This window comes from Pseudomonas bharatica (assembly GCF_048586865.1).
GTDB classification, from domain to species: domain Bacteria; phylum Pseudomonadota; class Gammaproteobacteria; order Pseudomonadales; family Pseudomonadaceae; genus Aquipseudomonas; species Aquipseudomonas bharatica.
In genome coordinates this window covers 56,203-110,252 of record NZ_JBMAWR010000001.1, presented here as the reverse complement: position 1 = coordinate 110,252, position 54,050 = coordinate 56,203, and the positions used below count along the sequence as shown (strand labels likewise).

Below are 54,050 nucleotides of genomic sequence, written 5' to 3'. Positions count from 1 at the left end.
TGTCGCGCACACCCGCCTGACCGGCGATATCCGCGGCTTCGCACTCGGTTTCGAGGACAACGCGGCAGGCGATATGAAGCTCGATGGCGACAGCGTCGGCGCCTACTGGACCCTGATCGGACCGCAGCAGTGGTATGTCGACGTGGTTGCGCAGTACACCCATCTGGACGGCCGCGCCCGTTCAGACCGAGGGCTGCAGATCGACCTGAAGGGGCATTCCGCGGCATGGTCGATGGAAGCCGGCTACCCCATCCACCTGGGTAACGACTGGATGCTGGAGCCCCAGGCGCAGTTGGTCGGCCAGAAAGTCTCGCTGGACCGGCAGAACGACGGCATTTCGGAGATCCGCCAGGACAGCGACACCAACTGGACCGGTCGTCTCGGCGCGCGCCTCAAGGGCCGCTACGAGACCGGCGGAGTGCCGCTGGAGCCCTACGCGCGGGCCAATGTGCTGCACAGCTTCAGCGGCGAGGACCGGCTCACCTTCGATGACGTCGACACCATCAAGACCGACCAGCAGGCCACCTGGATGGATGTCGGCGCTGGCGTCAGTGCCAGGCTGAGTCCGGCGGTAAGCGTGTATACCGGCGTCAGCTACGCCGCCAACCTCGATGGCCGGCAGCGCGAGGATATCGCCGGCAACCTCGGCCTGCGCATCAGTTGGTAAGTGCGCTCCCCGGCCGGGCTTCCAGGCTCGGCCGGTTCTTTTTAAGTGTGCTTGCTCATGCCCGCCGTGCCGCCAGCAACCCCAACCCTGCGCAACCCAGCAGCCCTGCACTCAGCCGATTGAATAACCGCCGCGGCCCCGGCTGGTTGAACCAGCGCTGCAGATACGCCCCCAGCCAGGCATAGATGGCGATGGCAAACCACTCCAGTAGCAGGAACATTACCCCCAGCCAGAGGAACTGCTCGCCCACGGGGACGGCGCTGTTCATCGACACGAACTGGGGCAGGAATGCAGTAAAGATAAGGATGGCTTTCGGATTGCCCGCTGCGACGAAAAACTCCTGCCGCGCCAGCTTCAGCACTCCGCCCTTGCGCTCGACGATCACCCCGCCCTCACCCACCGGCGCGCGCCAGAGCTGCCAGGCGATGTAGAACAGGTAGAACGCACCCAGCACCTTGATCGCCAGGAACAGGTATTCACTGGTGTGCAGTACCACCGCCAGCCCCAGGGCAGCGAGCAGGATCATGCCGGCGAAGGCGAACAAGCGGCCAATGCCGGCAACACAGGCGGTACGCAAGCCGTAGCGGCTGGCGTTGTTGAGGGACAACAGGTTGTTCGGCCCCGGGGCCATATTGAGGGCGAAGCAGGCAGGGATGAACAGTGCGAGGGTGGACAGGTCCATGGCGGGCTCCTTGGGCAAGGAGGCCAGAGTGAGTGGCGGTGGTGGATGGCGTCAAGCTGGCGAGCCACACGATTCCGATTCGACGCGGTCCCTGTGGGAGCGGGTTCACCCGCGATTACGGGTAGCGAATTCACCGTCGCAATCGCGGGTGAACCCGCTCCCACAGAGTCCGAGTCGTGCTTTAGACCTGTTCTCCGCGCGACAAGAGTGAACGCACTCCCACAGGTCTTGCGCTGCTTTACCAGTCGTGGCTATACCCCACCGTCAACACCGTCCCCGGCGCCGGAAGGTGGCTGGTGTTGGTGCTGCTGCGCATCAATTGGCTGTACTGCGGGTAATAGTCGCGGTTGAACAGGTTCTGGATACCCAGGCTGACCTTGTCGTTGGCCGTGACCCGGTACTGACTGACCAGGTCCACCGTGGCATAGCCATCCACCTTGCGCCGGCCAAAGCTGGCCACGCCATCCAGGCGGTAGTCGTGGCCATCGAACCAGGTCAGTTGCGCGCGATGGCTCCAGTCTTCGTCCGGCGTGTATTGCAGGTAGCCGGTGACCTTGAGCGGCGGGATGCGGTAGCCGGTCATGTCCTGCCAATCACCGTTGTCCGGTTTCTCACGGCCTTTCAGCCAACTGACGGTGCCGCCTGCGCCCCAGCGCTCGTCGTCGGTCAGCCAGTCGGCGCTGCCTTCGATGCCGTAGATGCGCTCCTGGGTACGGGTCAGGATCAGGCCGTTGTTGAAGCTCTGCACGTCGCCCAGCTTCGAGGTGGTGTAGAACACCGCCAGGCTGGCCAGGGTCTGCTCGCCGACGGCACCGCGCCAGCCCAGTTCATAGTTATTGGTCTTGACCGGCTCCAGGTTCGACGAATCGATATCGAAACCGCGCCGGGCATTGCGCACCTGTACGCCGATATCCGGCAACTGGAAGCCCTGGCTGAAGGCCGCGTACAGCTCCTGCCCGCTGACGGGCGACCAGGTCAGGCTGATATTGGAAAGCACGGCGTCGTAGTTGATCTCGCCGCCGGCCACGGTCGCCGGCGCCGCCGCGGTGGATTCGGACAGCGGTACGAAGTCGTCGTAGCGGGCCGTGGCGTACTCGTAGCGCACCCCGCCTTCCATCGACCACTGCTCGTTGAAGCGATGCTGCAACTGGGCAAAGCCGCCGAGGCTGCGGGTGGTCAGGTCGGGCATGTAGGTGAGCCGGCCGATCTTGTCGTAGACCCGGCCGCCGCTGGCGTCGTACTGGCGCGGGTCGAAGATGTCGATCGGCATGTCGCTGCGTTCCTGGTTGAAATCCGCCCCCCAGAGCAGTTCGGTAGCGCCTGCCTGGCCCAGCGGGGTGCGCAGGGTCACGCGGCTGCCGAAGACTTCGCTGTTCTGCATCACCTGGTCGACGTTGCGCCCGCGGGTCGCCACGCCCCGGGCATCGAACGGCGTGAAACGGGTGAAGTAGTCGCGGTAGTAGAGTTGCGCATTGAGGGTGCCACCGAGCACGTCGGCATGGGCGTATTCGAGGTTGACCAGGGTGTTCCTGATCTGGTTCTGCTCGTCCAGCGACAGCCCGGACAGCGCCTGGGCCGGCACCGACCCAGGCGGCAGGCGGGCCACGCTGGGGTCGGAAGTAAAGTCGCTGTCCTGGTCGGCGTTGTAGTGGCTGGCGGAGAGCTGGATGCGCTGCTCGTCGTCGATGCGCAGGCCGAGCTTGCCGCCGATGTTCCAGGTGTTGGAGTCGAACAGGTCGCCCTGGCTCGGCTCAGGTGCGATGCGCTGGCCGTTGGCGTCATAGGAAGCGCCGATATGCCGGGCACCGAAGTCCAGCGCGTAATCCACCTGGCCCTCGGAACCGGAGACATGCTGCTGCAACTGGCCGCCAACGCCGTCGCTGCCCAGGCGGCTCAGCGGCGACTCGGCCCGCAGGCTGGTTTGCGCGCGATTCTCGCCCCCCGCAGGACGGGTGGTGATGGAAATGATCCCGCCGGTGGCGCCAGCGCCGTAGATCGCGCTGCTGCCGCGGATCACTTCGACCCGCTCGATCAGCGCCGGATCGATATTGGCCAGGTTGCGCGAGGAATCGCGGTTGGTGTTGAGGGGCACGCCGTCCACCAGCACCAGCATGGTTCGCCCGCGCAGGGTCTGGCCGTAGTCGGTGATGGTGCGGCTGGAATCGGCCATTCCCGGGATGCTTTTGGCCAGCACCGTGGCCAGGCTGTCGGAGCCTTCGCGCAACTGCTCGAGCTGCTCGCGCTCGATCACGCTGACCTGGCGCGCCTGCGGTACCAGGCTGCTGCTGATGCGCGACGAGGTGATTTCCAGGCTGGAGAGCTCCATAACCGCGGATGCGGGCGCCGCAACGCTGGCCGCGCCGGGCACCACCACGAAGGTGCGCTCGCCCTGCGCCTGCACGCTCAAGCCGCTACTGCCCAGCAGCCGCTCCAGGGCCTGCTTCAGGGTATAGCTGCCTTTCAATGCAGGAGCCTGCTTGCCGCTGGTGACATCGCTGGCAAAGAGGATCTGCGCCCCGGCCTGGCAGGCCAGGGTGTTCAGGGATTGCTCCAGCGCTGCGGCAGGAACATCGAACGCCTGCGGCGCCGGTCCGGCCAGGGCGAACGAACTGGTCAACAGGCCGGCGGCCAGCAACGACAGGGACAACGGGGACTGACTCACGCAAGGCTCTCCATGAAGTGAAAAGGGTCATGGAGATAGCCGCCAGCCGCCGCACCCAACCCTACCCCGCGCTGAAAATTATTTTTTCCCGCGTGGGCTGATCAGCACCGAGCCGTCGGCGCCTTTGCCCAGCTGTACCGGCAGGATGCTGGGCAACAACGCCAGCAAGCGCTCGACATGGGCGCTGTCGAACACGCCGGACACCGGCAGCGTGGCGAGACGAGCGTCCTGCAGACGCACAGGTTTGTCCTGGTAGCGGCCGATGGTATCGAGCACTTCGCCCAGCGGGGTGCGCTGGAAAACCAGTTGCCCGCCTTGCCAGGCGCCAACCGCGTTGGCATCGACAGCGACCAGGGCACCGAGCCCTGCGTTGCTCGCGCGCACCTGCTGACCCGGCAGCAGCTCCCGTTCAGCGCCGCCTGCAGCGACCGCGACGCGGCCCTCGGCGACGCTGACACGTACTTCGCTTGCGTGGCGATCGACATTGAAGCGCGTCCCGACCACCCGGACGCTGGCCTGGCCAGCATCGACCAGCCAGGGCCGGTATACCCGCGGCGCCACCTCGAACAGCGCCTGGCCACGTTGCAGTTCACTACGCCGGCTGAACAGGTGCCAACTGACCGCAACTTCGCTGGCAGCGTCGAGGGTGACGACGGTGCCATCGGCCAGGTTCAGGGTCTGCCGTTCGCCGACCCGCGTCAGGTAGTGCTCGCTGCGATAGGCCGGGTCCAGCCACGCCAGGGTCGCCAGCACCGCCAGCGACAACAGGCCGGCGCCGAGGATACGGGTGCGCTTGTTGCGCGGTTTGGGGTCGGGCATCGGGAAGCGCTGCTTGAGTTCTTCGCGCAGGCGGGCAATGACCTGGTCTTCCTCGGCAAACTTGTCGGGACGGCTGTTGCGTTCGCTCATGCCAGGTACTCACGGCACGCCGCCATGCCAAGGCGCAGGTGCTTTTCCACGGTTTTCAGGGAAATGCCCAGGCGCTCGGCGACTTCGGCCTGGGGCAGTTCATGGAGCTTGTGCATGACGAAGACCATCTGGCAGCGCGGTGGCAAGCTTTCGATGGCCCGGACCAGGCGGTCGAGGGCCTGGCTGGCGTCGAGCTGGCGTTCCTGGCTGGGGATCTGCGCCTCCACCTCCGGCAATTCGGCAACGGTAACGAGCCAGCGCTGGCGGCGGCGCTCGCCGCGGTAGCGGCCAACGGCATTGTCGTGGGCGATCTTGCGCAGCAGCGCAAGCGGGCTGCGTACGCCTTGCTTTTCCTGCTTTTCCAACAGTTGCACGCAGACATCGTGGACCACCTCGCGGGCGAAACCGCGCTCGCCGAAGCGACGGCGGATGTGCTCCACCAGTTCGTCGTAATGACGGACCAGCGTGGACAACAGCGTGGGTTGCGGGGGATCGGCCTGCACGGTGCTCTGCCTGGGAAGGGATGCCGGGGCCGGAGTGTAAATGAGAATGCATTTTATTTGAAACAGGTTTTTCAGGCTGACCTCAAGGACCTCATCGCCGGTATCGCGTAAGTACCGCCGAACCTTGTGGGAGCTGGCTTGCCAGCGATGAGGCCATCACTCACGCCTTGAGCCAGGGCGCAACTGGCTCGAACCGCCCCTCGATCCACTGTTTGAACGCCAGCACCGTCGCCGCCGGAAAACGCGCCGAGGGCCGTACCAGGTAGACCCCGCCAGTCGGGTCCAGTTGCCATTGCGGCAACACCTGTACCAGCCGCCCCGCTGCCAGGTCACGGCTCATCAGCCATTCCCCCGCACCGAGGATTCCGGCGCCGCTGCGGGCGGCAGCCAGCAGCGCTTCGCTGTCATTGGCAGTGAGGTTGCCCTTGGGCGTCACCGTGCATTGTTCGCTGCCCGCATACAGCCGCCACTGCGGAAAGGATGCCAGGCCGCTGAAACGCAGGCAGTTGTGCTCGCCGAGGTCCTGCGGTCGCCGGGGCGTGCCGCGGCGCTGCAGGTATTCCGGCGACGCGCAGAGAATCCGCCGGTGATCGCAAAGCTTCCTGGCGATCAGCCGGTTGTCCTCCAGCTCACCGATGCGAATGGCAAGGTCGAAGCCCTCCTCGATGATGTCCACCAGGCGTTCGCTGTAGTCGGCGACGATGGACACCTGCGGCCAGGCGTCGAGAAACTCCGGCAACATGGGCCCGATGCACAGGCGCCCCATGGCTGCCGGCAGGGCCAGGCGCAATACCCCGCGCACCTCGGCGGCACCGGAAATGGCTTGTTGCTCGGCTTCGGCGATCATGCCGAGGGCGGCGCGCAGGCGCTGTTCGAGTTTTTCGCCGGTCGGCGTGACCCGCACCTGGCGGGTCGAGCGCTCGATCAGGCGCACGCCGAGGCGCTTTTCCATCGCCGCCACGCGTTTGGAGATCACCGAGGGATGGCGCTCCAGCAGACGCCCGGCGCCAACGAAGGAACCTTGCGCGGCAACGGCAAGGAACGCGGCGATTTCATCGCTGTGCGGGTTGTCCAGCAAATCGAGGTTCATGGCGTGAGAATGATCGCTCCCGAGGATCGTCCGGATTCTAGGTCGGCGTGGGCCTGGGCGGCATCGGCCAGTCGGTAGCGGGCCCAGATGCGCGGGCTGATGATACCCGCCTCGAGAGCAGCCAGCACGTCGGCGGCGCGGGCCTGGTATTCCTCGGCCGTGGCGGTATGGGCGGCCAGCGAAGGCCGGGTGATGAACAGCGAGCCCTTGCTGTTGAGGGTGGCCATTTCCACCGGCGCCGGCGCACCGCTGGAAGCGCCGAAGGAGACCATCAGGCCGCGCGGGCGCAGGCTGTCGAGGGAGGCCTCGAAGGAGAGACGGCCTATCGGGTCGTAGACCACGTCCACCTTGCGTCCGTGGGTGATGCGCGCGACATCGCCAGCCAGGGTTTGCGGATCGAAAACCAGGACCTCATCGCAACCGAGGGCACGGGCCTTGTCGACGCTGGAAGAACGCGAAACTACGCCGATCACCCGAGCGCCCAGAGCCTTGGCCCAGGGCGCCATGAGCGAACCCAGTCCACCGGCGACGCCGTAGAGCAACAGCGTGGTTCCCGGCCCTACGGCGTAGGTGGACGTGAGCAGGTACTGGGCAGTGATGCCTTTGAACAGCACGGCTGCGGCATCGTCGAAGCTGACCGAGTCCGGCAGTTTGACCAGGCGCTCGGCGGGAAACCGCCGGGCGCTGGCGTAACCGCCCAAGGGACCGGTGGCGTAGGCGACCCGATCGCCTACCGCGACATTGCCCACCCCTGCCCCGACCCGCGCGACCCGGCCCGCGCCTTCCAGCCCGAGCCCGCCCGGCAGCAGCACGGGTACCGCACCCTTGCGCTGGGTGACATCCAGATAGTTGACGCCGATGGCCTCCTGCTCCAGCCATACCTCGCCGGGACCAGGTGCCGACTCCGCCACTTCATGCAGCTCAAGAACATCCGGGGCACCGGGCTGGCTGAAACGTATTGCGTGAGGCATTGCGGTTCTCCTTGCCTGTCCAGGCAACTGCCGTCGATGGCCGGAGTATGAAAACTGCCTCACCGGGCAACAAGATCGTGAAATTGCACTTCATTACTGCATGGCTTGCAGCAATTTGCCGTGTGGAGGCGCCGTATAGGCTAGGCAGGCATCAGGGTCGCCAGGTCCAGCAAGGTGAAATGGCCCTTGGCCCAGCCGCCGGTGTCGATATGCCAGACATTGCCCAGCACCTTCACGTCCGGCACCGGCGTATGCCCGACCAACAGCGCGCGCAGATCATCGACGCCGCGGGTGTTCTCTTCCTTCAAGCGCAGACGCGACCATTGGCAGACCTCGCGGATCTTCTCCGGAACCGCGGATTGCTCAAGCAAGGGCAGCAGATCGCGCCAGCGCCCCAGCGGGCAATCGGCGTGCAATAGACCGACCGGGCCCAGCGCCGTGTCCACCTCAAGGGCCAGGGGCAGTTGCTCGAAGGCTTCGGCAAAGCGCAGTTGCTCGGCTTCCTCGAGATCGAGAAACCAGCCGCCACCCGCAGCGAGGTACAGGCGGTAGTCCAGCCACTCGCCACGTACGTGGGAAATCGCCAGGGCCTCATGATTGCCCTGCACCGCGTAAAACCACGGCTGCGCCAGCCAGTCGAGGGCTTCTTCGCACTCCGGGCCGCGGTCCACCAGGTCGCCGACGCTGAACAGGCGGTCCCGTAGCGGATCGAACGCCACCTGCTCCAGCGCCTCGCGCAAACGGGAAAAATGCCCATGGACATCGCCCACCGCCAGATCGCGGCCTTCAAGGTTGCGGCTTAGTCGAATCACCCTGCTCATATCACCACTCCGGTTCCATGGCGCTGCTACACTGAAATCGCTTACAGGAGGAAGAGTCATGTCCGACAAAGACATTCAAACCCTGCTCACCCTCATCAACCATCGCCAGGAGCGCCTGGCCAGCGCCTGCAAGGACATCGCCGACTGGATCGACAGCCAGGGCGACCTGCCTGCCGCGGGCAGGATCCGCGAGAGCCTGCGGGCGGTGGAAGCGGATGAAGTGCTGGTGAAACGTACCCTCACCACCCTCTCGCTCGACAGGCCGTTACCGCGCTTCCGCCATTAAGCCGGGCGCCGGGGATCAATCGTCCAGGTGATCTTCGTGGTCCTCGTCGTCCAGCACATCCAGGCCATACTCCTCGTCTTCATCGACGTCATCGAACATCGGGTCGGCGTATGCCTCGCCTTCCTCGTGGTCGTGGAATTCGTGATCGAGCAGGTGGTCGTGCTCCGGCTCATGGAGTTCGTCTTCATCATGCATGGGGCTGTTTCCCGGGTGTTGGATCATGGCGATCAAAGCGCCTGGCGCATCTGCACCAGGGCGACACGACGACCGTCCTGGTCCTGGCGCTCCTCGATGCCGAAGGGTACGAAGCCAAGCTTCGGGTATAGCAACAGGCCGGCAGTGTTGTGATTGAAGCACGACACTTTCATTTCACGGGCCTGATGACGACTGCGCGCCACCTCCATCATTTGCCCGACCAGGTAGCGCGCCACGCCACGGCCCCGGGCAGCAGGCGCCACCAGTACATTGCCCAGCGAACAGGTACCGCCCTGCTCCCACTGGTAGAAGTTGGCGAACGCCAGCACCTCGTCCCCCTCGACCACCACGCTGGAATCGCTGCGCTGGGCGATCGCCGTGGACAATTGCTCGGAGGTCAGGGGCCAGGTGCATCTGGGGAAGAAGAAAAATGCCTCATCGGCAGACTGGGCGAAACCACAGATGATCGGGATGTCGCTGGCCTGGACAGGCCGGAAACGCAGGGGCACGGTCGTTTTTCTCGGCAGATCGGTTGTCCAGTTAACTACAGGGTGCCGGGACTGTAAACGATGCTGGCATTTTTCACCTTGAGCGCTCTATTCCGACTGCCACGAGGTTAAAGTAAGCCCTTGCGCGAAAGGCCCATGGAAGGGATATGCAGGACAAGTACGAAATCCACTATGTAAAGAACGGCCTGAAGAAAGTCGTGGTGACCAACCACAGCGGCATGAACTGGCTGGAAGCCTGGAAGACCGCCTTGCTGATCGACGGTACCTGCGCCGGGGCGACCGTGGGCTTGCGCTGCATCGACGAAGCGATGGCCACGGCCGGGGCAAGCGGGATCAGCAAGGTGCGCTGGAACAAGGCGAGCCATATCGTCTCGTGGAGCGAGCGGGCCCGGCTCGACGAAGGCCGGTTGCTGGTCAAGCAGATCGAATGACCGTCCAGGCCAAGGCCGACCGGCAATTGCCAGCGGTCGCGCAACACCGTCATGCAACTCCCCTGCAAGCTGTGCGACAATGCGCGCCAAAATCCGGCCCTACCCCCGCCTTCACCTCCTCGACAGCCCGGTCCTGACGTGCCTCCGACGCACGGCGGACGAACGCGTCTGCCCCGGGCTGCAAGGCGTCACCCCAGTTACTGATAGGTAAGCACTTTGATTTCAACAGCCAATATCACCATGCAGTTTGGCGCCAAACCGCTGTTCGAGAACGTTTCCGTCAAGTTCAACAACGGCAATCGCTACGGCCTGATCGGCGCCAATGGCTGCGGCAAGTCCACCTTCATGAAGATCCTCGGCGGCGATCTGGAGCCAAGCGCTGGCCAGGTCATGCTCGAACCCAACACCCGGCTCGGCAAGCTGCGCCAGGACCAGTTCGCCTACGAGCAGTTCACCGTGATCGACACCGTGATCATGGGCCACGAGGAACTGTGGAAGGTCAAGGCCGAGCGCGACCGCATCTATTCGCTGCCGGAGATGACCGAGGAAGACGGCATGGCCGTCGCCGAGCTGGAAACCGAGTTCGCCGAGATGGACGGCTACACCGCCGAATCCCGCGCCGGTGAGCTGCTGCTGGGCCTGGGTATCCCGCTGGAACAGCATTTCGGGCCGATGAGCGAAGTCGCACCCGGCTGGAAACTCCGTGTGCTGCTGGCCCAGGCGCTGTTCTCCGATCCGGAAGTGCTGCTGCTCGACGAGCCGACCAACCACCTGGATATCAACACCATCCGCTGGCTGGAAAACATCCTCACGGCGCGCAACAGCACCATGATCATCATTTCCCACGACCGTCACTTCCTCAACTCGGTCTGCACCCACATGGCCGACCTGGACTATGGCGAGCTGCGCCTGTTCCCGGGCAACTACGACGAGTACATGACCGCCGCGACCCAGTCCCGCGAGCAGTTGCTGGCCGACAACGCCAAGAAAAAGGCGCAGATCGCCGAACTGCAGACCTTCGTCAGCCGGTTCTCGGCCAACGCCTCGAAAGCCAAGCAGGCCACGTCCCGCGCCAAGCAGATCGACAAGATCCAGTTGGCCGAGGTCAAACCGTCGAGCCGGGTCAGCCCGTTCATCCGCTTCGAACAGACCAAGAAGCTGCACCGCCAGGCGGTGACCCTGGAGAAAGTCTCCAAGGGCTTCGAAGACAAGCAACTGTTCAAGAACTTCAGCTTCACCGTCGAAGCCGGCGAGCGCGTTGCGGTAATCGGCCCGAACGGTATCGGCAAAACCACCCTGCTGCGCATGCTGGTCGGCGAAATGGCGCCGGACGCCGGCAGCGTGAAATGGACCGAAAGTGCCGAAGTCGGCTACTACGCCCAGGACCACGCCCACGACTTCGAGGACGACGTCAGCCTGTTCGACTGGATGGGCCAGTGGACCCAGGGCGAACAGGTGATCCGCGGTACCCTCGGGCGCATGCTGTTCTCCAACGACGAGATCCTCAAGTCGGTGAAGGTGATTTCCGGTGGTGAGCAAGGCCGCATGCTGTTCGGCAAGCTGATCCTGCAAAAGCCCAACGTGCTGGTGATGGACGAACCGACCAACCACCTGGACATGGAATCCATCGAGGCGCTCAACCTGGCCCTGGAAAACTACCCGGGCACGCTGATCTTCGTCAGCCACGACCGCGAATTCGTGTCATCGCTCGCCACCCGCATCATCGAGCTGAGCCCGGATGGCGTGGTGGACTTCAGCGGCACCTACGACGACTACCTGCGCAGCCAGGGCGTCGTGGTCTGATAAACCCATGGGGCCGCTTTGCGGCCCCAACGCCCAGTCCCACATGCCGGGACGTGAGCAACAAGTGGTCGATTAATTCGTTAGCCTGCTTTCTTTTATTTCCGCACGCAGCCATGATGCAAGACTTCAACCGCTTGCCTGCGAACGAAACCCCATGCCTGCCGCACCCTCCGCTTCGCCCTCGTCGCTGTCCATCACCCTGCGCATTCTCTCGATCGTCTTCTACACCTTCATAGCCTTTATCTGCATCGGCCTGCCGATCGCGGTATTGCCCGGCCATGTCCACGATGTGCTCGGCTACAGCGCCGTGGTAGCCGGGCTGGTCATCGGTATCCAGTACCTGTCCACCCTGCTCAGCCGGCCCATGGCCGGGCGCCTGGCGGACAGCCTGGGGACGCGGCGGTCCATCGCCTACGGCCTGATCGGCATTGCCCTGGCCGGCCTGCTGACCTGGGCGTCGGCGCTGGTGGTCAACCTGCCGCTGCTGAGCCTGATGCTGTTGCTGGTGGGTCGGGTGCTATTGGGGGTCGCCCAGGGGCTGATCGGCGTCGGCACCCTGAGCTGGGGCATCGGCCAGGTCGGCGCCGAGCACACGGCACGGGTGATCAGCTGGAACGGCATCGCCTCCTACGGTGCCATTGCCATCGGCGCACCGGTCGGGGTGTTCCTCGCCGGCCAGAGCGGTTTCTGGAGCATCGGCCTGGCATTGACCGTGCTGGCCCTGATCGCCTTGCTGGTGATCCGCAGCCAGCCTTCGCTGCCGGTCGTGCGTGGCGAGCGCCTGCCGTTCTGGGCCGCCTTCGGCCGTGTCGCACCGTGCGGCCTGGCCCTGACCCTGGCGTCGATCGGCTACGGCACCCTGACGACCTTCGTCACCCTCTTCTATCTGGAGCGCGGCTGGAGCGGCGCAGCCTGGTGCCTGAGCGCATTTGGCGTGTGCTTCATCTGCGCGCGGTTGCTGTTCGTCAACGCGGTCAACCAATGGGGCGGCTACCGCGTGGCTATCGCCTGCATGACCGTCGAGACCCTGGGCCTTGCGCTGCTCTGGCTGGCCCCCTCGCCGGTGCTGGCCCTGGTTGGCGCCGGCCTGACCGGCTTCGGCCTGTCGCTGGTGTATCCGGCCTTGGGGGTAGAGGCGATCCGGCAAGTGCCGACCACCAGTCGCGGCGCCGGGCTTGGCGCCTACGCAGTGTTCTTCGACCTGGCCCTGGCGATCGCCGGGCCGGTGATGGGATTCGTCGCCGCCCATTTGGGCTATGCCTGGATCTTCTGCGTGGCGGCGCTGCTCTCGCTGTTCGGCGTGGCGCTGGTGACGCTGCTGTTGCGCCGCTCAGTTACCGGCGGTATGTAGGCCGGCGCGAGCGGAAACGCCCAAGGCCTTGTTGAAGAAGTGCGAGGCCTCCGACTGCAGCGACAGGTGGATGCCAAGGCGATCGACACCTTCGGCATCGGTGCACAGGGCGGGCATCCGCGCCCGCTGCACCTCATCGCAAGGTGACATGAAGACGAAATGCCCCGCACCTTCCAGGCGGCGGTAGTTGGGCGTCACCGGCAGCTTGCGCGCCAGGGCCTCGGCGTTCTTGTCCACCGCCAGCAACTGGTCATGATCGCCACTGTAGATCAGCGAAGGCACCTTGACGTCCGCCAGCGCCTGGCGCCCGAAGCTCAGGCTCAGCGGGGCCATCAACAGCAATGCGCGAATCCGCGGGTCGGCTTCGGGGAGCAGGTCGTCGCGATCGGCGATCAGCTCACCCTGCCGGGTGCAGGCATCGGCATCCTGCGGACGCTCCTGGCAGTAACGCCGCAGGCGCTGCAGGTCGGGGCGTGCTCCGGAAAGGATCAAGGCGGTCTCGGCGCCGGCCGAATAACCGATCATGCCCACCTGGTCGGGGCTGACCTCGGAAGCCAGCAGTGGATCGTCGAGGGTGGCAGTGATCGCCGCGCTGATCTGCAAAGGTCGGCCATAGAGATTGCTCAAGGTGCCGAGACGGCTGTGGTCCTTGTTGTTATCGCCGGGATGCACCGCAGCGACCACCACGAAGCCGCGCCGCGCCAGGGCACTGGCCAGGTCGTGCAGGGCCATCGGCGTGCCGGTATTGCCGTGGGACAGCGCCAGCAGCGGGAAGCGCCCCATCACCACCGGCCCCTCGGCCGCCACGTTGAGCCGATAGCCATCGATACGCCGTACATGGGGCTGGCCGCTGGAGGGATAGAACGCCAGCACCTGCATTGGCTGGCCGTCCAGCGGATCGGGCACCGTCATGCGATGCAGGCCGACACTCCAGTGCTGCGCCGGTTCGGCCTGCACCAGCAGGCTGCACCCAAGCAGCGAAAGCACCAGCAACGTCCGCAGAACCTGCATTTTCGTTTCACCTTGATCCAAACGGCGATAGCCCGCTCCATGCCAAGCATAGAGCGGGCCAAAACGCAGCGTATGAAAGCTGGATGAAACTCCTGACAGCAGGATCAGGCGGCAGCGAACAGCTCGTTGGCAATCTGTGCCTGGGCCGCCTGGATTGCGCTGTTGCGCGGCTCCTCGCCATAGGCCAAGCCGTGGGCGCGGACGAACTCGACATCGGTGATGCCGATGAAGCCGAGGAGCACCTTGAGGAATTCTTCATGGCCGACACCGGTAGGCTGGCCAACATGCAGGCCACCGGCAGTGGACACCACGATCACCTTTTTGTTACCGCACAGGCCTTCAGGGCCGGCTTCGGTATAGCGGAAGGTCTTGCCGGCGACGGCGATGCGGTCGATCCAGGCTTTCAGCTGGCTGGGGATGCTGAAGTTATACATCGGCGCACCGATGACCACGGCGTCGGCATCCAGGAACTCCTGCAGGGTATCGGCGCTCAGCTTGGCTTCATGGGCCAGGGCGGCGTCACGGGCCTCTTCCGGGGTACCGGCGGCCAGCAGGGTTGCCGAAGAGAAGTGGCTGATGGCGTCGGCAGCGAGGTCGCGGTAGGTCACCTCGACACCCGGCTCGGCGGCCTGCCAGGCCTGGACCACTTGCTGGCTCAGCTGGCGCGAAGCCGAGTTGTCGCCGAGGATGCTGGAATCGATATGCAAGAGCTTCATGGGATTCTCCCTGATGTGAGGACCGCGGGTCAGCGGTGACGATGGAGTGAATCCTACCGGCATGATCAATGAGTGATAAGATGGCGAATTCGCGCCAGTTCGTCCCACCAATGGAACAATCATGCAAGACCTCAATGACCTGTTCTACTTCGCCCGCGTTGTCGAAGCCGGTGGCTTCGCCGCCGCCGGACGCCAGTTGGGCATTCCCAAGTCGCGCCTGTCGCGGCGCATCGCCGAGCTGGAAGAGCGTCTCGGCACTCGACTACTGCAACGCACCACCCGCCAGCTCAAGCTGACTGCCGTGGGCGAGCGCTACCTGCGGCATTGCCAGGCCATGCTGCTTGAGGCGGAAATGGCCGACGAGGCGGTGGCCAGCATGACCAGCGAACCCCGTGGACGCTTGCGGGTATCGAGCCCGGTCGGCCTGGCCCATGCCTTCCTGCCGGACGTCATCACGCGCTTTCTGGCCTTGTATCCGCAGGTGCAACTGGAGATGGTCCTGGTCAATCGTCGTGTCGACCTGATCAACGAGGGCATCGACGTTGCGCTGCGCGTCCGTGATGTCGGGGACGAAGACCCCGCCCTGGTCACCCGCCGCCTCAACCGGGCACAGATGCAACTGGTGGCATCGCCGGATTTCGCCCGCGCGCACCCGCTCGGGCATCCGTCCGAGCTGGCCGGGCTTCCCGTCCTGGGCGCAGTGGAGGCCGATCGCTTGGTGCACCTGCGCCTGCTCGATGGCAACGGCAAGCGCGAAGAGCTGGCCCTGGAAGCGCGCCTGGCCATCGACGACTTCGTCGTGCGCAAGGCCGCCGCCCTGGCCGGCCTCGGTTTCACCGCCCTGCCCCTGCTGCACTGCGAGCAAGAGCTGGCCCGGGGCGAACTGGTCAATCTGCTGCCGGACTGGTCGATGCCCAGCGGGTTCCTGCAGGCGGTCTACCCTCATCGACGCGGTGTGCTGCCAGCGGTGCGGGCCTGGATCGATCACCTGGTGGCGTCCTTCGAGGAATGTGGAGAGCGTTATGTCTGAGCGGCAGTTGAACGAAGAACAGGTTGCAGCCTTCTGCCTGGGCTTGCCGGGTGCCCGGGAAGACTACAAATGGGGCGGCGTACGAGTGTTCTCCGTCGCCGGCAACAAGATGTTCGCGGTCATGGACCTGGCGGGCGCGGGATTATCGTTCAAGGTCGACAAGGACCTGTTCGTGGGTTACGTGGATATGCCCGGGGTCAGGCCGGCGCCGTATCTGGCACGAGCGCACTGGATCAGTGTGGCCTGGCCTTATGCCTTGGGAAGGGAAACACTGGAGGATCTGTTGACCCGCTCGCACCAGTTGGTGGTGAGCAAACTGCCGAAGGCGCTGCGGGCTGGGCTTACCCAGGACCTGTAGGAGCGCGGCTCAGAAAATGTGCTTCCACTGCCCGAGAAACAGCCAGTCCACCCAAATCGCCTGGTGGATCAGCACAATCATCCAGAACACCAACTGGTAGGAAAGCTTGCGCGTCTTGTGCCGCCAGGCCTGCTGTCCGACCAGCGCCCCTGGCCAGCCGCCGAGGAATTCGAGCAGATGCAGCACCTTCTCCGGGGTCCGCTGCTCCTGCGCCAGTGCCTGGCGCTTGTCATGCCAGTAGAGCCCGGCACAGACCAGGCTCGCCAGCAGATAGGCCAGCGCCGGCAGCCAGAACTGCCCCGCCAGCCCCACCTTGAGTGCTCCGCCCACGGGCAGCAGGCAGAGCACCACGAAGGCGGCCAGTTTCAGGCGCGGGTAGCGCATCACCCCTGGGCCACCGACCAATCGACCCAGCCGAATACCCAGGTCGCCAGGATCAGCAAGCCAAAGCCGATGCGATACCAGGCGAACGCAGCGTAACTGTGGCTGGCGATGAATTTGAGCAGGCCGCGCACGGCGATCATGGCGAAGATGAACGAGACCACGAAACCGATGGCGAAGACCATGAAATCATCCGGCTGGAACAGGTGCCGGTATTTGTAGCCCGAATACACGGCGGCGCCGACCATGGTTGGCATGGCCAGGAAGAACGAGAACTCGGTGGCTGCCTTGCGCGACAGGCCGAACAGCAGGCCGCCGATGATGGTCGAGCCGGAACGGGAGGTTCCCGGAATCATCGCCAGGCACTGGGCGCAGCCGATCTTCAGGGCGTCGGTCCAGCGCATGTCGTCCACTTCCTCGACGCGGATCACATGCTCGCGGCGCTCGGCCCAGAGCATGATCACCCCGCCCACCACCAGGGCCACGGCCACGGTGATCGGGTTGAACAGGTAATGATGGATCAAGTCGGCAAAGGCGACGCCGAGGATCACCGCCGGGAAGAAGGCGATCAGCAGGTTGGCGGTAAAGCGCTGGGCCTGGCGCTGCTTCGGCAGGCCGACCACCACATCGAGGATCTTGCGCCGGAATTCCCACACCACCGCCAGGATCGCCCCGAGCTGGATGATGATGTTGAAGGCCATCGCCCGTTCACCACCGAAGTCGATCAGGTCGGCCACGACGATCTGGTGGCCGGTGCTGGAGATCGGCAAAAACTCTGTAAGCCCCTCGACGATGCCGAGGATCACTGCCTGCATGGCGGTCCAAAAATCCATCATTCCCCCGTGAGGCGATGCTCGCGGCATGCCCCTTTGTAGTATTCGTTGCTTGGTTTAGAGACCCAGACTCGCCGAGCGCCGTAGAAAAAAGCCGGCGCACCCTTCAGTTTTGGCCCGCAAAGGCCGAGATCCTATCAGACCCGTCGGATAAACGCTGCCCGGTCGTACGCAACGGAGCCTGCCGAATCAACGACTTATCCATTGGTCGAGTAGGTAGAAGCGGCAAAGCGTGCTTGGATGCTCGTGACAATAACAAGAACTCGAGGCCACTTTTATGAAGACTTTACGCGGTATGTCGATCAGCCGGCGCCTGTGGCTCATCCTGGTGCTGGCCGTAGCGATGCTGGTGACCCTCGGCTTGCTCATGCTCAACCAGATCCACACCGACCTGTACAAGGCCAAGGCCGAGAAAACCCGGCATGTGGTGGAAACTGCCGCCGGCATCCTGGCTTATTACCAGGGCCTGGAAAGCGCCGGGACCCTCAGCCGCGAAGCAGCCCAGCAACACGCCATGAATGCCGTGCGCGGGTTGCGCTACGACCAGAACGACTACTTCTGGATCAATGACCTGGGCCCCAGGATGATCATGCACCCGACCAATCCCAAGCTCGAGGGCCAGGACCTGTCGGCGGTTCGCGATCCGGACGGCTTCGCCCTGTTCAACGAGATGGTGGCGCTGGCCAAGGCCAAGGGCGCCGGCAGCATCGATTACCGCTGGCCCAAGCCCGGCGCCAGCGAGCCGGTGGAAAAAACCTCCTATATCCAGCTGTTCCAGCCTTGGGGCTGGGTCATTGGCTCGGGCATCTATATCGACGACATGCAGGCCGAGTTCTACCGCCAGTTGCGCGACGCCTCGCTGGTTGGCATCGGCATCGCGGTGATCCTCGCCCTGCTGGTGATCATGATTGCCCGCAGCATCGTCCGGCCCCTGCGCGAAGCCGAGGACGCCATGGCCACCATCGCCAGTGGCGAAGCCGACCTGACCCGCCGGCTCGACACCCACGGCAACGACGAAATCACCCGCCTCGGCCAGCATTTCAACGCCTTTACCGGGCAACTGCAGCAGGTGGTCAGCCGCCTGCGCGAGGCCGCCCATGAACTGGACGGCTCCGCCGGTGCCGTCGGCAGTACCGCCGAGCAGACCCGCCAGTGCAGCGAACAGCAATCGCAGCAGATGGAACAGGTGGCCACGGCAATCAATGAAGTCAGCTATGCGGTGCAGGATGTCGCCAAGCATGCCGAACAGGCCTCCGGCGAGACCAGCGCCGCCCAGGACTGCGCGCGCCAGGGCCAACAGAGCATCCAGGGCAGCCTGCGCAAGATCGACGAACTCTCGAGCACCATTGACGAAGCGGTCCAGGTGATCCAGGCCCTGGCCGGCCAGAGCACGCGGATCGGCAGCGTACTGGAGGTGATCCGCTCCATCGCCGAGCAGACCAACCTGCTGGCGCTCAACGCCGCCATCGAGGCGGCCCGGGCCGGGGAACAGGGGCGCGGCTTCGCCGTGGTCGCCGACGAGGTGCGCCTGCTGGCCCAGCGTACCCAGCAGTCCACCGCCGAGATCCAGGCGATGATCGAACACCTGCAAGGCCAGTCGGAAGCAGCGGTCAAGGCCATCGACGCGAGCAGCCAGGTTTCCCGCGAGACCGTCGCGCAAGCCAGTGAAGCCGGGGCCAGCCTGGATGCAATCAGCCAGGCGCTGCATAACCTCACCGCACTCAATGCCTCGATCGCCAGCGCTACCCTGCAGCAATCCCATGTGGTGGAAGACATCAACCGCAGCGTCACCGAAACCGCAGGGCTGTCCCGCGAGACCACCCTCGCCGCCCAGCACTCGAGCGAGTCGGGACGTGCGCTGAATCGGCTGAGTGCGCATCTGGAGAATGTGCTGGGGCAGTTCCGGGTGTGAAAAAAACCGCCGGCGCACCCACGAAAATGCCCCTGTCGGCAGCGGGTGCCGGCAGGGGCATGATTGGCCGGTCTATTTTCCGGCGTCGGACGGCAGGGGGTTGCACATGAACTGCAAACGCAGCGAAGCCTCATGGGAAATGTAAGGCCGTGCCGGCTCGAGGTTCCAGTACTCCTTGAAGGGTACACCCACCACATGGCAAACGAATTGCCTGCGCATGGAACCTGGATTGATATGTTCGGTCCAGCGCGGATCGTTCTTGAACATCTCGTACAGCTCGCTGTAGGCCCGGTCGGTCTGGTCAGGCCCCATGCGGCGTGCGCACTCCGTCGGCTTGACCTGCAGCGACCAGATCAGCCCGTAGCCCGGCTCGTCACGCTGGACCCAGGTGGCGCTCTCGATGTACTTCTGACAGTAACCCGCCTGCGCTGCGGCCGTTGCCGCCCCCTGAGCCTGCGCTGCCGCGGCTGCCGCCGCCTGAGCCTGGGCCGCCGAATTCACGGCATTTTGCGCGGCCTCCATTTGCGCTGCGGCCATGGCAGCCTGCTCGGCCTGGGTCATCGCGAGCGCCAGTGTCGTCTGCAGCAGCAAGGGCAATGCCGCCACCAGTACCCATCCATTAATGCGTCTGTTCATCATCCTGTCTCCGGAGCTATTGAATAACTGATCCGACGCAACAACGACTGGACAGCCACAACTCGACGTCGCAATCACAATCTGCGCGCAACGGTCGGCAGGCGAAACTGACAGAAATATCAGGTCAGGCGCACAGCCGACCGCAGGCCCATGAAAATGCCCCTGCCGGCAGCGGGTGCTGGCAGGGGCATGGCAGGCCGGTCTATTTACCGGCGTCGGACGGCAACGGGTTGCAGATGTACGGTAAGTTCAGCGAAGCCTCACTGGAAACGTAGGGCCGTGCCGGCTCGAGGTTCCACTCTTCCTTTTCCGGTACGCCGACGCGGTGGCAGACGAATTGCCGGCGCATGGAGCCAGGGTTGATATTCTCGGTCCAGCGCGGGTCGGTCTTGAACATCTCGTACAGTTCGCGATACGCGCGGTCGGTCTGGTCAGGTCCCATCCGGCGTGCGCACTCCGTCGGCTTGACCTGCAACGACCAGATCAGCCCGTAGCCCGGCTCGTTACGTTGTACCCAGGTGGCACTTTCGATGTACTTCCTGCAGTAGCCCGCCTCGGTCTGCGCCTGCGCCGCAGCGGCAGCCGCCGCCTGGGCCTGGGCTGCTGCAGTTTGCGCTGCCACGGCACTTTGCGCGGCCTGGGCCTGGGCAGCCGCCAGCGCGGCCTGCTGAGCCTGGGTCATCTGGCCACTCTGCGCAGCTGCCTGTATCGCCTGGGCCGACTGGGCAGCAGTTTGCGCCGCCTGGGCAGCAGCGGCGGCAGACTGGGCGAAGGTCGCCGCCTGGGCGGCGGCCTGAGCAGCAGCCTGCGCAGGTGTTTGCCCGGAAGCCTGCGGATATTGACCGGAAGATTGCGGCGCCGGCCCCGAGGACTGTGGAAGCTGACCGGAAGATTGCCCCGCCTGGGCAGCCGCAAGGGCTTGCGCTGCCTGGGCCGCAGCCTGTGCCTGTTGCGCCGCCTGGGCCGCCTGTTGTGCGGCCTGCGCCGCCTGGGCCGCAGATTGCGCCGGTGTCAGTACTGGCGAGCCGGGCACACCAAAGCCCGGGCTGGAGGGTTTGCCAGGCCGGCAGAAGCCCGCCGTCTTGCTGTAGCCCGGGAAAGCCATCTGCTGACCATCGCACAGGAACTGTACTTGTCCGCCCTGATACTTGGGCAAGATCACCTGGACGACCGGCCGATAGTTGCCCGTCACCCGGAAGTAATCAGCCTGGTTCTTGAGTGCATCCGTGCGCCCGGCGGGGTCGGTGTACATGAACGCTGTGATGTTGGGCGGCTGGTCGTTCGACCTCAATATCTCGTTGGCCATCAGAAATTCGCGGCCGCCGGTAAGCTTGTAGGCGTCGATGAAGTCGCCGAAGGCTTCGGCCCGCCCTGCCTTGCCCCGGGCTTTGGACATGTCGAACGAGCATTGCATCTGGTACGGTTGCGGCCCCCAGGCGCCGTCCGGGGTCTGGTTGCGCCGGAATTGGTCCCACCAGGCCTGGCCGCTATTGACACCGACATTCTGGCAATGGGTTTCGGTCATCGAGGTTTGCGGGCTATCGCCGCAGCCTCGATCAGTTCGGTCATAGGTCCAGCCGTCCTTGGGGTAGGCGCACTGCGTATAGGAAATCGGCTGGCCCGCGCAAACATTGGCGTTTGGCGCGATGATGTAGCCGTTATTGGTGTACACGGCGAGGTCGGCGAAGTTGATGTCGGCACGAATATACGAGTACGAGTCAGTGCCCCGCTGCTTGCTGCGCGGGCTTGACTCCCAAACGTTCCAGACCTCGCCTTTCGCCGGGTCGGCACGGGTGGTCCCGCGCAACGTCACTCCCGAACAGCTGTCGGCGGCCTCGCCGTCAGGACATATGCGCGGTGTGTAGCGGTACATCTCCTGAAGAAACTTCACGGTTTCCGCACAAGTCTCCGCCCGCGCCACCGTCCATGGCAGCAGCAAGGGTAGCGTCGATAACAACAGGGCTTTTCTGGCAGTCGCTCGCATGGCAAGGGTCTCCTTCGCATGCTGGATTAAAGGTCCCAGGCGAAAAGGAAAACGACAAACCACTGACCCACGCCACAGAGCGAAGCCTGACAGAAAGCATTCGGATGGATAACTGACAAAAATGTCAGTCCTGCCTACCGGCAAGCGCTGTCAGAAAAGTCTCATGCAGGTACAATCCGCCCCCTCTTTTCCGCTTGTAACAAGGAGCGCCGATGTCCGGCCTCGAATGGCTTGCCGTGGCCTTCAGCGCTTTCTCCGTGTGGCTTACCGTGAAACAGAACCTCTGGTGCTGGCCGGTCGGCCTGGTGGGCGTGTTGCTGTTCGGCTGGCTGATGCGCGACAACCATCTGTATTCGCAAATGGCCCTGCAAGGCGTTTATGCCGTGCTGCAGGTCTATGGCTGGTGGCAGTGGACGCGCCCGGACAGCGTGCGCGAGGCGCGCAAGGTCACCCTGCTGGCGCCGGCGCAGGTCCGCCTTGGCCTGCTGGCGGGCCTGCTGATGAGTGCCGCTCTCGGTGCCGCCATGAGCACCTGGACCGATGGCCAACAGCCTTGGATCGACGCCACCATCACCGGCTTCAGCCTGGTGGCGCAGTGGTGGATGGCGCAAAAGCGCGTGCAGTGCTGGGCGCTGTGGATCGTGGTCGACCTGGTCAGCGTCGGCCTTTTCCTCTGGCAGGGCCTGTACCTCGCCGCCGGGCTCTACGCCCTGTTCACCCTGCTGGCGATCCAGGGTCTGCGCGAATGGCGGCGGGATCCGGCCCTGGTAGCCGCAGCATGAAGGTCCTGGTACTGACCGGCCCTGAATCCAGTGGCAAAAGCTGGCTGGGCGCGGAAATCCAGGCGCATTTCGGCGGTGAACTGGTGGGTGAGTATGTCCGTCACTTCATCGATGAGCAGCAGCGCGATACCTGCTACGCCGACATCGCTACCATCGCCACCGCGCAACTGGCCTGGGAGGATGCCGCCCGCCGTCGCCAGCCGCCCCTGCTCATCCTCGATACCCACCTGCTGAGCAACATGCTGTGGAGCCGGGTACTGTTCCACGATTGCCCTGACTGGCTCGAACCGGCGCTGCTTTCCCGCCGCTACGACCTGCACCTGCTGCTCAGCCCCGACGGCGTGCCGTGGGTTGCCGACGGCCAGCGCAGCCAGCCGGCACTGGATGATCGAAGAACGTTCTTCGAAGACAGCCGCCGATGGCTGGAGCAGCACCGGCAACCCTTGCAGATCATCCGCGGCGATTGGGCTGGCCGCCGCGCCACGGTGCTGGCCGCAGTGCAACGCCTGCTCGACGACAGGCCGGCAGATTGCCCCACCGAGTGTTAACCGTCCGAAACAGTTCGCGCTAGCCCAGGCCACGGAATAGAGCCTGCCCGGCCCGAACGGGCAGTGTTGTAAACACGCTGATACACATCCCGCCCAAGCCGCTGCGAGCGGCCTTTTCCCTATCCTTACCGGGCCCATGCGGGCTGCCTGTTTCGTCGGCTTTACACCTGCCACCGGCGTAATTCCGTCACGTTCACGCAACCCGCTGATTCGCCTGGATAAACAAAAAGCGGCACGCCTTCTGCTCTCTCTCTCGCAACGCTGAAGGGCCAGCGAACAGAAGAAGGAACCGCCGCCGTGGGGACTCACAATAAAAGCCTGCTTCACCTCATGCTTGCCGGCTGCGCGCTCGGCGCCTCCCTTCTGGCCGTGCAGGCCCAGGCCGCTGGCAATGGCGTGGTGGTCCTGACCCGCGATGTGCATACCCGCCCCGCTATCCGCCAGGACCGCCCCGATCCCAGCCCGACCACCGTCAACCTCAACGCCTCCAAACGCATCGTCGGCCAGACCGATAACGAACTGAGCGACGGCGACTTCGCCAATGTCGCCAGTGGCTCGACGGTCAGCCGCATGCTGTTGCCGGACGCCGGCGGCGTGCGCGGGGTCAATGCGGTACCCGCCACGCTGCCGGGCATGGGCGGTGCCAACGGCCTTGGCGGTGGTGCGGCAGCGGGTGGCGGTGGCGCCGGGGCCGGCATCTCCAATCGGGTCGGCGGTGCCATCGGTGCCGGCCTGGCTCCCCTGCAGATGCTGACCGGAGGCAAATAGGATGGACGCCCGTGCGCTGTTCCTCGTGCTGTTCTGCTCCGCCAGCGCTTTGGGCGCCCCGCCGGTACAGGACAACGCCAACATCGACGGCAGCGCCCACGGCTACAAGGGCAACCTGTCGATCAACCAGGCCGCCGGCGACCAGCAACAGCAGGCCAACAGCCGGGCCATCGCCATCGGCCACGAAGCCCAGGCCAGCACCCATATCATCCAGCGCATCGACACCCCGGCCAGCCGCGCCGTGGACGCCAGCGCCACTATCGGCGGCAACGCCTTCGGCAACGGCAACGGCATCCTGGGCGTCAACCAGTCCGCCGGGGCCGGTACCCAACAGGCCAACGCGGTGCGCATCGCCATCAGCGCGGTACCGCAAAGCATCGATGACAGCGTCCTGCTCCAGCAGAACGTGGCGCTGTCCAACAGCTCCGATCCAGCCGGACAAGCCCCGGGCAGCCGCCAGGTCAGCACCAGCGACCAGGCGTTCGCCAACAGCCGCGGGGTGCTCCAGTTGAATCAGAGCGCAGGGGTGGGGAACCGAATGGCCAACACCCTGAGCGTACGGGTCGCAGATTGACCCGAAACCGGCAACACAACACTTAACAATCAAAAACGATAATGCGGAGAAACACCATGAAACCAACAATGGCACTCAAGCCCCTGGTATTCGCACTCGCAGCGGTCATGGCAGTTGCTGCACAAGCGGGTGGCAACAACGAACACGGCGGGCATAACGGCGGCCACAATGGCGGCCACGACGGCAACACCAGCTACCTGCTGAGCCTGCTGGTCAATGCCGGATCCGCCGCCACGGTGATCGACACCCAGACCAACGCCGCCAACTGGGTGAACAACCAGGCCACCCGCAACGACGCGAAGATGGACAACTCGGCCAACGGCTCGCAGGGCAACCTGGGCGCCAACACCGCCGCCGGCGACGGCAACCAACAGGACAACGTCGCCGCCATCGCCACCGCTGACGAAAGTTTCGTCTTCGGCAGCGCCATGGCCGTGTCCAGTGCCACCCAGAACAACATCGGCAACGGCGTGGCGAACTTCTCCACGAAAAACACCGCGTCCCTCAACAGCTCGGCCAACGGCAGCTCCGGCAACATCGGCGTCAACGTTACCGCCGGCGACTTCAACCAACAGAAAAACAACCTCGCCATCGCCGTATCCGGCGGTCGGGTAGCCGTGGCCAGTGCCGCTGCCAACCAGACCACCACCGGCCTCGGTGTGAGCAACAGCGCCGACCGTACCTACAAAACCGATACGCTGTACTCCGGCTTCGCCGCCTATGGCAAGTATCAAGGCAACGGCTGGGGCTACGTAGAAGACGAAAGCAGCAACGGCCATGGCCATGGCCAGGGTCATGGCGGCGGCCGTACCGACAAGGACCCGCTCAAGTTCCACGAGGAAGGCGACTTCGCGCTGTTCGGCGTAGCCTCCTACCAAGTGCTGACGCCAACCGGCTGGGTCAACCCGGTGACCAACACCGCGTCGCTGACCAACTCGCTGAACGGCGTGTCGGGCAACGTCGGGGCCAACGTCTCGGCAGGCAACGCCAACCAGCAAAGCAACTCGCTGTCCATCGCCGCAGGCTGCCGCGCCTGCACCGGCATGTAACAGCCACCTTGATCGGGGCCCTTCGGGGCCCCTTTCCTTGAATTCATGGAAGGGGAAGCCCATGCGCGCGCTTTTGCTGACGCTGCTGGTAGTACTGGGTCTGCCGCTCGGCCAGGCCGTCGCCGTGCAACGCATGGCGGTCGCCCTGCCAGGCGGCACCATGGTCTACAAGCCGGTGCAAAGCATCCGCGAACGCCGCTTCGCCAATATCGTCCAGCAAAAGACCGACTTCAGCTGCGGCGCTGCCGCCCTCGCCACCATCCTCAAGCAGGCCTATTGGCTGGATGTGGATGAAGCCCACATCATCGAAGGCATGCTCGCCCACTCCGACCACGACCAGGTCCGCGTCCAGGGCTTTTCCATGCTCGACATGAAACGCTACGTGGAAAGCCTGGGCATGCGTGCCCGCGGCTACCGGATACCACCGGAAAGCCTGCAGAGCGTGACCATACCGGTGGTGGTGCTGATGGATATCCGCGGCTACAAGCACTTCGTGGTGCTGCAGCGCACCCAGAACGACTGGGTCTACGTCGGCGATCCGGTGCTGGGCAACAAGCGCTACAAGTTCGACGACTTCGTCAAAGGCTGGAACGGCATCATCTTCGCCGTCATCGGCCCCGGCTACGACAAGGCCAATGCCCTGCTCGCCCCGCCGGCGCCGCTGACCGCCAAACACCGGATCAACGATTTTCAACCCATCGACGACGCCCAGTTGATGGAATTCGGTTTCATCCAGAGCGACTTCTTCTAACCAAAGAAAAGCGAGCAGGGAGCTCCGGGAGCACGCGATGAAGACTTCAAGCTGGCTGGTGGCCCTGTGCATGGCGGCCAGTCTTCCTCTGCCGGCGCTGGCGCAATTCAAGCCGATCGAGGTCAAGGACCAGGAACTGGCGCAGTTGCGCGGTCGCTATGTGATGCCGGGACGGATCATCAGCTTCGGCGTGGTCATGAGCAGTACCTGGCAGAACGCCAATGGCGACCGTCTCGGTGCCACCGCCTCGCTGCAGGTGCAGCAGTCCACCTTCAAGCCGCAGTTCTACGTGTCCACCACCAGCGAAACCGGTACTGGCACGTCCACGGCCCAAGGCTATGGCAGCGTCACCGGCGGCGCCGGCCTTGGCTCCGGCCAGGGGGTGGTCCAGGTCACCCGGGCCGCCGGCGACAACAACAGCGCGTACAACGACGTGCAGATCAACGTCAAGGAAGCCAACCAGGCTCCCCCGATGGGCACCCCGCAAGGCCAGGCACTGGCCAGCGGCGGCACCATCACCACCAGCAACGGTGCTGGCACCCTCAGCGTTTCCTCCACTGCCACTGGCCTGCAGATGGGTATCCAGGCCGCCAACGGCCAGGGTTCCAGCCTTCAGCGCCTGGCCGACGGCGGCCTGATGCAGAGCACCACGCTGCTCGGCGGCAACAATGCCGTGCACAACCTGACCCAGCTCAACGTGGTGCTACGAAACAACCTGCCTACTGCCGGGGCGCTGAACTGCAATCTTGATCAACTGAAGGGCCTTCGTCTTTCAGGATATTGATCTACGCTCTGTTGCAACTTATTGCGCAGTTGGAAAGGATGGCTGACCTATGCACCGCTCGTTGTCATTCAATGCTGTTGTTTGTCTGAGCACACTCGTCCCTTCGTCGCTGCTCTACGCGGCGCAGGATCCCCAGGTAGAGGCGCTGAAACAGGAGTTGCAGGCCCTCAAGCAACGTTACGAGCAACAGCAGCAGGCGCTGATGGTGCTCGAACAGCGGGTTCGCCAGGTCGAGGACCAACCCGCGGCCCCTCCCCCGAAGCGCCTGGTGCGTTCGCCGGCGTCGAAACCGGCACAACCCCAGGGTTCCGGGCAAGCGGTCGCCGCCGCCGGCAGCTCCTACGGCGAATCGCTCAAGGATGATTCGGAACCGGCGCAAAGCGTATCCAACCTCTACGACGAGGCCAGCGGCTTCTTCGGTGGCGGCAAGTTCAGCTTCGAGACCGGCATCACCTACGCGCGCTACGATACCAAGCAACTGCTGCTCAACGGTTTCCTGGCGCTGGACTCGATTTTCCTCGGCAATATCAACCTCGACCGCATCAAGTCCGACACCTGGACCCTTGATCTGACCGGACGCTACAACTTCGACCAGCGTTGGCAGTTCGACATCAACGTGCCCGTGGTATACCGCGAATCCACCTTCCAGTCCGGCGGTGCCGGCGGTTCGGGTGCGGCCCTGTCGGACGAAACCGTCACCCGCGACCCGACCATCGGCGACGTCAACGTCGGTATCGCCTACAAGTTCATGGACGAGTCGGAATACGCGCCGGATGCAGTGGTGTCGCTGCGGGTCAAGGCTCCCACCGGCAAGGAGCCCTATGGCATCAAGTTTCGCCAGTCGCCCGGCAACGACAGCCTGAGCTACCCGGAAAGCCTGCCCACCGGCAACGGCGTCTGGTCCATTACCCCGGGCATCTCGCTGGTCAAGACCTACGACCCGGCGGTACTGTTCGGCAGCGTGTCGTACACCTACAACATGGAAGAGTCGTTCGGTGATATCAGTTCCACGGAAAACCAGAAGGTGCCGGGGAAGGTCAAGCTGGGTGACAGCTTCCAGATCGGTGCGGGCGTCGCTTTCGCCCTCAACGAGAAAATGAGTATGTCGTTCTCGGTCACCGACCTGATCCAGCGCCGCTCCAAGGTCAAGGCCGACGGCGAGGACTGGAGCACCGTGGTCGGCAGCGACGCCAACGCCGGCTACTTCAACATCGGCATGACCCTGGCCGCCACCGACAAGCTGACCATCGTACCCAACCTGTCCATCGGCCTCACCGACGACGCCCCGGACTTCACCTTCAGCCTGAAATTCCCGTATTACTTCTAAAACGGTTCCAGAAAGCGCCGCGTACCCTGTGGGAGCGCGGCGCTTTCTGATTTACCGTATCTGATGCTTGTGCAGCAACCGGTAGAACGTCGGCCGCGACACCCCCAGTACCTTGGCCGCGACACTCAGGTTGTCACTGTGGCGGTCCAGCACATCGCACAACGCCTGGCGCTCGGCCTGGTGCTTGTAGTCTTCCAGCGTGCCCATCGGCACCACCAGGTTGCGCTGCTCATGCAGCCCCAGGTCCTGTGGTTCGATCTGCCGTCCCTCCGCCAGCACCAGCCCGCGCCGCACACGGTTGGCCAGCTCGCGCACATTCCCCGGCCAGTCATGCTTGCCCATCGCGCTCAAGGCGTTCTCGCTGAAGGTACGGGGACGCCGCCCGGTTTCCTGGCTGTAGAACCGGGAGAAGTGGCTGGCCAGCATCGACAGGTCGCCATGCCGGTCACGCAGGGGTGCGGTGACCACCTGGAGGACATTCAGGCGGTAATACAGGTCTTCGCGAAAACGCCCGTTGGCGATGGCGCTCTCCAGGTCCACATGGGTCGCCGCCAGGACGCGCACATCCACCGCAACGGGCTGGCTGCCGCCGACCCGTTCGATGTGCTTTTCCTGAAGGAAGCGCAGCAGGTTGGCCTGCAACTCAAGCGGCAGGTCACCGATTTCGTCGAGGAACAGCGTGCCGCCATGGGCCGCCTCGATGCGTCCGACCTTGCGCTGGTGCGCGCCGGTGAAGGCGCCTTTTTCATGGCCGAACAGCTCTGACTGGATCAGGTGCTCGGGGATGGCACCGCAGTTGATCGCCACGAAGGGCTTGTCGTGGCGCTGCGACTCGCGGTGCAGGGTGCGCGCCACCAGTTCCTTGCCGGTACCGCTTTCCCCGCGGATCAGCACCGGCGATTCGGTCGGCGCCAGCTTGCTCAGCAGCTTGCGCAGTTCGCGGATGGGCCGGCTGTCGCCCAGCAGTTCATGCTGCGCCTCATCGATGCGCACCGCACCCTTGCCGCGCAGGCGGCCCATGCCGAAGGCGCGACCGAGGGTCACCTGGACCCGGGACACATCGAACGGCAAGGTATGGAAATCGAAGAACCATTCGCAGACGAAATCCCCTACCTTCTGCGCCCGCAGCTCCTGGGGGCTAAGCACCGCGATCCACTCGGCGCCGCTGCGGCTGATCAGGTCCTTGACCGCGTCGGGATGCTGCACGTGCCTGGCCTGCAGGCGCAACAAGCCGACATCGCAAGGATGCTCCAGGGCCGTGGCCAGGGTACAGCTGTGGACTTCCCAGCCAATGCCGCGCAGCCCAGGCAATAAACGATGGCAATCGTCACAGGGATCGACCACCAGCAAACGACGGTGCGGGGCAGGCTCGAGCATGATCTTTCCTTGACGTCAATTTTTGGAAAAACGAATGGAAACAGCATCTTGGCAAACCCGCTTGTAACAGTAGCAACGAACGTCGGGATCCCCACTACCGTCTGTCCGTTGAAAAATCGCATTACATTTCCTTCATGGAACATTCTTCGCAATCCGCCGTCACAAGCGCCAGGAAAAAGCGAATGACCGAAGAGGGAATAAAAAATTTTCCCGACAGGTGTGACTTACCCCGTTACTTCGGACATCAGTACAAGTAACCTGCCGCCGCGAATCACGCCCGGCAACTTTCTTTCGATGTTTGGGACCACAGAGAGACCGAACCCATGAACGCTCCGCTGCGTGTCAACGAAGCACTGCTGATTGCCGACCATGCCTTCGAACCCTTCCAGTGCGTTGCCTGGGATGCGCCAAACGGTACCGGTGAGCTAAGCCTTGCCGTGATTGACCGGACCAGCACCCGGATCGGCAGCAAGCAGGTATCGAGCAGCACCTATTCCGACCCGGCACAGTGGGCTCACCTGATCGAGGAAGTGCGCGCCGAACTGCGCCAGAAGGGTTACGACCTGCAACCCTGGACCATGCCGAAGTAACTTTCCCGAATGAAAAAAGTGCACCCCAGGGTGCACTTTTTTCTTGTCGCGAAGTTGTACCTTATTGTCGCTGCGACACATCACCGCAGTTAGCCAACTGCCAGCTCATCGATATGCCGGTATTCTGCCTGCAAACTTTCCGCCAGCTGGCGAGCCCGCCCAAGACGAATGGGCGCACTTTCCATATCGAGCAATAAAGTGCTGCACGGCAACGCTTGAAGTGGTGTGTCGAGGGCCAGCCGTCCGTCGGTCAGTACCAGGCAGCGTTGCGCTTCGGCGGGAAACTGCCGTTGCCGATGCGACAACCACTGCCGCGCTTGCTCCAGCGCCGCCAGCAACGGCGTCCCGCCACCCGCCCCGAGATCTGCCAACCATGGCTGCAACGCCGCCGAGGCTTTCAGGCCGTGGCGTTGCCAGCGTGGCGTGCTGCCGCTGGCCGTCAGCAGCGCCAATCGTGCCCGGGCCCGATACGCCTGGTCGAAAAAATTCGCCAGGACGCCCTTGGCCTTGCTCAGGGCTTGATAGCGCCGGGTCGAGGCCGAGGCGTCGACGATCACCAGCCAGAGTTCCGGGCTGGCGGCATGGCGCTGTGTCCAGCGCAGGTCGCCGCGCTTGCCTGGACGCCCTTTGAGCAAGGTCGCCGGCCAGTCCACCTTGCCCTGCCCCGCGCTACGCCCACGGCCGCGCGCGCCCTTGTCGAGCATGCCGGCCCTGGGCCTGGCATCCGCGCTGGCGCGGGCGCGGATGCTCAGGGCTTTTTTGGCCAGGCCGGTACCTCGCGCCGTGGCCCTGTGGCGACCGGCTGCGCCGGCATCTCACCCCATTGCCCGGCTGGCGTTGCCTGGCTCTGCTGCGGCTGGCCGGCCTGCGGTACCGGTGGCTGAGCGTCGGCGGGCGATTGCTGGCGACGGTGGCGCAAGGCGAACTCGGCCACCGCCTCGATATCCGCGTCCTCGATTCGCTCGCCGCCACGCCAGGCAGCATGGGCCCGGGCGGCACGCCACCAGACCAGGTCGGCACGCAGGCCGTCCACCCCTGCGGCGAAGCAACGCTCGGTGATCAGCGCCAGCGAACGGTCATCCAGTTCGATGCTTGCCAGGCGCTGGCGGGCATCCTGGCAGCGCTGGCGCAGCGCCGCCTGGGCCGGCGCCCATTGAGCAACGAAGCCCGCAGGGTCGCCATCGAACGCCAGGCGCCGACGCAGGATCTGCCCCCTTGCCTCGGGCACGGGTTGCCCGTGCAGCGCCACATTGAGGCCGAAGCGATCGAGCAATTGCGGACGCAACTCGCCTTCTTCCGGGTTCATCGTGCCGATCAGCACGAAACGTGCGCTGTGCCGGTGGGACAGGCCATCGCGCTCGATGCGGTTGGTGCCGCTGGCCGCGACGTCCAGCAACAGGTCCACCAGATGGTCGGGCAGCAGGTTGACCTCGTCGACATACAACACGCCGCCGTCGGCCTTGGCCAGTACACCCGGGGAAAACTGCACGCGGCCCTGGCCCAGCGCGGCATCCAGGTCCAGGGTGCCGACCAGGCGCTCTTCGCTGGCGCCCAGCGGCAAGGTCACGAACGGACCCTCGCCAAGCAGGTCGGCCAGGCCGCGAGCCAGGGTGCTCTTGGCCATGCCGCGCGGTCCCTCGATCAGCACACCACCGATCTTCGGGTCGATGGCGGTCAGGCACAGGGCCAGTTTCAGGTCCTCGGCGCCGACCACCGCAGCCAGGGGAAAATGCACGGGTTCAGTCATTTCAAGCCTCTTCCTCGCCATCCAGCAGCTGTAGTTCAAGCGCCTCGCGATAAGCCCCCGGGTCCTGCCAGAGGCCACGCTGCTGGGCCTCGACCAGGCGCTCGGTGATATCGCGCAAGGCTTCGGGATTATGCTGCTGGATGAATTCTCGGGTCGCCGGGTCGAGCACATAGGCATCGGCCAGCGCCTGGTAATGGTGATCGTCGATCAGGTGGGTGGTGGCATCGAAGGCGAACAGGTTGTCCACCGTCGCCGCCAGTTCGAAGGCGCCCTTGTAGCCATGGCGCTTGACCCCGTCGATCCACTTGGGATTGAGCGCGCGGGCACGGATCACCCGGTTCAGTTCTTCCTTGAGGGTGCGGATGCGCGGGCGCTCCGGCTGGCTATGATCGCCGTGATAGCTGGCGACGCCTTGCCCGCCGAGGCTTTCTACCGCCGCGAGCATGCCGCCCTGGAACTGGTAATAATCGTTGGAATCGAGCAGGTCGTGCTCATGGTTATCCTGGTTCTGCACCACGGCCTGCACCTGGCTCAGGCGTCGGGCGAACGGCGCCCGTGCCTCGGTACCGTCATCGGCGCCACCGTAGGCATAGCCGCCGTGATTGAGGTAGACCTCGGCGAGGTCCTCGCGGCTGTGCCACAGGCGTCCGTCGATGGCGTTCTGCACCCCCGCTCCGTAGGCGCCGGGCTTGGCGCCGAACACCCGCCAGCCGGCCTGGCGCCGCGCCTGCTCTGCGTCCAGGCCGCTGGCGAGCAGTTCGGCGTGCTCGCTGCGCACCCGCGCCGCCAGGGGGTTCATGTCGTCCGGCTCGTCCAGCGCCGCCACCGCCTGTACCGCCGCGTCGAACAGTTTGATGAGATTGCCGAAGGCATCGCGGAAGAAGCCGGAGACGCGCAGGGTCACGTCCACCCGAGGGCGGTCCAGCAGGCTCAGCGGCAGGATCTCGAAATCGTCGACCCGGTGACTGCCCGCCGCCCATACCGGACGCACGCCCATCAGGGCCATGGCCTGGGCGATATCGTCACCGCCGGTGCGCATGGTCGCCGTGCCCCAGACCGACAGGCCAAGCTGGCGCAGATGGTCGCCGTGATCCTGCAGGTGACGTTCGAGAATCAGGCTGGCCGAAGTGAAGCCCAGGCGCCAGGCGGTGGCCGTGGGCAGGTTGCGCACATCGACGGTATAGAAGTTGCGCCCGGTGGGCAGCACATCGAGACGCCCGCGGCTCGGCGCACCGCTGGGGCCTGCGGGGACGAAACGCCCTTCGAGGGCCGACAGTACGCCGTGCATTTCCGCGTCGCCGCAGGCGTCCAGTTGCGGCGCAACACGCTCGGCCAGCGCCTCCAGCACCGCGCGCACATCGTTCCACTGCGCGTCGTCCGGCACCGCCGGCTCGCCGGCAAGGGTCTGCTCGATCAAGCGTGCCGAAAGCATTTCCAGACGCTCGCGGGTATCCCCCGCCGTGCGCCACGGCGTGTCGTCGAGGTTCGCCAGCCAATGTGGTCGCGGCCCGTGCCAGGGCTCGCCCAGCTCGCAGTCCAGCGGATCGAAGCCCAGCGCCAGGGCGCGGGCCAGCGCCCGCGGCAGGCTGGCGTTGGCTCCGCGACCGTCGCCACGGGCTACCCGCAGCAGTGCCGCCAGGGTATCGATGCGCAGCCGGCCCGTGGGCGACTCGCCGAACACATGCAGGCCGTCGCGAATCTGCGATTCCTTGAGGTCGCACAGGTAGGTGTCCAGGCGCGGCAGCCACACCGCGGCATCGTCCAGCGCGCCGTCCAGTTGCAGCTCGCGGTCGATATGGTTGTCGCGCACCAGTTGCAGGATCTCCTTCTGCAACTCCACGGCACGCCGCGGGTCCAGCAACTGCGCCTCGTAGTATTCGTCGGCCAGGCGCTCCAGGTTGCGCAACGGCCCGTAGGTCTCGGCACGGGTCAGCGGCGGCATCAAATGATCGATGATCACCGCCTGGGTACGACGCTTGGCCTGGGCGCCCTCACCCGGATCGTTGACGATGAATGGGTAGATATTCGGCAGCGGCCCGATCAGCGCATCCGGCCAGCAGCCCGCCGACAGCCCGACGCCCTTGCCCGGCAGCCACTCCAGGTTGCCATGCTTGCCGACATGGATCAGCGCATCGGCGGCAAAGCCATGGCGCAGCCAGAAATAGAAGGCCAGGTAGCCATGGGGCGGGACCAGGTCGGGATCGTGATAGACCGCACTCTGGTCGAGTTGATAACCCCGCGCCGGCTGGATGCCGACAAAGGTCAGGCCCAGGCGCAGCCCGGCAATCATCATCCGCCCGCCACGGAACATCGGGTCCGCCGAGGGTTCGCCCCAGCGCTCGCGCACCGCCCGCTGGTTGGCCTCGGGCAACTGCGCGAAGGCCGCCAGGTAGTCATCCAGGGCCATGCTTTGCATGCACGGGCGCTGGTCGAGGCTGTCGAGGTCGTTGCTGACGCCACCGAGCAGGTCGTGGATCAGCCGGGTGCCGCTGTCCGGCAGCTCGCCCACCGGGTAATCCTGCCGTTTCAGGGCACGCAGGATATTCAGCGCCGCTGCCGGGGTATCCAGGCCGACACCGTTGCCGATGCGGCCATCCCGGGTCGGGTAGTTAGCCAGTACCAGGGCCACGCGCTTCTGCCGGTTGGGCAGGCGCGCCAGCGCGCACCAGCGCCGCGCAAGCTCCGCAACGAAGTCCATGCGCTCGGGCTGCGGCCGGTAGCAGACCACATCGGACTGGCTGCGCTCGCTGCGCCAGGCCAGGTCCTTGAAGCTGATCGGTCGGGTGATGATGCGCCCGTCCAGTTCCGGCAAGGCGATGTGCATGGCCAGGTCGCGGGCGCCGAGGCCTTGCTCGCTGGCCTGCCAGCCGGGTTCGTTGTCCTGGGCGCAGATTGCCTGCAGCACCGGGATATCGCGGCGGAACGGGCGCAGGTGCGGCTGTTCCGGGCTCGACTGGGCGAAACCGGTGGTGTTGATGATCAACGCCGCATCGGTTTCGTCCAGCCAGTCCTCGACCTGGGCCAGGCAGCCGGCCTCCTTCAGGCTGGCCACGGCGATCGGCAGCGGATTCAGCCCGGTGTTTTCCAGCCGCTGGCAGAACACATCGATAAAACCGGTGTTGGCCGCTTGCAGATGGGAGCGATAGAACAGGATCGGCACAACGGGTCGCCCGGCGTGCCAATCGGCGCGCCAGTGGGCCATTCCGGCCTCGGCATGACGCGGGTGATACAGGCTGGTACGCGGCAGTTGCCGTGGTTCGTCCCAGGGGTAATCGCGCCCCAGCCAGGAACTGGCGAGGCAGTTGAACAGGTTCAGGGCATTGGCCTTGCCGCCCTGGCGCAGGAAGTGCCAGAGGCGCTCGGCCTGCTCGGCTGCGACGTTGCCCAGGCTGCTCAGCTCCGGGTCCGGGCGATCGTCACCCGGGACCAGGATGAGCTTCACGCCACGGGTCGCCAGTTCGACAAGCTGCTCGACGCCATAGCGCCAATAGCCGATGCCGCCGTGCAGCGACACCAGGATCACCCTGGCGTGGCGCAACACCTGGTCGACGTAGAGGTCGACCGAGGCGTGGTTCTGTACCTGCATGGGGTTGGCCAGGCGCAGGCTGGGGTAATCCTCCGGCAGCTCGCGGGCGGCTTCCGCCAGCAACGCCAGGTGCGAATCACCGCTGCAGAGAATCACCAGTTCGGCCGGGGTCTGGCCGAGGTCGGCAATGCTGTCGTCCGGCACGAAGCCGCCGGGCTGGGTCCGCAGCAGGTGCATGGATCAGGCGCCCAGGGCCGCGCGCAGCCGCGCTTCGAGGGCCGAGGCATCGAGGTCCTGGCCAATCAGCACCAGGCGGGTGATGCGCGCTTCGTCGCTGCGCCAGGCGCGGTCGAAATGCTTGTCGAAACGGCTGCCCACGCCCTGGATCAGCAGGCGCATCGGCTTGCCCGGAATCGCCGCGAAGCCCTTGACGCGCAGGATGCCGGTCTCGCTGACCAGTTGGGTCAAGGCGTCGAGCAGCAGGCTTTCGTCGGCTTCCGGCAGGTCGAGGGAGATGGAGTCGAAGGCGTCGTGGTCGTGATCGTCGTGGTCATCGTCGCCGTCATGGTGCGAATCATGGTGGGTGCGGCGGCCGTCGATATGGGCTTCGGACTCGGCACCCAGGCCCAGCAGCACTTCCAGCGGCAGCACGCCCTTGCTCGCTTCGACCACCTTGACCGCGGGCGGCAGCTCTTCCTCGACCTCGGCCCGCACGGCGGCCAGGGCTTCAGGGGCGATCTGGTCGCACTTGTTGAGGATCACCAGGTCGGCGCTGGCCAGTTGGTCGGCGAACAGCTCGTGCAGTGGCGATTCGTGGTCCAGGTTCGGGTCAAGCTTGCGCTGGGCATCGACCTGGTCGGGGAAGGCGGCGAAGGTGCCGGCGGCCACGGCCGGGCTGTCGACCACGGTGATCACCGCATCGACGGTGCAGGCATTGCGGATTTCCGGCCACTGGAACGCCTGGACCAGTGGTTTGGGCAGGGCCAGGCCGCTGGTTTCGATGAGGATCTGGTCCAGGTCGCCACGGCGCGCCACCAGCTCGCGCATCACCGGGAAGAACTCTTCCTGCACGGTGCAGCACAGGCAGCCGTTGGCCAGCTCGTAGACGCGGCCATTGGCCTCTTCCTCGGTGCAACCGATGCTGCATTGCTTGAGGATTTCGCCATCGATGCCCAGTTCGCCGAACTCGTTGACGATCACAGCGATACGGCGGCCATTGGCGTTGTCGAGCATGTGGCGCAGGAGCGTGGTCTTGCCCGAGCCGAGGAAGCCGGTGACGATGGTAACGGGAAGTTTGGCCAGTGTTTTCATGTCGGATGCCCTTGGCAGCATGGCGGGCATGGGGACGGAGGCCAGGCACCGTGCGGTCTGGACGCGTTCGCCACCGGATCACCCCGCCCGGTTAATGTGGAATCTGGTCGAGGCAGGTCTCCTGGCTTGCATTGTGTCCTCGGGACGCCATCGACGCCTTCCCGCCTTATATAACCGGCAGTGGCAATGGTCGGTGGGCTCAACGCCTACAGTTGCGGGGGCAGCCGCGGCTTCGGCACCGCGTTCCCGTCTTAGCTCCGACCCGTGTCGGAGAACCTCGAACCGGCAAGGCTACGCAGTGCCCGGAGGGCGGTCAACCGCTGTATTGACGGATGTCAACGCGCGTGATTTCCTAACGCGATTCGTTTGGGTGCCTTTTTATTGCAAAAGGTGAAACGGGAAACCGGTGCGCGGTGGTCTTCAAGACCGTGGCAAGTCCGGTGCTGCCCCCGCAACGGTAATCGAGGAAAACGTCTGATCCACTGTGCCAGCAGTCCGGCATGGGAAGGAGACGCCCAGGCCCATGGCCCCTTGAAAGCCCGGAGACCGGCCCACGACCGATTTGACCAAACCCGCGGTGGGCGGGCGACGTTGCACTCCTGGACTTCCATGCCCCGGAGTTCTTCGCGCTTGCCTGTTGCCACGACAACTGCAAAAGGAAAGCGCCATGCCCGTCACCACCACCGCCAGTCACGCCAGCACTACCTCCACCACCCTCAGCCAACGCGTCGTCGCTGCCGTCAGCGCCTCGGTACTGGGCCTGTGCCTAGTCTATTTCGCCGGCTTCTCGCATATCGAAGCGGTGCACAACGCCGCCCACGATACCCGCCACAGCGCCGCCTTCCCTTGCCACTGAGGTCGCACCATGTTCACTCGCATTGCCCGTACCGCGGGCTTTACCGGGCTGCTCGCGGCCTTGCTGCTGACCGTGCTGCAAAGCTTCTGGGTCGCGCCGCTGATTCTCCAGGCGGAAACCTACGAGGGCTCTGCACCGGCTGCCGCCCATGAGCACGAGCATGCCGACGCCGCCGCTGGCGAAAGCCATCACCACGACGCCGAAGCCTGGTCGCCGGAAGATGGCTGGCAGCGCGTGCTGTCCACCACCGGCGGCAACCTGGTGGTCGCGGTAGGCTTCGCCTTGTTGCTGGCGGGCATGTACACCCTGCGCAGTCCACGCAGCATCGGTGCCGGCGCGCTTTGGGGCCTGGGCGGGTTCGCCGTGTTCTGCCTGGCGCCGAACCTCGGCCTGCCACCGGAACTGCCCGGCACTGCGGCCGCAGACCTGGCCCAGCGCCAGTTCTGGTGGGTTGGCACCGCCGCTGCCACCGCTGTCGGCCTGGCACTGATGGTGTTTGCCGGCAACTGGGTGCTGAAAATCGCCGGTCTGATTCTGCTGGCAATTCCCCATGTGATCGGCGCGCCGCAGCCGGAAGTGCATGAAAGCCTGGCGCCGGAAGCCCTGGAATCGCAGTTCATTGTCGCTTCGTTGCTGACCAATGCCGGTTTCTGGCTGGCCATGGGCCTGATCAGCGCCTGGCTGTACCGGCGGCAGTCCGCCTGATGGCCGTCCCGCCCGGCGTAGCGTCGCTGTACGCCGGGCTGGGTTGCCGGCGTGGCGCTCCGGCCAGCGAACTGGCCGGGTTGCTGCGCGATGTCATGCAGTCGCGCAACCTGCCTTTCGCCGCGCTGGTTGGTCTTGCCAGCATCGATCTCAAGCGCCAGGAACCCGGCCTGCTGCAACTGGCTGCCGATCTCGGCCTGCCCCTGCACTTCTTCAGTGCCGTGCAACTCGCTGCCTATACCCCGCGCCTTAGCCATCGTTCGGCCATTGCCTTTCAGCACAGCGGCTGTTATGGCGTGGCGGAAAGCAGCGCCCTGGCCCTGGCCGAACAACTGGGCGGCGGGCTGGCCGCACTGCGCGTCGAACGCATCGTGCGCGACGATATGACCCTGGCATTGGCCTGGCTCCCTGCTTCTGGCGGATAATCCGTCATTCCGTTTTCCAGAGACTTCCCATGACCGTCTATTTCATCGGCGCCGGCCCTGGCGATCCGGAGCTGATCACCGTCAAGGGCCAGCGCCTGATCCGCCGGTGCCCGGTCATCATCTATGCCGGCTCGCTGGTGCCCGCCGCTGTGCTCGACGGGCATAACGCCGAGACCCTGATCAACAGCGCCGAACTGCACCTGCAACAAATCATCGAGGCGATTGCCGCCGCCCATGCCAAGGGTCAGGATGTCGCCCGGGTGCACAGCGGCGACCCCAGCCTGTATGGCGCCATCGGCGAGCAGATCCGCCACCTGCGCGAGCTGGGGATTCCCTACGAGATCATCCCCGGGGTCACGGCCACGGCGGCCAGCGCCGCCCTGCTCGGCTGCGAACTGACCCTGCCGGACATCGCCCAGAGCGTGATCCTCACCCGCTTCGCCGATTCCTCGCCGATGCCCGAAGGCGAAGCCCTCGCCAGCCTGGCCAGCCACAAGACGACCATGGCGATTCACCTGGGGGTGCGCCATCTGCCGAAGATCGTCGAGGAACTGCGCCCGCATTACGGCGGCGACTGCCCGATCGCCGTGGTCCACCGCGCGACGTGGCCGGACCAGGACTGGGTGCTGGGGACGCTGGACGATATCGTCGCACTGACGGCGGTCAAGGGCTTCCGGCGTACCGCGCTGATCCTGGTGGGTCGTGTTCTGGCCAGCGACAGTTTCCGCGAATCGGCGTTGTACCGTGCCGGGCATGCCCACCTGTACCGGCCCTGAGGCCCCTTGCACTGCCGTTGGCGGGCCTGCACTCTACGGCAACCACCACCCGAAAAAGGATTGCCCCGATGCTGGAACTTCGTCCTTGCTGCGAATGCTGCGCCACACCACTGCCGGGCGACAGTTGCGACGCGATGATCTGTTCGTTCGAATGCACTTACTGCCGTAGCTGTGCAGGCGACCAATTGAAGGGCAAATGCCCGAACTGTGGGGGTGAATTGCAGCCGCGGCCGGCGCGGGTCGGCGAGAAGCTGGTGAAGAATCCGGCGACGACGGTACGGACGGTGAAGGCCCAGGGTTGTTCTGCACACTGAATCCCGTGCAAGCGACGCGGACCTTGTGGGAGCGGGTTCACCCGCGATTGCAGTAGTAAATTCACTATCGCAATCGCGGGTGAACCCGCTCCCACAAGGTCTGCGTCGTTGCCTCTAGCGGTTCAATGCGCCTGCATCTTGCTCTTGATGAACCCAGCCACCCAGGTCAACACCGCGCCACCGGCACCACCGCCGATCACGCTGCTGATGATGGCCGGGATATCCAGGGTTCCTGCCGCTCCGGCCTCGGCCAGGGATTGATCGCCGGTCAGGTGGGCCAGCACCTGCCCCAGCAGCACCCCGCCGATTGCACCTGCTACGGAGTTCAGGGTCGGCCCCATCCCCTCCTTGCTCAACCCTGCCACGTTGCCGCCAATCACACCGCTGAAGATCTGGATGATCAGAGTGATTAAGTCCATCGCAATAGCCCTCTTAGCGTCTGTAAGGACACCTCGCGTGCGGGCTACTGCGGATACGGCACTACCAACGGGCATCGAGGCGTCGATGTCCGACCGACGACGGCAAGCTGTGGCGGATAACCGACAGTATATGTAGGACTTTTTACTTGCGCGAATCCGGCGTCAGGGCTTGACGTTTTTCAGTTCGTTCAGCAAGCCCAGCAACGCCTGCAATTTTTCATCGCCGAACTGTTCAAGGATGCGCTGGTAGTTGCGCTCCATATCCTCGCTCATGGCGATGAAGCATTGCTGGCCCTGCTCCGTCAGGCCGACGAAAACCCGGCGCTGGTCGGTACTGGACTTCTTGCGCCGCACCAGGCCATCGCGCTCCAGGCGAGCGAGCACGCCGGTCATGCTCGGCTTGAGGATGCAGGCCTGCTCGGCCAACTGATGGCTTTCCAGTTCACCCTGCTGGCGCAGGATGCGGATTACCCGCCATTGCTGCTCGGTCAGGCCATGCTCGTTGAGGGACGGACGGAAGAAGGCCATGGCGGCTTCGCGGGCCTGAAGCAAGGTGAGGGTCAGGGAGGGTCTTGGTTTCGACATGGTCAGACTGATATCAACGATGATGGGGCAGCTTAAGAGCCGGGGTTACGGCCTGCAAGGCCCTTGGCAGGCACGGCGAATCGAGCCGGGCCAATCGTCAAATATAATGAACTGCCTCAGTTGAAATAGACCTGATTTATCACATTAAAATCAGTATTTTAGGCCGCATACCTCGCCTAGAACGTTAATAAATACGCACACAAAAGCATGAATCCGCTTGATATATTTAACGGCTCTGGCAAGCTATGGGGCAGGTTTCGACCGGGAACAGAGCTTCGCGTGCCTCCCGGCAGTGCTCGAAACCCCAGGCAGCGCCAGCTCGATAGCGGCGCGCCTGCACAACAATGACAGGCTGCGCCTGTCCCAAGGTGACATATGCCCAACAGCAACATTGGCAATAAGAATCAGAAATCCCGCAAACCCGTGGTCCTGATGACCATGGGCACCCAAGAGCGCAAGGGTCACGACTACCAGGTGATGACCCACAAGTACATCACTCCGCTGGTGGAACACGCCGGCTGCGTCCCGGTCCTGGTCCCCACCTGCTGCGGCATCGAAGACCTCGAGCAGTACCTGGACATGGCTGACGGCGTCTACCTGACCGGTGCCGGCAGCAACATCGACCCGGCCCTCTATGGCCAGGAAAACGAAACCCCGGGCAAGGCCCAGGACCGTGACCGCGACCTGTTCGACCTGCCGCTGGTGCAACTGGCGATCGCCCGCGGCCTGCCGATTTTCGGCATCTGCCGTGGCATGCAGGAAATCAACGTGGCCCTGGGTGGCGATATCTACCAGAAGGTCTACGCCGAACCCGGCTTCAACGATCACCGGGAGAACCCCGAGGATCCGGTGGACGTGCAATATGCCGCCTCCCACAGCGTGCGCCTGAAGCCGGGCAGTTGGCTGCAGGAATTGCTGCAGAGCGACGAGATCCGCGTCAACTCGCTGCATGGCCAGGGCCTGAAAACCCTGGGCGACGGCGTCGAGCCCCTGGCTCATGCCGAAGACGGCCTGGTCGAGGCGATCCATGCGCCCAGCCTGTCGCCGTTCCTGTTCGCGGTGCAATGGCACCCGGAATGGCAAGCCGCGAAGAATCCGGATTCGGTGCGGATGTTCGAGGCATTTGGCGACGCTTGCCGGGTGCAGGCGAGCAAGAAGCAACAAAGCAAGACCCAAAGCATCGCTTGAGATAATCACCTCAAGACACTGATGTAGAAGAGCTTTTAAATCCGAAAGGCCGTATCGAGCGCACATCGATACGGCCTTTTTTGTGCGCACCGCCCCTCCATTCCGAACAATTGACTTTACATTAGACACATAACTCATTGTTTTTAAATGATTTAACCCAAAGCAGAATCAACCTTAAGAGCATCGCTCAAGTTGCTGTCTGCGCTAGGGAATAGCATCCATCCTCGGCTCCATTCCCACCCTTCCCGTCAGCTCGCCTTCGATCTGCCCCGACAACGACCAGACCCCGGCCATCACCCCGGTGCCATGGTTCTCCATCAGGTTCTGCCACTCCTCGTTCAATGCTGCATTGAGGATCACCCGCAACTGCTCGACCATCTCCGGTCGGTCGCTCTCATGCATCATCGCGCCGATCCCGGCCGAGGCCACCGAGATCGCCATCCCCGCCGCCTTGCCCACCGCTGCCGCCACGGCGCTGAGCGCCCCCCGGGGCGCCAGGGTCGCTTCCAGGCGAGTGCTGGCTTTGCTGGCCACCGATGACAGTCCGTTGTCCGACGCCGTCGCATTGACCGCTGCGGCCTTGCGAATCTCTTCGTTCAGGGCCAGCCAGGCCGGCAGTTGCACGAAGGGCTTTGCCGTGAGCACGCCGCGCAGGCTGGCATCCCGCGCGGCAGGCGGGCCAAGGGCAATGGCGGGAATACGTTCAAGGTGCAGGGCGAACTGGTCCGGCGCGGGCCGATAGCGCTCGCCAATCCCCTGGATCTGCTGGCCGAGCAATTGCACGTACAACTCGGTCGCACGCTCGCGGATCAGGTCGGGATTGATCTGCTCGGCCACCGGCTCCAGGACGCGCTCGCGATAAGCGTCCTGCAGATAAAGGGCCAGGCGGTTATCAGGCTGGTCGCGGTGCTGGCTCATCTTGTACCAGGCCACCCTGAGGGTCAGCCATTGCTGGGTCCAGTAGCCGGTGAACCAGGGAATGAAATTCTCTTCGGTCTGCACCTGTACCTGCTCGCGCCAGACCCGCATGGAGCGCCGCGCATAGTCCCCGGCCGAACCGGCGGCGCCGCGCGAAGCCTGGACGATCTCCCGGTCCACCTGCTGCCAGGCGGCGGGCGACAGCACCACCGGCGGCAACTCCGGCACGCGGTTGCGCGAACCGCAGCCGCACAGGATCACCAGCAACGCCAAAAGCCACACCCGATACAGGGAACGCCGGTTCACGATCGCCACCCCTTCGCCACGCTTTCTGGAGTATAGGAACGGCGTGGCTGCGGCGATCTAACTTCTGGCGATATCCAGCAGGGGCCAGTGCGCCAGGGGCTCGTATTGGCCTTTGCTGGACTCGTAGAGCACGAACTCCCTTGCATTCCAGCGAAACTCGGGCGCCACCGCTGCCTCGGGTACTTCGTGGCGGAAATCCCGGGCCAGCGTCAGGTGCGGGCGAAACGCTTTTGAATCGACGACGAAGCCCAGTGGCAACAAGGCCTCCTGCAACTGGTAGACCCAGCGCAGCAACGCCTTTGGTGGTTCCGGTGTGGTCAGCACCAGCGCCTGGCTGCGCCGCCAGACCTCCAGGCGATCAAGAACCAGCGGTTGCGGACGCTCCAGCGGGCGCAGCCGTGCGGCTATTTCGAAAATCGCCGGCAACTGGCTGACACCGACTGCGCCGAGAAACATCAGGGTCACATGGAAATTCCCGGTTGGTACCGGCTTGCCGCTGCGCAGGCGCAGGTCGCTACGCCAGCGCGACAGGGCCTTACCTTGCGTCGGGGTGCAGGGCAAGGCGAAGAACAGGCGCTTGAAGGGTTCGTTGGGTCCGGGGTCGAGGCTGATCACGAAAGGCTCCTTGGGTGTCTCGCGGCACTATGACTCAAGACAGCACCGCCCTGCCCGGCTATCGGATCTGGCCAAGCCTGCTGATATGCAGTGTTGCTGAGGGCCTTATCGCTGGCAAGCCAGCTTCCACAGGGTTATGCGACCCCTGTAGGAGCTGGCTTGCCAGCGATAAGGCCCTCAAAGCCAATAGAGATCTCAAACCGGCGAAATGGTCCCCAACGCCCCGATCACGATCGCCAGTGCCAGAAACCCGAACAGAAAAATCGCCATCTTGCCCATCACTGCCTCCACGTACCGAAAATAAACCTTGCATGGGGCCTATTTTCGGCAAGCATCTGTTTGCATAACAGATCCAGAAAGCACTGAAAAATACGGATCAGATCAGCAACGGAAATGCCCGACCATACCGTGCAGACGGCTGCTCAAGTGGCTCAACTCGGTACTCGCGGCGGAAATCTCGGCGCTGGCGGTGGCCGATTCCTCGGCGGTCTCGCGCACCCGGGTCACGCTTTGGTTGATCTCTTCGGTCACCGCGGCCTGTTCTTCGGCAGCCGTGGCAATCAGCTCGCTCATCTGCTGGATATTCGAGACCTGGCGGGTGATCTGCTCCAGCGCAGTGCCGGTGTCGCGCACGCCATTGACCGAGGCGCTGGTCTGCTCCAGGTTGGTCTGCATCATCCCGGTACTCTCGTTGGCGATGTGTTGCAGTGTGACGATCAGTTGCTCGATCTCGCTGGACGAGGCCTGGGTACGCTGGGCAAGGTTGCGCACTTCGTCGGCGACCACGGCGAAACCACGCCCTGCCTCGCCGGCCCGGGCCGCCTCGATCGCCGCGTTGAGGGCCAGCAGGTTGGTTTGCTCGGCGACGGCCTTGATCACATCGAGGATCGCGCCAATGCGTCCGCACTCCTGCTGCAAGCGGCCAAGGGATTCGGCAGAAACGCCCACGCCATTGGCCATCGCCTCGATCTGGCGGATCGCCTGCTGGGACATCGCCAGCACGCTGGTCACCTCATGGTCGGCGCCCTTGGCCGCACTGGCAGCCTCCTCGGAGTTGCGCGCCACTTCCTGCACGGTGGCGGCGATCTCGTTCATGGCCGTGGCGACCATATCGGTCTCATTGCGCTGGCTGTCGATGCCTTCGCGGGTGGTGCTGGTGATCGCCGCCAGTTGCGAGGCGGAAGCCGCCAGTTGCTGCGAACCACAACCGATCTGCGAAATCACCTCGCGCAGGCTCGCGGTCATGCTGTCCAGCGAGCGCAGCAGCACACCCAGTTCGTCGCCCCGCTCGGTGTGGGTTGCACCGGTCAGATCGCCACCGGCGATACGCTGGGCGGTGTTCACGGCCTCGCGCAACGGATAGACGATCTGCCGGCTGATCAGCAGGGCCACGGCGATGCCGCAAAGAATCGCCACCAGGGTGATCACCGCCAGCAGCATATGGGTGCTTTTCACCTGGGCGGAGGCGCGGTCTTCCTCGGCGTAGTACAGGGCATTGGCGCCGTCCTGGAGTTTGGAGAGCAACTGGTTGGCCGCCGTCAGTTCAGCCACCGAGCGGGCCTGCTCGCGGGCCTTGCCGTAGGTTTGCAGATCGGCCTGGAGCTGCTGCGCCGCTGCCAGGTCCTGGGCCGGCCAGCGGCCTTCGCGGGCGTCCAGCAGCAACTGGTCGAAACCGTCCTTGAGCTTGGCGTGGTGCTCCTGGTGCAAGGACTGCTGCCCGGCGTCACCGGTCAACGCCAGGTTGTAGTTGGCCTCACGGGCAAACACGATCTCGTCGAACAGGCCGCTGATGAAACTGATGCGCTGCAACGACGCGCTGCTGTTCTGCAAGCCAAAGCCGCCGAGCAGCGACAGCAGCAAGGCGAAGGCCAGCAGCAGGCCGAAGCCGAGGCCGAGTTTGCGGGTAACGCTGAGGTTCTTCAGCGTGAATGCCTGGGACATAGTTTTCTCCAACCTGTGAATTCGCCCTCGCCGGTCCGCAGGTGACGGGGACCGGCAAGTCTGTCTGACGCCGAAGCCGATGAGGCGCGGAGCCCGTACGAACGGCACGGGCCCTGGTGCACAGGAGTGTTCCGGAGGGGATTCACGCGCTGGGCATCCATGCAGTTCCCCAAAGACGGGAAACTTCCTTTTGCCCGGACTTCCAAAGCCCGGCATTACCCTACTTGCAGCAAGGGAATAGTAACATCCGCAGATAAATGATACCAATGTGACACTACGACTGGTTAGCGGCCACTCGCCGCGCAGCCAGGTGCTTGAGCGGGTACACAATGTGCCTCACTGCACCACCCCGACCGGATAAACGAACGCGTTCACGTCATAGAACGGCGTGCGCTGATAGAACCAGTTCAGCCGCGCCTTGGGGTCCTGGGCGAATGCCATGTCGTCCTTGAGCTTCTTGTCGAATTCCGCCTTGAGCGCCGCATCCTCTTCCAGCATCTTCCTCGCCATCGGCTCCATCACGTATTCCTCCGGCTCCTCGGCGACCACCAGGGTCGAGTTGAAGAAGCCCCAGGACCAGAACGAATCCGGGCTTTGCGGGTGCAGCAGGTTGATTGCCAGTACACCCAGCGGCTGGTCGGTATCGATCACCACCGAGCCTGCCGGGAAGGTCTGCAAGCGCTCGAACGGCTTGCCCGTGCCACTGACCAGCAGATGCCCTTCATACCCTGGAATCTCGTTGTTCTGCGCCCGGTCCGGCTCGAAGCCGCCGGCCACTTTCACCTCGTCCATGCGATAGAGCGTCACGGCGACGGCAGTCGGCTTGTCGAGGGTGCGCATGACGATACCGTGGGCCTTGAGCCGGGCAATCACATCGCGCCATTGCGCCGGAACGATGTACTGCCTTGGCCGCTTCACCATCAGGTCCGGCTCGGTATTGCCGGTGACCGGCACTTCGAGGTTCTTTGGCTGGTTGCTCCAGACGATGGTTTTCGCACCGGTGATCGGTGAGGTCTCGTAACGGTAGTCACCGACGGTGAACGGCACGTTCTGTGGCACACCGGCCTTCCAGGTGAGGATCACCTCCTTCTGCGCAGCAAGACGGGCGCGGTCCTTGTCGATGGCGGCACGCAGGGTTGCCGCCTGTTCACCGATCACCTGGAACATCGCCTTGAGCATCACATAGTTGCCCAGCACCTGGGTGCGGTACGGGTGCAGGGCATGCTGCTCGATCAGGATCGAGGGCACGTTGCGGATATCGCCGTACTGGTTGGAGAAGCGCGCCAGGTCCGTGCGGTACGGATAGTAGCCTTGGGTCGGGTCCTGGTTGTCGTTGAAGCTGATGCATTCGTGGACCACGTGCCCTTCATCCTGCAGCGCCTGGTACACCGGGGTGCGCATGACCTGGTCCATCCACGCACTGCTGGCCGGCGACCAGCCGTTGCCGTTATGGCAATAGGAACTGTCGTAGGGGTACATGGCGCCGTCGGTGGAGTGGGTGTCGGCGAAGAAGCTCAGCTCGTAATGGTTGAAGACCCAGGCGACGTTGCGGATTTCGGCACTGTCGAGCTTGGTGAAGTCGCGGTTGAGGTTGTAGTTCAGGCCGTTGACCCGCCAGCCGGCGATATCCGGGCCGTTCTGGTTGATCCGGCCGTAGGCACTGCGGCGAATGTCACCATCGATGTTGACCGTAGGGATGAAGAGGATATTGACCCGTTCCAGCAGCGCGGCGAGAGGCTTGTCGCCCGCGGTCATATCGCGCAGGAGCATGAACATGGCGTCCTTGCCGTTGGATTCGCCGGGGTGGATCTCGGCCTCGACGAAGATCGTCGGCTTGCCGGACTGCTTCAGTCCCGCCGGGGATTTGTCCTTGGACAATGAAGCCACGGCCAGCACCATCGGATGGCCTTCGGCACTCTTTTCCGGCAGTTCGCTCAATACCACCTTGCCGCCCGAGGCAGCGGCGAGCTTGCGCAGCCAGGCGCGGGTCTGTTCGTAGGTGCTGGTCTGCTTGAAGTCGCTGGCTTCGGCCACGGTGATCAGCGGGTTGTCCGCCTTGGCGATATAGCGGGTACTGGTGATCTGCTGTTCGAACATCGCCGGCAGGATCCGCTGCCTGGCCGCCTCGGGGTACTTGCTGTCATCGATATAGGCCGGTGCCGAGGGCAACGCAGCCAGCGCGGACTGGCCAGCGCCGAGCAGCAAAGCGGTGAAAAACAGCCTGGAATGCTTCAGGGGGGAGTTCCTTCTCACGCGGGAACTGGCAACCTTAGAACAGATTGCCAAAGGTTACGAGGAACCAACTGCCATGTTGCACAACCTGTTCGAAGGCATCGCCGAAGCGGCGGTGGAGGAACGTTTCGATGACCTGCTCAAGCGGCCGGGGCTGCGCATCGAACGCATCGTCTCCAATGGCCAGAGCAGCCCGGAGGGATTCTGGTATGACCAGGCGGAGGGGGAATTCGTGCTGGTGCTGACGGGCTCGGCGGGCTTGCGCCTGGAGCATGAGGCCGAGGTGCGGGTGCTGGGGCCGGGGGATTTCGTGGATATTCCGGCAGGCTGCAGGCACCGGGTGGAGTGGACGGATGCGGGGCAGCCGACGGTGTGGCTGGCTGTGTTCTATCAGGCGAAATGAAAGACCTGTGGGAGCGGGTTTACCCGCGATTGCGGAAGTGAACCCACCATCGCAATCGCGGGTAAACCCGCTCCCACAGGGTTCGCGTCAGGCCAGAGGGCGCAACATCCCCCGATCCACGATGAAGTCGATCAGCGTCTGCAAGCCATGCCCAGTCTTCAGGTTGGTGAAGGCCCAGGGCCGCTCCGGGCGCATGCGCCTGGTGTCACTTTCCATGACCTCCAGCGAAGCCCCGACATAGGGCGCCAGGTCGATCTTGTTGATCACCAGGAAGTCCGACTTGGTAATCCCCGGCCCGCCCTTGCGCGGGATCTTCTCGCCTTCGGCAACGTCGATCACGTACACGGTGAGGTCCGCCAGTTCCGGGCTGAAGGTGGCGCTGAGGTTGTCGCCGCCACTCTCGACGAAGATAACCTCCAGGTTGCCGAACTTGCGCGCCAGCTCTTCCACCGCCGCCAGGTTCATCGAGGCGTCCTCGCGGATCGCCGTGTGCGGGCAGCCGCCGGTTTCCACGCCGACGATGCGTTCGGGCTCAAGGGCACCGGCCTCGGTAAGGATGCGCTGGTCTTCCTTGGTGTAGATGTCGTTGGTGACCACGGCGATCTCGTAGTGGTCGCGCATGGCCTTGCACAGCGCTTCGAGCAGCGCGGTCTTGCCGGATCCGACCGGGCCGCCGACGCCGACGCGCAGGGGTTGCTTGTAGCTTTGCATAGGGAATTCCTCAGGATCGGAACAATCGGGTGTATTGGGTTTCGTGGCGCGACGAGGCGATCGCCAGCAGTGGCAGGCCGCCACCCAGTTCTTCATCGGGCAGCAGCAGGGCGCGCTCGAGCACGGCGCTCAGGTCGTCGGAGAGATCGCGCAGCAGGCTTTGCGCGGCCTGCTGGCCGAAGGGCACCAGCTTGACCCCGGCCATTACCGCGCCTTCCAGCCAACTGAAGCCATGGCCCAACAGCAGGTCGCGCAGCGGGATGTCCCAGTACGCCGCCAGCCAGGCCATGCCGCCCAGTTGGGTCAGCTCCAGGCTGGTGCGCCACTGCGGCGCCTGGCCCAGTTGCCAGCCATCGAGCATCCGCGCCAGGGCCGCGCCACGTTGGCGTTCCTCGGTACGCAGCTCGGCGGTTTCGCGATTGGCCAGGAGGAAACGGCTCCAGTGCGCGAACGCCTCGGCATCATCGGCTTCACAGGCCCGGTACAGGCGCACCAGCAACGGCCAGTCGAGATAGCCGAGGGTGTCGTCGATCTGCTGCCGTTGCCAGGTCCGAAAGCCATCGGCGCCCTTGACCCAGCCCGCTTCCACCGCCCACTCCAGGCCCTGCGAGTAGGTGAAGCCACCCACCGGCAGGCCCGGACTGGCCAGTTGCAGCAAACGCAGGAGCTTCAGGTCGCTGTTCATCAGCCCGCCAGCAGCATCGCCGCGCCAGCCAGCAGGCCGCCGCCGAAGGCCTGTTGCAGGCGGGTATGGCGGCGCAGCACGCAGCCCAGGGCAAAGCCGGCCACCAGCAGCAGGCCGCTCACGGTGACGAAACCGGCGCTGAACACCCAGAACGCGCCCGGGCTGGCCTCGACGCCATGGGCCCAGCCATGGAACAGGGCGAACAGCGGCATCACCAGCGACAACAGGACCTGGCGCCGCGGCAGCAACAGCGCGGCAGCAGCCACCAGCAGCGAACCGAGGATCATCTCCTCCATGCCGATCACACCACCGAACAGGTGGCCCAGCACTGCACCGCCGAACATCGCCGCCAGGGTCAGGGCCGGCAGCACCAGGCGGCTACGGGTCAGTGCGGCGAGCACGCCGGTGCCCAGCAGCATCAACAGGTGATCAAGGCCGGTCAGCGGATGCAGCAGGCCATCCTGCAGCGGATTGGCGTCATGGCCTGGGTGGGCGAATGCCGGAACGGCGACCAGCAGCAGGGCAAGGGCAAGACACTTCTTCATGGAAAACTCCTTGTTGTGATTTACAGCGCCTGGGCAGGCAGGCGGACGAACAGATGATCGGAATGGTTATGGCTATGCGGGGCGCTCTGGTAGGCACCGGCTTCGGGCTCGAACGGCGCTTGCTCGACACACACCTCAAGGCCGAAGCCACGGACCATGTCGTCCAGCACATAGTCATGCTGGTAACGCAGGAAACCCGCCTCGACCTGCAGCGGCACATGGCGATTGCCCAGGTGGTAGGCCGCGCGCGCCAGCGCGAGGCCATCGGCGCAGTACACCGTTGACACCTCCTCGGCAGCAGCGATGACGCGAATCACCTCCCCGCCCGCCTCGTCCGCCAGCAGTTCGCCGCCACGGATCAACTGGCCGCGTTCCAGCATCAGCCCGGCATCGCGGCCATCGTCGAGGGTGATACGTATGCGGCTCTTGATCCGGGTATCCAGGCTCAAGGTGGCGGTGGCCGTCACGGCGCCCTCGCCCACCTTGCGGGTCAACAGAATCATCGGATTCTCCTTGCTCAAAACAGAAAGTAACGCTGGGCCATCGGCAGCACCGTGGCCGGTTCGCACACCAGCAGCTCGCCGTCGGCGCGCACCTGGTAGGTCTGCGAATCCACTTCGATATTCGGCATCAGGCCGTTGTGCACCATGTCGCCCTTGCGCACCGTGCGGCAGCCGTGGGCCAGGCCGATCAGGCTGCGCAGGCCGAGCTGCTGGTGCACGCCACGGTCCAGCGCCTCGCGCGACAGGAAGGTCATGCGCGTGGCATGCCGCGCCGCGCCCAGGGCACCGAACATCGGCCGGTAATGCACCGGCTGCGGCGTCGGGATCGAACCGTTGATATCGCCCATCGGCGCCGTGGCGATCATCCCGCCCTTGACCACCAGGGCCGGCTTGACCCCGAAGAAGGCCGGCGCCCAGAGCACCAGGTCGGCCAGCTTGCCGGCCTCCAGCGAACCGACTTCATGGGCGATGCCATGGGTCAGCGCCGGGTTGATGGTGTACTTGGCGATGTAGCGCTTGACCCGGGTGTTGTCGCTGTACGACGAATCCCCGGCCAGCGGCCCGCGGCGCAGCTTCATCTGGTGCGCCACCTGCCAGGTGCGCAGCACCACTTCGCCGACCCGGCCCATGGCCTGGGAGTCCGACGAGGTCATGGCGAAGGCGCCCAGGTCGTGAAGGATGTCCTCGGCAGCGATGGTCTCGCGGCGGATGCGCGACTCGGCGAAGGCCACGTCCTCGGCAATGCTGGTGTCCAGATGATGGCAGACCATCAGCATGTCCAGGTGCTCGTCCACGGTGTTCACCGTGTACGGCAGGGTCGGGTTGGTCGAGGACGGCAGCACGTTGGCGAAGCTCGCCGCGCGGATAATGTCCGGCGCGTGCCCGCCGCCGGCGCCCTCGGTGTGGAAGGTATGGATGGTACGGTCACCGATGGCCGCCAGGGTGTCCTCGATGCAGCCGGACTCGTTGAGGGTGTCGGTGTGGATCGCCACCTGCACGTCCATTTCCTCGGCCACGCCCAGGCAGCAGTCGATGGCCGCCGGGGTCGAGCCCCAGTCCTCGTGCAGCTTCAGGCCCACGGCGCCGGCGGCGATCTGCTCGCGCAGGGCCTCGGGGCGGGACGCATTGCCCTTGCCCAGCAGGCCGATATTGATCGGCAGCTCGTCGGCAGCCTGGAGCATGCGCGCCAGGTACCAGGGCCCGGAGGTGCAGGTGGTAGCGTTGGTGCCGGTAGCCGGCCCGGTGCCGCCACCGATGAAGGTGGTGATACCCGAGGTCAGCGCCTCTTCCACCTGCTGCGGGCAGATGAAATGGATATGCGAGTCGATACCGCCGGCCGTGACGATCTTGCCTTCGGCGGCGATCACTTCGGTACCCGGGCCGACCGGCAGGGTAACGCCGGGCTGCACGTCGGGGTTGCCGGCCTTGCCGATGCCGAAGATGCGGCCGTTCTTCACGCCGATATCGGCTTTTACGATGCCCCAGTGATCGATGATCAGGGCGTTGGTCAACACCAGGTCCATGGCCTCGTCGGCGAGCATCTGGCCCTGGCCCATACCGTCGCGGATCACCTTGCCCCCGCCGAACTTGACCTCTTCACCGTAGATCGTGAAGTCCTTCTCCACTTCCACCCATAGCTCGGTATCGGCCAGGCGCACGCGGTCGCCGACGGTGGGGCCGAACATATCGGCATAGGCCCTGCGGGAAATCCGGCTCATGCGCCTGCCTCCAGCTTGCCCATGACCTTGCCCTGAAAGCCGTACACCTCGCGCTTGCCCACATAGGGCACCAGGGTCACGCTGCGCGACTGGCCCGGTTCGAAGCGCACGGCGGTGCCGGCCGGGATGTCCAGGCGAAAGCCACGGGTGGCCTCGCGCTCGAACACCAGGGTGTCGTTGACTTCGTAGAAGTGATAATGCGAGCCCACCTGCACCGGACGGTCGCCGTGGTTGGCGACGCTGACCACCAGGGTCTGGCGACCGGCATTGAGTTCGATATCGCCATGCTCGGCGACCTGAATTTCTCCGGGAATCATGCCGTCCTCCTAGACGATCGGATCATGGACGGTGACCAGCTTGGTCCCGTCGGGAAAGGTCGCTTCGACCTGGACGTCGTGGATCATCTCCGCCACGCCTTCCATCACCTCGTCGCGGCTCAGGACTTCGCGGCCGAGGTTCATCAGTTCGGCGACGGTGCGCCCATCACGGGCGCCCTCCATCACCGCCGCGCTGATCAGCGCCACCGCTTCCGGGTAGTTGAGCTTCAGGCCGCGGTCCCGGCGGCGCTCGGCGAGCAGCGCAGCGGTGAACAGCAGCAGTTTGTCTTTCTCTCTCGGGGTCAGCTCCATGGTCGCTCTCTCAGGTGGCCCAGATCCGCGGCGGGCACGGCGCCAGGCCAAGGATGGCCGGACGCAGCGCGCACCACAGGCGCAGCAGTGTGGATTGAAGGCGCTGGTTGTCGTGGTCGAGCAAGCGGACCACCAGCAGGTGCCCCAGCAGGGTTGCCCCGGCAGGGACGGCAAGATGCTCGATTAGGGTGCGTGTCTGTTCCAGCAGCTCCGGGGTGGCCGGTGCCGCGCAGAAGGTGGCTTGCAGCGGATAACCCGCGAGCTTGTGCAGGCTGTCGCCGTCGACACGCAAGCGTTCGTGCAGGCCTGGATCGTCGGGCATATCGATCTGCAGGCGGCTGTCCACTGCACCGTGGCTGAAGGTTTCGCCCATCACCGGACGCCCCAGGCACAGGGTTTCCCAGGCCAGCAGGCGCGCTCCGAGGGCCACGGAAAAACGGTTTTCCAGACGGGTGCGGGCCCCGGGGAAACAGATATTGCCGTGAGGCAACCATTCCAGCGTGCTGCCCTCGGCCAGATGGAAATGCTGCTTGAGCACCGAAACGGGGCCGGCGCTGCGGTAGAACTTGGTTGCACCGGGCATGGTCAGCAGCGCATGGGTGCCGGGGTCGAGGGTCACGTCCAGGGTCAGGCGATCGCCGCCGACCACGCCGCCTGGGGGGTGCAGTACATACACGTGGCATGGCGCGCCCTCCGGATAG

At 64.6% G+C, this 54,050-nt stretch carries 58 protein-coding genes, 1 pseudogene and 2 riboswitches (2 of these 61 only partly in view); of the genes and pseudogenes, 24 read left to right on the top strand and 35 right to left on the bottom strand.

Translation table 11 applies throughout. The features are described from left to right. A protein-coding gene (locus tag ACKLLE_RS00545) for an autotransporter family protein (protein ID WP_420056387.1) crosses the window boundary here: on the top strand, positions 1-667 show its final stretch. Its footprint begins 1,799 nt before the window's first position; only the last 667 of its 2,466 coding nucleotides appear in the window; its start codon lies beyond the left edge, outside the window; the stop codon is at positions 665-667. 55 nt (positions 668-722) lie between these two features. On the opposite strand, the gene ACKLLE_RS00540 is transcribed toward ACKLLE_RS00545, so the two are convergent. From ACKLLE_RS00540 to ACKLLE_RS00510, 7 genes are all read right to left on the bottom strand, one after another. Next, a complete protein-coding gene (locus ACKLLE_RS00540) occupies positions 723-1,349 on the bottom strand; it encodes a LysE family translocator (protein ID WP_064304629.1) in 627 nt (208 codons plus the stop codon). A 238-nt stretch (positions 1,350-1,587) separates the two neighbouring features. Then, positions 1,588-4,011 (bottom strand): TonB-dependent receptor, encoded by a 2,424-nt coding sequence (locus ACKLLE_RS00535; RefSeq protein WP_420056386.1) that lies wholly within the window; start codon positions 4,009-4,011, stop codon positions 1,588-1,590. Between the two features lie 78 nt (positions 4,012-4,089). Further along, on the bottom strand, positions 4,090-4,920 hold the full coding sequence (locus ACKLLE_RS00530) for a FecR family protein (protein WP_420056385.1): 831 nt from the start codon (positions 4,918-4,920) through the stop codon (positions 4,090-4,092). Next, on the bottom strand, positions 4,917-5,423 hold the full coding sequence (locus ACKLLE_RS00525) for an RNA polymerase sigma factor (protein WP_064304770.1): 507 nt from the start codon (positions 5,421-5,423) through the stop codon (positions 4,917-4,919). The genes ACKLLE_RS00530 and ACKLLE_RS00525 overlap by 4 nt, the downstream gene beginning before the upstream one ends. A 160-nt stretch (positions 5,424-5,583) precedes the next feature. Next, positions 5,584-6,513 carry a LysR family transcriptional regulator gene (locus tag ACKLLE_RS00520; protein ID WP_420056383.1) on the bottom strand — a complete coding sequence of 310 codons (930 nt, stop codon included), beginning with the start codon at positions 6,511-6,513 and terminating at the stop codon, positions 5,584-5,586. Continuing rightward, on the bottom strand, positions 6,510-7,484 hold the full coding sequence (locus ACKLLE_RS00515; RefSeq protein ID WP_420056382.1) for a quinone oxidoreductase family protein: 975 nt from the start codon (positions 7,482-7,484) through the stop codon (positions 6,510-6,512). The genes ACKLLE_RS00520 and ACKLLE_RS00515 overlap by 4 nt, the downstream gene beginning before the upstream one ends. 140 nt (positions 7,485-7,624) lie before the next feature. Beyond that, the gene (locus tag ACKLLE_RS00510; RefSeq protein ID WP_420056381.1) at positions 7,625-8,305 is read right to left on the bottom strand and encodes a metallophosphoesterase; all 681 of its coding nucleotides are present in this window, start codon (positions 8,303-8,305) and stop codon (positions 7,625-7,627) included. Positions 8,306-8,363: 58 nt separating this feature from the next. Here ACKLLE_RS00510 and ACKLLE_RS00505 point away from each other — a divergent pair, with 58 nt between their 5' ends. Beyond that, positions 8,364-8,591: a hypothetical protein gene (locus ACKLLE_RS00505; RefSeq protein WP_064304635.1), complete on the top strand. Its 228-nt coding sequence runs from the start codon at positions 8,364-8,366 to the stop codon at positions 8,589-8,591. Positions 8,592-8,606: 15 nt separating this feature from the next. On the opposite strand, the gene ACKLLE_RS00500 is transcribed toward ACKLLE_RS00505, so the two are convergent. Then, complete coding sequence (locus tag ACKLLE_RS00500) at positions 8,607-8,786, bottom strand: hypothetical protein (protein ID WP_279897594.1); 180 nt, start codon at positions 8,784-8,786, stop codon at positions 8,607-8,609. 32 nt (positions 8,787-8,818) lie between these two features. Beyond that, a complete protein-coding gene (locus ACKLLE_RS00495; RefSeq protein WP_064304637.1) occupies positions 8,819-9,295 on the bottom strand; it encodes a GNAT family N-acetyltransferase in 477 nt (158 codons plus the stop codon). Between the two features lie 146 nt (positions 9,296-9,441). Here ACKLLE_RS00495 and ACKLLE_RS00490 point away from each other — a divergent pair, with 146 nt between their 5' ends. The 3 genes from ACKLLE_RS00490 (at position 9,442) to ACKLLE_RS00480 (ending at position 12,880) form a co-directional block, all read left to right on the top strand. Then, positions 9,442-9,726, top strand: coding sequence for a hypothetical protein (locus ACKLLE_RS00490; protein ID WP_009396960.1), 285 nt, complete (start codon positions 9,442-9,444; stop codon positions 9,724-9,726). A 216-nt stretch (positions 9,727-9,942) separates the two neighbouring features. Continuing rightward, positions 9,943-11,529 (top strand): ABC-F family ATPase, encoded by a 1,587-nt coding sequence (locus ACKLLE_RS00485; RefSeq protein WP_009394839.1) that lies wholly within the window; start codon positions 9,943-9,945, stop codon positions 11,527-11,529. A gap of 154 nt (positions 11,530-11,683) precedes the next feature. Beyond that, positions 11,684-12,880 (top strand): MFS transporter, encoded by a 1,197-nt coding sequence (locus tag ACKLLE_RS00480; protein WP_420056380.1) that lies wholly within the window; start codon positions 11,684-11,686, stop codon positions 12,878-12,880. On the opposite strand, the gene ACKLLE_RS00475 is transcribed toward ACKLLE_RS00480, so the two are convergent. Together ACKLLE_RS00475 and ACKLLE_RS00470 are read right to left on the bottom strand one after the other, a co-directional pair. Further along, positions 12,860-13,891, bottom strand: coding sequence for an alpha/beta hydrolase family protein (locus ACKLLE_RS00475; RefSeq protein WP_420056379.1), 1,032 nt, complete (start codon positions 13,889-13,891; stop codon positions 12,860-12,862). The two genes, ACKLLE_RS00480 and ACKLLE_RS00475, sit on opposite strands and share 21 nt — an antisense overlap. 104 nt (positions 13,892-13,995) lie before the next feature. Then, positions 13,996-14,607: an FMN-dependent NADH-azoreductase gene (locus ACKLLE_RS00470; protein WP_420056378.1), complete on the bottom strand. Its 612-nt coding sequence runs from the start codon at positions 14,605-14,607 to the stop codon at positions 13,996-13,998. Between the two features lie 121 nt (positions 14,608-14,728). Between ACKLLE_RS00470 and ACKLLE_RS00465 the strand changes: the two genes are divergently transcribed. After that, positions 14,729-15,637 carry a LysR substrate-binding domain-containing protein gene (locus ACKLLE_RS00465; protein WP_064304706.1) on the top strand — a complete coding sequence of 303 codons (909 nt, stop codon included), beginning with the start codon at positions 14,729-14,731 and terminating at the stop codon, positions 15,635-15,637. Beyond that, complete coding sequence (locus ACKLLE_RS00460) at positions 15,630-15,995, top strand: MmcQ/YjbR family DNA-binding protein (RefSeq protein ID WP_420056377.1); 366 nt, start codon at positions 15,630-15,632, stop codon at positions 15,993-15,995. Before ACKLLE_RS00465 ends, ACKLLE_RS00460 begins: the two co-directional genes overlap by 8 nt. Before the next feature lie 9 nt (positions 15,996-16,004). Here ACKLLE_RS00460 and ACKLLE_RS00455 read toward each other — a convergent pair whose 3' ends face one another. After that, complete coding sequence (locus ACKLLE_RS00455; RefSeq protein WP_420056376.1) at positions 16,005-16,379, bottom strand: DUF1294 domain-containing protein; 375 nt, start codon at positions 16,377-16,379, stop codon at positions 16,005-16,007. Continuing rightward, the gene (locus tag ACKLLE_RS00450) at positions 16,379-17,209 is read right to left on the bottom strand and encodes an undecaprenyl-diphosphate phosphatase (RefSeq protein WP_420056375.1); all 831 of its coding nucleotides are present in this window, start codon (positions 17,207-17,209) and stop codon (positions 16,379-16,381) included. The genes ACKLLE_RS00455 and ACKLLE_RS00450 overlap by 1 nt, the downstream gene beginning before the upstream one ends. Before the next feature lie 277 nt (positions 17,210-17,486). Between ACKLLE_RS00450 and ACKLLE_RS00445 the strand changes: the two genes are divergently transcribed. Next, positions 17,487-19,121, top strand: a complete 1,635-nt coding sequence (locus ACKLLE_RS00445) for a methyl-accepting chemotaxis protein (protein WP_420056374.1) — start codon at positions 17,487-17,489, stop codon at positions 19,119-19,121. 72 nt (positions 19,122-19,193) lie between these two features. On the opposite strand, the gene ACKLLE_RS00440 is transcribed toward ACKLLE_RS00445, so the two are convergent. Both ACKLLE_RS00440 and ACKLLE_RS00435 read right to left on the bottom strand, forming a co-directional pair. Continuing rightward, the gene (locus ACKLLE_RS00440) at positions 19,194-19,757 is read right to left on the bottom strand and encodes a DUF2599 domain-containing protein (protein ID WP_420056373.1); all 564 of its coding nucleotides are present in this window, start codon (positions 19,755-19,757) and stop codon (positions 19,194-19,196) included. A 202-nt stretch (positions 19,758-19,959) separates the two neighbouring features. Then, positions 19,960-21,741 (bottom strand): DUF2599 domain-containing protein, encoded by a 1,782-nt coding sequence (locus tag ACKLLE_RS00435; RefSeq protein WP_420056372.1) that lies wholly within the window; start codon positions 21,739-21,741, stop codon positions 19,960-19,962. A 212-nt stretch (positions 21,742-21,953) separates the two neighbouring features. On the opposite strand from ACKLLE_RS00435, the gene pnuC reads away from it, so the two are divergent. From pnuC to ACKLLE_RS00395, 8 genes are all read left to right on the top strand, one after another. Further along, positions 21,954-22,523 carry a nicotinamide riboside transporter PnuC gene (pnuC, locus tag ACKLLE_RS00430; protein WP_420056371.1) on the top strand — a complete coding sequence of 190 codons (570 nt, stop codon included), beginning with the start codon at positions 21,954-21,956 and terminating at the stop codon, positions 22,521-22,523. Then, positions 22,520-23,071: an AAA family ATPase gene (locus ACKLLE_RS00425; protein ID WP_420056369.1), complete on the top strand. Its 552-nt coding sequence runs from the start codon at positions 22,520-22,522 to the stop codon at positions 23,069-23,071. Before pnuC ends, ACKLLE_RS00425 begins: the two co-directional genes overlap by 4 nt. Before the next feature lie 297 nt (positions 23,072-23,368). Next, entirely contained in the window at positions 23,369-23,839 is a 471-nt protein-coding gene (locus tag ACKLLE_RS00420; RefSeq protein ID WP_081263281.1) for a hypothetical protein, read from the top strand. A gap of 1 nt (position 23,840) precedes the next feature. Continuing rightward, positions 23,841-24,413 (top strand): adhesin, encoded by a 573-nt coding sequence (locus ACKLLE_RS00415; RefSeq protein WP_420056368.1) that lies wholly within the window; start codon positions 23,841-23,843, stop codon positions 24,411-24,413. A 56-nt stretch (positions 24,414-24,469) separates the two neighbouring features. Continuing rightward, positions 24,470-25,462: a heme utilization protein gene (locus ACKLLE_RS00410; RefSeq protein ID WP_420056367.1), complete on the top strand. Its 993-nt coding sequence runs from the start codon at positions 24,470-24,472 to the stop codon at positions 25,460-25,462. A 61-nt stretch (positions 25,463-25,523) separates the two neighbouring features. Then, the gene (locus ACKLLE_RS00405; RefSeq protein WP_064304716.1) at positions 25,524-26,213 is read left to right on the top strand and encodes a C39 family peptidase; all 690 of its coding nucleotides are present in this window, start codon (positions 25,524-25,526) and stop codon (positions 26,211-26,213) included. A gap of 37 nt (positions 26,214-26,250) precedes the next feature. Further along, positions 26,251-26,997, top strand: coding sequence for a hypothetical protein (locus ACKLLE_RS00400; protein ID WP_420056366.1), 747 nt, complete (start codon positions 26,251-26,253; stop codon positions 26,995-26,997). A gap of 49 nt (positions 26,998-27,046) precedes the next feature. Continuing rightward, positions 27,047-28,324, top strand: coding sequence for a coiled-coil domain-containing protein (locus tag ACKLLE_RS00395; protein ID WP_064304718.1), 1,278 nt, complete (start codon positions 27,047-27,049; stop codon positions 28,322-28,324). Positions 28,325-28,375: 51 nt separating this feature from the next. Here the strand turns inward: ACKLLE_RS00395 and ACKLLE_RS00390 are convergent, their stop codons facing one another. Next, positions 28,376-29,701, bottom strand: coding sequence for a sigma-54 dependent transcriptional regulator (locus tag ACKLLE_RS00390; RefSeq protein ID WP_420056364.1), 1,326 nt, complete (start codon positions 29,699-29,701; stop codon positions 28,376-28,378). 323 nt (positions 29,702-30,024) lie between these two features. Here ACKLLE_RS00390 and ACKLLE_RS00385 point away from each other — a divergent pair, with 323 nt between their 5' ends. Next, the gene (locus ACKLLE_RS00385; RefSeq protein ID WP_009405454.1) at positions 30,025-30,291 is read left to right on the top strand and encodes a hypothetical protein; all 267 of its coding nucleotides are present in this window, start codon (positions 30,025-30,027) and stop codon (positions 30,289-30,291) included. An 89-nt stretch (positions 30,292-30,380) separates the two neighbouring features. On the opposite strand, the gene ACKLLE_RS00380 is transcribed toward ACKLLE_RS00385, so the two are convergent. From ACKLLE_RS00380 to cobW, 4 genes are read right to left on the bottom strand one after another with little or no spacing between them, the layout of a single operon-like run. Continuing rightward, positions 30,381-30,995, bottom strand: a complete 615-nt coding sequence (locus ACKLLE_RS00380) for a vWA domain-containing protein (RefSeq protein ID WP_420056363.1) — start codon at positions 30,993-30,995, stop codon at positions 30,381-30,383. Positions 30,996-31,039: 44 nt separating this feature from the next. Further along, positions 31,040-32,038 carry a magnesium chelatase ATPase subunit I gene (locus tag ACKLLE_RS00375; RefSeq protein WP_064304722.1) on the bottom strand — a complete coding sequence of 333 codons (999 nt, stop codon included), beginning with the start codon at positions 32,036-32,038 and terminating at the stop codon, positions 31,040-31,042. 1 nt (position 32,039) lies between these two features. Continuing rightward, entirely contained in the window at positions 32,040-35,801 is a 3,762-nt protein-coding gene (gene cobN / locus ACKLLE_RS00370; RefSeq protein WP_420056362.1) for a cobaltochelatase subunit CobN, read from the bottom strand. A gap of 3 nt (positions 35,802-35,804) precedes the next feature. Beyond that, positions 35,805-36,875, bottom strand: coding sequence for a cobalamin biosynthesis protein CobW (gene cobW, locus ACKLLE_RS00365; protein WP_009405463.1), 1,071 nt, complete (start codon positions 36,873-36,875; stop codon positions 35,805-35,807). Between the two features lie 94 nt (positions 36,876-36,969). Beyond that, a riboswitch (cobalamin riboswitch) is annotated at positions 36,970-37,170 on the bottom strand. Between the two features lie 56 nt (positions 37,171-37,226). After that, positions 37,227-37,445: riboswitch (cobalamin riboswitch) on the top strand. A 97-nt stretch (positions 37,446-37,542) separates the two neighbouring features. Here cobW and ACKLLE_RS00360 point away from each other — a divergent pair. From ACKLLE_RS00360 to ACKLLE_RS00340, 5 genes are all read left to right on the top strand, one after another. Beyond that, the gene (locus tag ACKLLE_RS00360) at positions 37,543-37,731 is read left to right on the top strand and encodes a CbtB domain-containing protein (protein WP_064304725.1); all 189 of its coding nucleotides are present in this window, start codon (positions 37,543-37,545) and stop codon (positions 37,729-37,731) included. 9 nt (positions 37,732-37,740) lie between these two features. Then, complete coding sequence (locus ACKLLE_RS00355) at positions 37,741-38,436, top strand: CbtA family protein (RefSeq protein WP_420056361.1); 696 nt, start codon at positions 37,741-37,743, stop codon at positions 38,434-38,436. After that, positions 38,436-38,861: a cobalamin biosynthesis protein gene (locus tag ACKLLE_RS00350; RefSeq protein ID WP_064304726.1), complete on the top strand. Its 426-nt coding sequence runs from the start codon at positions 38,436-38,438 to the stop codon at positions 38,859-38,861. The genes ACKLLE_RS00355 and ACKLLE_RS00350 overlap by 1 nt, the downstream gene beginning before the upstream one ends. A gap of 29 nt (positions 38,862-38,890) precedes the next feature. Next, a complete protein-coding gene (gene cobM / locus ACKLLE_RS00345; RefSeq protein WP_420056359.1) occupies positions 38,891-39,637 on the top strand; it encodes a precorrin-4 C(11)-methyltransferase in 747 nt (248 codons plus the stop codon). Between the two features lie 68 nt (positions 39,638-39,705). Then, on the top strand, positions 39,706-39,951 hold the full coding sequence (locus ACKLLE_RS00340) for a DUF1272 domain-containing protein (protein WP_420056358.1): 246 nt from the start codon (positions 39,706-39,708) through the stop codon (positions 39,949-39,951). 122 nt (positions 39,952-40,073) lie between these two features. On the opposite strand, the gene ACKLLE_RS00335 is transcribed toward ACKLLE_RS00340, so the two are convergent. Both ACKLLE_RS00335 and hpaR read right to left on the bottom strand, forming a co-directional pair. Continuing rightward, positions 40,074-40,370 (bottom strand): hypothetical protein, encoded by a 297-nt coding sequence (locus ACKLLE_RS00335; protein WP_064304728.1) that lies wholly within the window; start codon positions 40,368-40,370, stop codon positions 40,074-40,076. A gap of 162 nt (positions 40,371-40,532) precedes the next feature. Beyond that, on the bottom strand, positions 40,533-40,955 hold the full coding sequence (hpaR, locus tag ACKLLE_RS00330) for a homoprotocatechuate degradation operon regulator HpaR (RefSeq protein ID WP_009407736.1): 423 nt from the start codon (positions 40,953-40,955) through the stop codon (positions 40,533-40,535). A 375-nt stretch (positions 40,956-41,330) separates the two neighbouring features. Between hpaR and ACKLLE_RS00325 the strand changes: the two genes are divergently transcribed. Next, positions 41,331-42,143 carry a gamma-glutamyl-gamma-aminobutyrate hydrolase family protein gene (locus ACKLLE_RS00325; protein ID WP_009407738.1) on the top strand — a complete coding sequence of 271 codons (813 nt, stop codon included), beginning with the start codon at positions 41,331-41,333 and terminating at the stop codon, positions 42,141-42,143. A 204-nt stretch (positions 42,144-42,347) separates the two neighbouring features. Here the strand turns inward: ACKLLE_RS00325 and ACKLLE_RS00320 are convergent, their stop codons facing one another. The 5 genes and pseudogenes from ACKLLE_RS00320 to ACKLLE_RS00300 form a co-directional block, all read right to left on the bottom strand. Then, positions 42,348-43,376, bottom strand: coding sequence for a hypothetical protein (locus ACKLLE_RS00320; protein ID WP_420056356.1), 1,029 nt, complete (start codon positions 43,374-43,376; stop codon positions 42,348-42,350). A gap of 48 nt (positions 43,377-43,424) precedes the next feature. After that, entirely contained in the window at positions 43,425-43,982 is a 558-nt protein-coding gene (thpR, locus tag ACKLLE_RS00315) for an RNA 2',3'-cyclic phosphodiesterase (RefSeq protein WP_420056355.1), read from the bottom strand. Between the two features lie 381 nt (positions 43,983-44,363). Further along, complete coding sequence (locus ACKLLE_RS00310) at positions 44,364-45,092, bottom strand: methyl-accepting chemotaxis protein (RefSeq protein ID WP_376699753.1); 729 nt, start codon at positions 45,090-45,092, stop codon at positions 44,364-44,366. 126 nt (positions 45,093-45,218) lie between these two features. Continuing rightward, positions 45,219-45,422: pseudogene (locus ACKLLE_RS00305) on the bottom strand (HAMP domain-containing protein); the annotation flags it as partial. 837 nt (positions 45,423-46,259) lie between these two features. Further along, a complete protein-coding gene (locus ACKLLE_RS00300; protein ID WP_420056669.1) occupies positions 46,260-48,158 on the bottom strand; it encodes a M14 family metallopeptidase in 1,899 nt (632 codons plus the stop codon). 73 nt (positions 48,159-48,231) lie between these two features. Between ACKLLE_RS00300 and ACKLLE_RS00295 the strand changes: the two genes are divergently transcribed. Beyond that, entirely contained in the window at positions 48,232-48,558 is a 327-nt protein-coding gene (locus tag ACKLLE_RS00295) for a cupin domain-containing protein (RefSeq protein WP_064304778.1), read from the top strand. 87 nt (positions 48,559-48,645) lie between these two features. Here ACKLLE_RS00295 and ureG read toward each other — a convergent pair whose 3' ends face one another. The 8 genes in view from ureG to ACKLLE_RS00255 are tightly spaced (at most 20 nt apart) and all read right to left on the bottom strand, a layout consistent with a single transcriptional unit that may run on beyond the window. Then, on the bottom strand, positions 48,646-49,269 hold the full coding sequence (gene ureG, locus ACKLLE_RS00290; RefSeq protein WP_064304734.1) for an urease accessory protein UreG: 624 nt from the start codon (positions 49,267-49,269) through the stop codon (positions 48,646-48,648). A 10-nt stretch (positions 49,270-49,279) separates the two neighbouring features. Then, entirely contained in the window at positions 49,280-49,954 is a 675-nt protein-coding gene (locus ACKLLE_RS00285; protein ID WP_420056354.1) for an urease accessory protein UreF, read from the bottom strand. Beyond that, positions 49,954-50,499, bottom strand: a complete 546-nt coding sequence (locus ACKLLE_RS00280) for a HupE/UreJ family protein (protein ID WP_064304736.1) — start codon at positions 50,497-50,499, stop codon at positions 49,954-49,956. Before ACKLLE_RS00280 ends, ACKLLE_RS00285 begins: the two co-directional genes overlap by 1 nt. A 20-nt stretch (positions 50,500-50,519) precedes the next feature. Then, complete coding sequence (gene ureE, locus ACKLLE_RS00275; RefSeq protein ID WP_009407757.1) at positions 50,520-51,002, bottom strand: urease accessory protein UreE; 483 nt, start codon at positions 51,000-51,002, stop codon at positions 50,520-50,522. A 14-nt stretch (positions 51,003-51,016) separates the two neighbouring features. Beyond that, complete coding sequence (gene ureC / locus ACKLLE_RS00270) at positions 51,017-52,720, bottom strand: urease subunit alpha (RefSeq protein ID WP_009407759.1); 1,704 nt, start codon at positions 52,718-52,720, stop codon at positions 51,017-51,019. Continuing rightward, a complete protein-coding gene (locus tag ACKLLE_RS00265; protein WP_064304739.1) occupies positions 52,717-53,037 on the bottom strand; it encodes an urease subunit beta in 321 nt (106 codons plus the stop codon). Before ACKLLE_RS00265 ends, ureC begins: the two co-directional genes overlap by 4 nt. A gap of 9 nt (positions 53,038-53,046) precedes the next feature. Continuing rightward, positions 53,047-53,349 carry an urease subunit gamma gene (locus ACKLLE_RS00260; RefSeq protein WP_009407763.1) on the bottom strand — a complete coding sequence of 101 codons (303 nt, stop codon included), beginning with the start codon at positions 53,347-53,349 and terminating at the stop codon, positions 53,047-53,049. A gap of 10 nt (positions 53,350-53,359) precedes the next feature. Continuing rightward, positions 53,360-54,050, bottom strand: partial view of an urease accessory protein UreD gene (locus ACKLLE_RS00255; protein ID WP_420056353.1) — the 3' portion only. The gene runs 143 nt beyond the window's last position; the window shows 691 of its 834 coding nt (coding positions 144-834); its start codon lies beyond the right edge, outside the window; it ends in the stop codon at positions 53,360-53,362.

What these genes read in the sequence shown, in the direction of transcription:
- ACKLLE_RS00260 (WP_009407763.1), bottom strand. Translation starts at nt 53,349, where the DNA reads ATGGAGCTGACCCCGAGAGAGAAAGACAAACTGCTGCTGTTCACCGCT.
- ACKLLE_RS00470 (WP_420056378.1), bottom strand. Translation starts at nt 14,607, where the DNA reads ATGAAGCTCTTGCATATCGATTCCAGCATCCTCGGCGACAACTCGGCT.
- ACKLLE_RS00405 (WP_064304716.1), top strand. Translation starts at nt 25,524, where the DNA reads ATGCGCGCGCTTTTGCTGACGCTGCTGGTAGTACTGGGTCTGCCGCTC.
- ACKLLE_RS00500 (WP_279897594.1), bottom strand. Translation starts at nt 8,786, where the DNA reads ATGCATGATGAAGACGAACTCCATGAGCCGGAGCACGACCACCTGCTC.
- ureC (WP_009407759.1), bottom strand. Translation starts at nt 52,720, where the DNA reads ATGAGCCGGATTTCCCGCAGGGCCTATGCCGATATGTTCGGCCCCACC.
- ACKLLE_RS00540 (WP_064304629.1), bottom strand. Translation starts at nt 1,349, where the DNA reads ATGGACCTGTCCACCCTCGCACTGTTCATCCCTGCCTGCTTCGCCCTC.
- ACKLLE_RS00360 (WP_064304725.1), top strand. Translation starts at nt 37,543, where the DNA reads ATGCCCGTCACCACCACCGCCAGTCACGCCAGCACTACCTCCACCACC.
- ACKLLE_RS00410 (WP_420056367.1), top strand. Translation starts at nt 24,470, where the DNA reads ATGAAACCAACAATGGCACTCAAGCCCCTGGTATTCGCACTCGCAGCG.
- ACKLLE_RS00415 (WP_420056368.1), top strand. Translation starts at nt 23,841, where the DNA reads ATGGACGCCCGTGCGCTGTTCCTCGTGCTGTTCTGCTCCGCCAGCGCT.
- ACKLLE_RS00460 (WP_420056377.1), top strand. Translation starts at nt 15,630, where the DNA reads ATGTCTGAGCGGCAGTTGAACGAAGAACAGGTTGCAGCCTTCTGCCTG.
- ACKLLE_RS00385 (WP_009405454.1), top strand. Translation starts at nt 30,025, where the DNA reads ATGAACGCTCCGCTGCGTGTCAACGAAGCACTGCTGATTGCCGACCAT.
- ACKLLE_RS00450 (WP_420056375.1), bottom strand. Translation starts at nt 17,209, where the DNA reads ATGGATTTTTGGACCGCCATGCAGGCAGTGATCCTCGGCATCGTCGAG.
- ACKLLE_RS00295 (WP_064304778.1), top strand. Translation starts at nt 48,232, where the DNA reads ATGTTGCACAACCTGTTCGAAGGCATCGCCGAAGCGGCGGTGGAGGAA.
- ACKLLE_RS00515 (WP_420056382.1), bottom strand. Translation starts at nt 7,484, where the DNA reads ATGCCTCACGCAATACGTTTCAGCCAGCCCGGTGCCCCGGATGTTCTT.
- ACKLLE_RS00530 (WP_420056385.1), bottom strand. Translation starts at nt 4,920, where the DNA reads ATGAGCGAACGCAACAGCCGTCCCGACAAGTTTGCCGAGGAAGACCAG.
- ACKLLE_RS00280 (WP_064304736.1), bottom strand. Translation starts at nt 50,499, where the DNA reads ATGAAGAAGTGTCTTGCCCTTGCCCTGCTGCTGGTCGCCGTTCCGGCA.
- ACKLLE_RS00475 (WP_420056379.1), bottom strand. Translation starts at nt 13,891, where the DNA reads ATGCAGGTTCTGCGGACGTTGCTGGTGCTTTCGCTGCTTGGGTGCAGC.
- ACKLLE_RS00505 (WP_064304635.1), top strand. Translation starts at nt 8,364, where the DNA reads ATGTCCGACAAAGACATTCAAACCCTGCTCACCCTCATCAACCATCGC.
- ACKLLE_RS00355 (WP_420056361.1), top strand. Translation starts at nt 37,741, where the DNA reads ATGTTCACTCGCATTGCCCGTACCGCGGGCTTTACCGGGCTGCTCGCG.
- ACKLLE_RS00445 (WP_420056374.1), top strand. Translation starts at nt 17,487, where the DNA reads ATGAAGACTTTACGCGGTATGTCGATCAGCCGGCGCCTGTGGCTCATC.
- cobM (WP_420056359.1), top strand. Translation starts at nt 38,891, where the DNA reads ATGACCGTCTATTTCATCGGCGCCGGCCCTGGCGATCCGGAGCTGATC.
- ACKLLE_RS00390 (WP_420056364.1), bottom strand. Translation starts at nt 29,701, where the DNA reads ATGCTCGAGCCTGCCCCGCACCGTCGTTTGCTGGTGGTCGATCCCTGT.
- ACKLLE_RS00425 (WP_420056369.1), top strand. Translation starts at nt 22,520, where the DNA reads ATGAAGGTCCTGGTACTGACCGGCCCTGAATCCAGTGGCAAAAGCTGG.
- ACKLLE_RS00310 (WP_376699753.1), bottom strand. Translation starts at nt 45,092, where the DNA reads ATGGTCGCCACGGCCATGAACGAGATCGCCGCCACCGTGCAGGAAGTG.
- ACKLLE_RS00440 (WP_420056373.1), bottom strand. Translation starts at nt 19,757, where the DNA reads ATGAACAGACGCATTAATGGATGGGTACTGGTGGCGGCATTGCCCTTG.
- ACKLLE_RS00465 (WP_064304706.1), top strand. Translation starts at nt 14,729, where the DNA reads ATGCAAGACCTCAATGACCTGTTCTACTTCGCCCGCGTTGTCGAAGCC.
- cobN (WP_420056362.1), bottom strand. Translation starts at nt 35,801, where the DNA reads ATGCACCTGCTGCGGACCCAGCCCGGCGGCTTCGTGCCGGACGACAGC.
- ACKLLE_RS00340 (WP_420056358.1), top strand. Translation starts at nt 39,706, where the DNA reads ATGCTGGAACTTCGTCCTTGCTGCGAATGCTGCGCCACACCACTGCCG.
- ACKLLE_RS00455 (WP_420056376.1), bottom strand. Translation starts at nt 16,379, where the DNA reads ATGCGCTACCCGCGCCTGAAACTGGCCGCCTTCGTGGTGCTCTGCCTG.
- ACKLLE_RS00435 (WP_420056372.1), bottom strand. Translation starts at nt 21,741, where the DNA reads ATGCGAGCGACTGCCAGAAAAGCCCTGTTGTTATCGACGCTACCCTTG.
- ACKLLE_RS00265 (WP_064304739.1), bottom strand. Translation starts at nt 53,037, where the DNA reads ATGATTCCCGGAGAAATTCAGGTCGCCGAGCATGGCGATATCGAACTC.
- ACKLLE_RS00325 (WP_009407738.1), top strand. Translation starts at nt 41,331, where the DNA reads ATGCCCAACAGCAACATTGGCAATAAGAATCAGAAATCCCGCAAACCC.
- ACKLLE_RS00395 (WP_064304718.1), top strand. Translation starts at nt 27,047, where the DNA reads ATGCACCGCTCGTTGTCATTCAATGCTGTTGTTTGTCTGAGCACACTC.
- cobW (WP_009405463.1), bottom strand. Translation starts at nt 36,875, where the DNA reads ATGAAAACACTGGCCAAACTTCCCGTTACCATCGTCACCGGCTTCCTC.
- ACKLLE_RS00480 (WP_420056380.1), top strand. Translation starts at nt 11,684, where the DNA reads ATGCCTGCCGCACCCTCCGCTTCGCCCTCGTCGCTGTCCATCACCCTG.
- ACKLLE_RS00400 (WP_420056366.1), top strand. Translation starts at nt 26,251, where the DNA reads ATGAAGACTTCAAGCTGGCTGGTGGCCCTGTGCATGGCGGCCAGTCTT.
- ACKLLE_RS00520 (WP_420056383.1), bottom strand. Translation starts at nt 6,513, where the DNA reads ATGAACCTCGATTTGCTGGACAACCCGCACAGCGATGAAATCGCCGCG.
- ureE (WP_009407757.1), bottom strand. Translation starts at nt 51,002, where the DNA reads ATGATTCTGTTGACCCGCAAGGTGGGCGAGGGCGCCGTGACGGCCACC.
- ACKLLE_RS00380 (WP_420056363.1), bottom strand. Translation starts at nt 30,995, where the DNA reads ATGCTCGACAAGGGCGCGCGCGGCCGTGGGCGTAGCGCGGGGCAGGGC.
- ACKLLE_RS00375 (WP_064304722.1), bottom strand. Translation starts at nt 32,038, where the DNA reads ATGACTGAACCCGTGCATTTTCCCCTGGCTGCGGTGGTCGGCGCCGAG.
- ACKLLE_RS00350 (WP_064304726.1), top strand. Translation starts at nt 38,436, where the DNA reads ATGGCCGTCCCGCCCGGCGTAGCGTCGCTGTACGCCGGGCTGGGTTGC.
- ACKLLE_RS00510 (WP_420056381.1), bottom strand. Translation starts at nt 8,305, where the DNA reads ATGAGCAGGGTGATTCGACTAAGCCGCAACCTTGAAGGCCGCGATCTG.
- ACKLLE_RS00335 (WP_064304728.1), bottom strand. Translation starts at nt 40,370, where the DNA reads ATGGACTTAATCACTCTGATCATCCAGATCTTCAGCGGTGTGATTGGC.
- hpaR (WP_009407736.1), bottom strand. Translation starts at nt 40,955, where the DNA reads ATGTCGAAACCAAGACCCTCCCTGACCCTCACCTTGCTTCAGGCCCGC.
- ureG (WP_064304734.1), bottom strand. Translation starts at nt 49,269, where the DNA reads ATGCAAAGCTACAAGCAACCCCTGCGCGTCGGCGTCGGCGGCCCGGTC.
- pnuC (WP_420056371.1), top strand. Translation starts at nt 21,954, where the DNA reads ATGTCCGGCCTCGAATGGCTTGCCGTGGCCTTCAGCGCTTTCTCCGTG.
- ACKLLE_RS00490 (WP_009396960.1), top strand. Translation starts at nt 9,442, where the DNA reads ATGCAGGACAAGTACGAAATCCACTATGTAAAGAACGGCCTGAAGAAA.
- ACKLLE_RS00285 (WP_420056354.1), bottom strand. Translation starts at nt 49,954, where the DNA reads ATGAACAGCGACCTGAAGCTCCTGCGTTTGCTGCAACTGGCCAGTCCG.